Source organism: Onishia taeanensis (assembly GCF_900100755.1).
Classification (GTDB): domain Bacteria; phylum Pseudomonadota; class Gammaproteobacteria; order Pseudomonadales; family Halomonadaceae; genus Onishia; species Onishia taeanensis.
In genome coordinates, this window is record NZ_FNCI01000008.1 from 26,861 (window position 1) to 84,531 (window position 57,671).

Genomic DNA, 57,671 nt, shown 5'->3' on the forward strand with positions numbered 1-57,671 from the left:
TGGCGTCCCATAGGGGGTTCGAACCCCTGTCACTGCCGTGAAAGGGCAGTGTCCTGGACCACTAGACGAATGGGACGTGGCCGAACCTCTTTAAGATGGCGCGTATGTTACTGAGCACACTTGGCACTGTCAAGCGCCTGTTGTGCCGCGCGTTTCCTCGCCTACACAGGCTATCCTATAAATCGTAAGACAGGCCACCAGACGACTTAGTAGGTAGTAGGCACTGGCCTTGGCTTGCTTATAAGGTAGCCATTCAAGCTTATAAAGGTCCAGCGTCTAAAGGCCCAGCAAGGTGCCCTGCATTGTGGGGCAACGGCCAGCGGTGGCAAAGTGAACTATCGGCGTGAAGGGGCGCGCGTCGACCGATGCAGTTAACCGACCGTCTTCGCCCGACATCGATCATTTTTGAAATCGGAAGGTACGCCATGCGCAAGAAGATAGAAAAGAGCGAGGCCGAGTGGCGCAGCCAGCTCAGCCCAGAGCAGTATCGGGTCACCCGTGAGAAAGGCACCGAACGGCCCTTTAGCGGTGACTACCAGGTTAAAGACGCCCAGGGCATCTATCACTGCGTCTGTTGCCATGCCCCGCTATTCGAGAACGAGCACAAATTCGACGCCGGCTGCGGCTGGCCGAGCTTCGACCGCCCGCTAGGCAAGGGCTCGGTCGAGGAACATGAAGACACCAGCCACGGCATGCAGCGTACCGAAGTGGTCTGCTCGCACTGTGACGCCCACCTGGGCCACGTCTTCCCGGACGGCCCGCCGGAGTCCACCGGCCTGCGTTACTGCATCAACTCGGTGGCCATCGACTTCAACCGCGACGAGTAACCCCTAGACCTTGCGCTTGTCTTGTTAGCCCTCTTCGCTAGTGCCTGCCTCGCTAGCCCTAGCCCGCCGTCCATCTGCTAAGATGGACGGCCGTTAGAAACGCGCAGGAGAAGAGGCCATGCTGGGCTGGTACCCGGGACACATGCACAAGGCACGCCGCCAGATCACCGAGGCGCTGCCGGAAATCGACGTGGTGCTGGAGGTGCTCGACGCCCGTCTGCCCTATTCCAGCGCCAACCCTATGCTGGCCGAACTCACCGAGCACAAGCCGGTACTGAAGATCCTCTCGCGCGCCGACCTTGCCGACCCGGAGCGCACCAAAGAGTGGGTCGCCTATTTCGATGCCCAGCCCAACACTCGTGCCCTGGCGGTGACCACCACCCAGGCCCGCGAGCTCAAGCGCATTCCCAAGCTGTGCCATGAGCTTGCCGGTGACGTGCGAGCCGACCGCGACGTGCGGGTGATGGTGATGGGCATTCCCAACGTCGGTAAGTCGACCCTGATCAATGGCCTTGCCAAGCGCAAGATCGCCAAGACCGGCAACGAGCCGGCGGTCACCAAGCGCCAGCAGAAGGTGCGCATCGACGGCCGGGTGGCGCTGACCGATACCCCCGGCGTGCTGTGGCCGAAGATCGAGGACCAGGCCAGTGCTCACCGCCTGGCGGCCAGCGGCGCCATCCGCGATACCGCCATCGACTACCTGGACGTCGCCGTAGTCACCGCCGCCGAACTGGCCAAGCGCTACCCCGAGTCGCTTAGCCAGCGCTATAAGCTGAAAGCGCTACCGCCTTATCAGGGCAACCCTGCCGCCGATTCCGTCGAGGCCGACGGCCCGGTGCGCGTTGACCTGCTGGCCCTCGCCGGCTTCGACGGCAACGCCATCGTGCGTGACATCGCCGCCAAACGCGGCGGCCTGCGCCCGGGCGGCGAGGTCGACCTGCACCGTGGCGCCGAGGTGCTGCTGCACGAACTGCGCGATGGCAAGCTCGGGCGGCTGACGCTTGAGACCCCGGCGGACATCCCGCCACCCCCGGCCCCTGAGGCCGATGAGGCCGACAGCGAAGACGCCGCAACCAACGCCGACTCTTGAGCTGCGAAGCCTTTAGAGCACCGCCCCTGAAGCGGGTTGCCAGCTTCCGTCTTGCGCCGACGATACGCGTGCCGGGCCCCGTTTAGCGGGGCCACCCCTGGACTCACTACCCGGACACCTCATGGATACCCCGACGCCCATCAACAAGTCCCAAAAGCTGCACAACGTCTGCTACGACATTCGCGGGCCGGTGCTCGACCACGCCAAGCGTCTCGAAGACGAAGGCCAGCGCATTCTCAAGCTGAACATCGGCAATCCGGCGCCGTTCGGCTTCGAGGCCCCGGAAGAGATCCTGCAGGACGTGATGCGCAATCTGCCCACTGCTCAGGGCTACTGCGACTCCAAGGGCCTCTATTCGGCACGCAAGGCGATCATGCAGGAATGCCAGCGCAAGCAGATTCCCGGCGTCGGCATCGAGGACATCTTCATCGGCAACGGCGTCTCAGAATTGATCGTGATGGCCATGCAGGCCCTGCTCAATGACGGCGATGAGGTGCTGATCCCCGCCCCCGACTACCCGCTGTGGACGGCGGCCACCAACCTTTCAGGCGGCCGCGCGGTGCACTATCGCTGCGACGAGCAGGCCGACTGGGCGCCGGACATGGACGACATTCGTGCCAAGGTGACCAGCCACACCAAGGCCATCGTGCTGATCAATCCCAACAATCCCACCGGCGCCGTCTATCCGCCGGAGGTGATCCGCGAGCTGCTGGAGATCGCCCGCCAGCACAACCTAGTGGTGTTCTCCGACGAGATCTACGACAAGATTCTCTATGACGAAGTAGAGCATGTCTCCACCGGATCCCTGGCCGGCGATGACCAGCTGGTGGTGACCATGAACGGCCTGTCCAAGAGCTATCGCTGCGCGGGCTTCCGCTCCGGGTGGATGATTCTCTCCGGCAACGTCGCCAAGCAGCGCGGCGCTGACTTCATCCAGGGCCTCAACATGCTGGCCTCGATGCGTCTATGCGCCAACGTGCCGGCACAGCACGCCATCCAGACGGCCCTGGGCGGCTATCAGTCGATCAACGACCTGATCCTGCCGGGTGGGCGCCTCAAGGCACAGCGCGACATCACCGTCGAGAAGCTCAACGAGATTCCTGGGGTGTCCTGCGTGACGCCCAAGGGCGCGCTCTACGCCTTCCCCAAGCTCGACCCCAAGGTGCATCCGATCGTCGATGACCAGAAGATGGTGCTCGACCTGCTGCTGCAGGAAAAGATCCTGCTGGTGCAAGGCACGGCCTTCAACTGGCCGGAGCCTGACCATGTGCGCATCGTCACCCTCCCCTGGGCCGACCAGTTGGGAGACGCGCTGGAACGCTTCGGTCGCTTCCTGTCCCGCTACCGTCAGTGATGGGCATAGCGGGATCCATGAGAGACCAGTGAGTGTGCGACGCAAAGGTTTTAGGCATCGCCGCTGATAGGACTTGAAACCGACGCGCATAAGACGTATCTAAGCTAGCGTATTTGAACGCGCCGGCAACCGCCGGCGCCAAGCCCTCTGCACGGGAGCGTCCATGACATGATGCGCATCATCCTCTTCCTCGCCACTAACCTGGCGGTCGTGCTGATCGCCAGCATCACCCTCCGCCTGCTCGGGGTTGAGCCCTACCTGAACGCCCAGGGCATGAACATGAACAGCCTGCTGATCTTCTGTTTCGTGTTCGGTATGGCGGGCTCGCTGGTCTCGCTGTTCATCTCCAAGTGGATGGCCAAGCGCAGCACCGGTACTCAGGTCATCGAACAGCCAAGTAACGCCACCGAGAAGTGGCTGCTCGAGACCGTTGCCGAGCTGGCCCGTGAGGCCGGCATCAAGACGCCAGAGGTCGGCATCTTCCCGGCGCAGCAGTCCAACGCCTTCGCTACTGGCTGGAACAAGAACGACGCCCTGGTGGCGGTCTCTGCGGGCCTGCTCAATCGCATGCGCCCGGAAGAGATTCGTGCGGTGCTGGCTCACGAAATCGGCCACGTCGCCAACGGCGATATGGTCACCCTGGCGCTGATCCAGGGCGTGCTGAACACCTTCGTGATGTTCTTCGCGCGGGTCGTCGCTCAAGTGGTCGACAGCTTCCTGCGCAAGGACGATAACGGAGGCCTTGGGTTCTTCGGCTACTTCGCGGTAGTGATCGTCGCCGAGATCGTCTTCGGCCTGATCGCCTCGATCATCGTCGCCTGGTTCTCACGCTTTCGTGAGTACCGCGCCGACTCCGCCGGCGCCAAGCTGGCCGGCAGCGGCGCGATGATCAACGCCCTGGCGCGTCTCAAGGCCGAGCACGAGATGCCGGACCAGATGCCCGACACCCTGACCGCCTTCGCCATCACCACCGGCCAGACCCGCAAGCTGATGGAGAAGCTGTTCGCCAGTCACCCGCCGCTGGATGATCGCATTCGCGCGCTTAAGGAATCGGCCTATCGCTAACGCCAGCCGACGATAGCGCCGCGCTAACGACAGTCCTGCGGTAAACGACAAGGGCCCGCCCTCTTCACGAGGGCGGGCCCTTTTGCACTTGGGAAGCCACTAACGGCGCACCTTACCGGCTTTGGCCGCCTAGCGGGCCTCGCTGACCAGCGACTCGGCCATCGGCGTCGGCTCGCTGTCCTCGGCCTCGGCGGCGGACAGCGGCACGACCTTGAAGCCGACCATGGCATAGACGATCGCCAGGCCGAAGTTCACCAGATTGAAGATGGCGAACGGCAGATAGGACAGGGTCGCCACGCCGAGTGTGGCCGCCATATAGGCACCGCAGCTGTTCCAGGGAATCAGCGGCGAGGTGATGGTGCCGGAGTCCTCCAGCGAGCGCGACAGATTGACCGGCGCCAGCCCGCGGCGACGGAATTCGGCCCGGTACATGCGACCCGGCAGGATCACCGAGATGTACTGATCGCCGGTGATGATGTTGGACGAAAGCCCGGTGCCCAGCGTGGTAATGATCAAGGCGCCCGCGCTCTTGGTCACGCCCAGCATGCCCCGTACCAGCCGTTCGAGAAGCCCCAGCCGCTCGATCACGCCGCCGAAGGCCATCGCCGAGAGAATCAGCCAGACGGTGTTGAGCATGCTCGCCATGCCGCCCTTGCTCAACAGATCGTCGAAGACGGCATTGCCCGTATTGGCCACATAGCCATCGAACAGCGCCATCCACACGCCCTTGAGCAGCGCCATCGGCGTGGCCAGGTCCGCTCCGCCGGCCAATGAAACGACCGCCTCGGGCTGGAAGATCACGGCGAACACCGCCCCCATCAGGGCGCCGATCACGATAGTCGGAAAGGCCGGCCAGCGGCGCACCGCCATCACCAGCAGCACGGCCAGCGGAATCAGCAGATGCGGCCCGATGGCGTAGCTTTCATTCAGCCTGCCCTGCAGCGCCAGCACCTGCTCGGGCGTTGCCTGGCCTGCCTCGGCCTGCAGCCCCAGCACCCAGAAGGCCACCAGCGCGATCACAAGGCTAGGCACCGTGGTCCACAGCATATGGCGGATGTGCTCGAAGAGCTCGACACCCGCCGCGGCCGGCGCCAGGTTGGTGGTATCGGACAGGGGCGACAGCTTGTCGCCGAAATAGGCACCGGAGATCACCGCGCCAGCGCTTACCGCCGACGACAAGCCCAGGCCGTCGGCAATACCGATCAGGCCGATGCCCAGGGTGCCGGCCACCGTCCAGGAACTGCCCACCGACAGCGCCACCACGGCGCACAGCAGGCAGGCACTGGCATAGAAGTACTGCGGGGCGATCACATCGAGCCCGTAATAGATCATCGATGGCACCACGCCGCCGAGAATCCAGGTACCGATCATCGCCCCCACGGCCAGCAGGATCAGAATGGCGCCCAGCGAGATCTGGATGCCGTGGTTGATGGCATCCTCGATGTCCTGCCAGCCGTAGCCGTTCTTCATGCCCACCAGGCCCGCCAGCAGCGCACCGAGCAACAACACGACCTGATTGGGCCCCCAGGAGGCATCGGCACCGAACAACACCACCGCCAACACCAGCATGGCCACCACTACCGCCACCGGCATCAGCGCATCGAGAAAGGAAGGAGCGCGCACCTCGCGCGACCGGGTATCAGACATGATCTTGCGTCCCTCGAACAATGAGCGGGCAAGCTTGCCTGTCCGCGCGGTTCGAGGGCAGCCCCGGTGTCCCGATCCTAGAGACGATGTCCCAGGATCGAAAAAACACCGCGCATTTTTATAAGACTAAGGTCGCATAAGGCCACGCTGGCGGCGCGGGCACTCATTAGCCTGCTCGGCTAGATGATCAGCCCTCGACTTCGACGGTGAAGCCGGCCGCGGCAAGCAAGGGCTCGAGCGACGCCGCCGCCGGACGAAGGCGCACCTCGAGGGTAGAAAACTCGCGGCGTAGCGGGTACTCACTGCGGTAGGCGTCGAACCCGGCCGTCAGGCCCTGCTCGCGCTGATAGCGAATCAAGCCATCATGATCCCGGCGCACGTCATAACAGGCCCGCACGCAGAGCCTCAGGGCCTCCCAGGGCGCAAGGCCGGCATCCAGGGTCAGGTTCGGCAGCGCAGGCGCCGGCGCCAGGTCCTCAAACGCCACCCGCACCGGCAGGCCGAAGTGCTTCATCGCCGCTCGATAGACCTGATGGGTGCCGCGCAGTTTGCCGTCCAGGCTGTGGCCGGCGATATGCGGGGTGGCAATATCGGCCAGCCGCCACAGGGCTTCGTCGATGGCCGGCTCGTCTTCGAAGACGTCCAGCACGGTGCGCAGGTCGCTCCTGGCCGCCAGGCGCGCCAGCAGTGCCTGGCCGTCGAGACAGTCGCCGCGCCCGGCGTTGAGTAGCCAGGTGCCCGGCTCGAGGGCGGCGATGCGCGCCTCATCGAGCAGGTGGTGAGTGCGATGCTCGCCCTCGCGCACCAGCGGGGTGTGCAGGCAAAGCACGTCACAGGTCTCGATCAGGGTGTCGAGATCATCGAACGGGAGCCTCGGTTCATCGGCTTCGAGATCGGCTTCTCGTTCTGCTCTGGGCGGATCGCAGACTCGGCAATCCAGGCCCAGGGCCGTCAGGCGCCGATAGAGGCGCCCGCCGACGTTACCGGCGCCGACGATGCCGATTCGGCGCTGGTCGAGCTCAGTGCCCTCGCGCTCGGCCAGGGTTAGCAAACTCGACAGCACATAGTCGACCACCGCCTCGGCATTGCAGCCCGGGGCGTTGGCAAAGCCGATGCCTCGAGCCTCGAGGGCCGCCTGGTCGATATGATCGGTGCCGATGGTGCAGGTGCCGACGAAACGCAGCCGGGAATCCTCGAGTAGCGCCTCGTCGACCCGGGTAATCGAGCGCACCACCAGCACCTCGGCGCCGGCGTCGCGCACCGCCTGGGCATCGATCTCGCGGCCGGGCCGCCTAGTGATCGAGCCCAGCTCGGCAAAACAGGCCTCGGCCTTGGGTATCAGGGAGTCGATGAGCAGACGCATGGCGATTCCTTGCAGCTTGCGAAACGGGTTGGGGCCAGTGCTGGGCACGGCCGTGGCCAGCGTGATGGGTTGTTCATGCCGGCCAGGCCGTTACAATAGCACGCAAGCCAAGCCCGCAAGGGCGCGGCCTTTAGCGTTTAACGCCCATTTTTCGCTCGTTTTCATCCCCGTTTCCGTGCCGCTTTTTTATTGCGCGCACGCGCAATGCCGCCAGGAGCCGCCGTGATCGTTCGCTGGGAAAGTAACCACGACTATGTGCTGGTGCACGTGCATCAGGACATGTTCGGCGATTGGATCTTCAGCCGCGCCTGGGGGCAAATCGGCACCCAGTTCGGCGGCCTGCAGCACCGGCTGGCGGACGACCATGCCCAGGCCATGCTGTGGCTCGAGGACGTCGCCACCATTCAGACGTCCCGGGGCTTCCACAAGGTGCTGGAAGCGCAGGACGACACCCCAGAAGGCCGCGACGCCGTGCAGCAGCTCTCGCTGCTCGACGCCCTCTAGGCCTCGCCTTTCGAGCCGCCAAGCGAGCTGCCAAACGAACTGCCAAGCGAGCTTCCAAAATAGCGCCGGCCGTTCTGCATCACCGCCCCCTCAGGCTCAGGCTTGGCGGCAGCATCGGTGTCTTGCGCCTGCTGCCAAGCCGCATGATCGAGCCACCCTCGCGCCTCTAGCCAGGCGGCGAGCCTCGCGGGCTCGAAGCCCCGCTCCAGCTCGTTCCCTGCCGCATCCTCGAGTACCGGAATCCGCTCACCAAAGCGTGCCAGCAGCGCGGCGTCGTCTGCGATCTCGACCCGGCGCAGCGCCGGCGCCTGTGGCCCCAGCCGCGCAAGCCAGGCCTCCAGCGCTTCGCATAGGTGGCAGCCGAGGGTGGTAAAAAGCGTCAGGCCTGCGGTGCTGTTGATAAGACAATCTCCATCAGACGTTCCCTTACATGCATTCGGTCATTCACCAGGTCATGCAGTCGGCGTCAGCCGCCAGGCGACCTCCACGAAACGCGTCACGCCGGCCTCGCGGAAGCGCTGCTGATTGGCGATCACGTCCTTGCGGGAAAGCTCGGTAAGCGTGTGAGAAGCGCGATAGAGGCGCTCGATCTCGTCGGGCAGCACCGGAAACGGTGGGCCATTCATCTCTTGTGGATCGTATTCGAAGCTGATCAGTAGCTGCGGCGCATCGCCCGACAGGGCCCGCAGCTGTGCCACATAGGCTTGGCGCATCGCCGCCGGCAACGCCACCAGCGCCGCCCGATCATAGACCAGCGCCACCGCGTCCAGGTCAGCCGGCTCAAGCGCGAAGATATCGCCCTGATAGACCGTCAGCGCACCATGACAATAGCGACGACCGCCCTTCCAGGCCTCGATCTGCGGCTCAACGCCCAGTTCGGCGAACAGCTGGCTGACGGCACGCTCGCTGAGCTCCGCGCCGACGACTCGGTAGCCCTGGTCCAGCAACCAGCCGATATCCAGCGTCTTGCCGCACAGGGGCAGGAAGACTCGCGCGCCTGCAGGCAAATCGAAGCCGCCCACAAAGCGCGTGAGAATGGGGTGAACGAAGGGCAGGTGAAAGCCGAGCTGGTCGTTTTGCCAACGCTCTTGCCAGAACGCTTGCTCCATCGCCGGACTCCAGATAACGGAATGAATCCCGATTATGGCCAATTGGCGTCACAATAGCACCGTCGAGAGCGATTGCTGTCGACGGTGCCAGATTCGAGCCTCAGATATGCGCCTTATGCCGCCTCTTCCCGATGCCGAATCAGGAAGCAGTGGTGCAAATCCGGACGGCGCGTGCCAACTAAGGAGTGGGTCGAAGGTCTTATGCCCTCTCCTGCCGATGCCGAATCAGTAAGCAGTGGTGCAAATCCGGGCGGCGAGTGCCAACTAAGGAGTAGGTCGAAGGTCTTATGCCCTCTCCTGCCGATGGCGAATCAGGAAGCAGTGGTGAAGGTCCGGGCGGCGAGTAAAGTCCGGGTCGAAGGTCTTCGCCGAGATATCTTCCACCGCGAAGCGCTCGGCCAATGACGCCTCGAGCACGAAGCGGCGCTGGTTGTTGGAGAACACCAGGGTGCCACCCGGCGCCAGTCGCGCCATGGCCAACTCGACGAGCCGGACGTGGTCGCGCTGGATATCGAGTGTCGCGTCCATCTTCTTCGAGTTCGAGAAGGTCGGCGGATCGAGGAAGATCAGGTCGAATTCGCTGCCGGCGGTCTCGAGCCAGCGCAGACAGTCGTCGCGCACCACCCGGTGGCGGCTGGGGTCCAGCCGGTTGAGGGCGAAGTTCTCCCGCGCCCACTCGAGGTAGGTATTCGACAGGTCGACGCTAACGCTGTCGGTAGCACCACCCTCGGCCTCGGTGCCCAACGCGGCCTGCACGGTGGCCGTGGCGGTATAGCAGAACAGGTTGAGGAAGCGCTTACCCGGCGACATTTCGGCCAACAACCGGCGCACCGGCCGGTGGTCGAGGAAAAGCCCGGTATCCAGATAGTCGCGCAGGTTGACCCATAGCTGGGCGCGGCCCTCGCGGACCTGGAAGCGTTCGCCGCTAGCGGCGTGCTTCTGGTACTGAGCCTTGCCGGACTGGCGCTCCCGCTGCTTGATGTAGACGTGCTCCGGCGAGACCTCGAGCACTTCGGGGATCACGCCCAGGGCATCGAGCAGCCGGCGCTGCGCCTGGTTGGCGTTCACCGACTTGGGCGGCGCGTACTCCTGCACGTGCACCCGGTCGCCGTAGACATCGATCGCCAGCGCATACTCAGGCATATCGGCGTCATAGAGCCGATAGCAGGGTTCACCGCTGCGCTTGAGCCACGACTTGAGACGCTTGCGATTCTTCAGCAGGCGGTTGGCGAACATCTGCGCCCCTTCCGAGCGCGCCGGACGCTCGTCGGAATGCGTGTCCGCCTGCTTGGACGACTTGGCGGCTGGCTTGCCGGACGCATCGCCACTCTGCTCATCACCGGCTGAGTGCCCGCCAACGACACGGCGCTTGGCAGGCGCCGGCTGATCAGAAGACGATACCGACGGCTGGCCTTGGTCTAGCTCGATCAGCAGCAGCTTGCAATCCAGCGGGCCGTTCTTGAAGGCATACTGCTTGCCGGCCCGGAGTCCGGTGCGATGCCCCAGCTCCGGGTTGCCGGTCAGCATCGCCAGGCGCCAGCCGGGGAAATGCGCTTGGGCGCGGGCACCGAGAGCGGCATAGAGCGGCACCAGTTCCGGCAGCTCCCCGATACGCTCGCCATAGGGCGGGTTGGTAATCAGCAGGCCCGACGTCTCGGCGGGCAGGTCGGCGGGGCGCACCAACTGCTTGACCGAGGCGCCCTGGAAGTCGATCAGTGCCGGTATGCCGGCCCGCATGGCGTTGGCGCGGGCCGCCGAGATGGCCTGGGGGCTCTGGTCGCGGCCATAGAGCTTGGCCTTGCAGCGTTTGCGGCCAAGGCTCGCCCGAGCTTCGGCCTCGCGCTTGAGTTCCTGCCACAGGGCGGCGTCATGCCCCGCCCAGCCGTGGAAGCCGAAGCGCTCGCGCAGCAGGTTCGGCGCCACGTCCGCCGCCATCAGTGCGCCCTCGATGACCAGGGTGCCCGAGCCACACAGCGGGTCGATCAGCGCCTGACCTTCCTTGGCGCGGGCCGGCCAGTCGGCTCGCACCAGCAGTGCCGCGGCGAGATTTTCCTTGAGCGGCGCATGGCCAAGCTCACGCCGGTAGCCGCGACGGTGCAGGCTATCGCCGGACAGGTCGATGCCAAGTGTCAGGCGCCCCCGGTGCAGATGGGCATAAATTCGCAGGTCCGGTTCCCGCGGGTCGACGCTTGGCCGTTCACGACCGGCACTTCTCAGTGAATCGACGACGCCATCCTTGACCGTCTGGGCACCGAAGCGGGTATGACGAATCGCCTCGGACTGACCGTGGAAGTCCACCGCTAGCGTCTTGCCCGGTGCCAGGTGCTCAAGCCAATCGATGGTCTCGGCACAGGCCTTGAGCTGGTCCGGGGTCTCGATCCCCTCTTCTCGTGACAGGCAGAGCACGATGCGATTGGCCAGGCGCGACCACAGACAAGCACGATAAGCCGCCTCGAGTGAGCCCGAAAGGTGCACTCCGGCCACTGTCGTCTTGCTGATTGTCATTCCCAGGCTGCCAAGCTCGTCGGCCAGTAAAAGCTCCATGCCTTTGGGGCAGGTGGCGAATAACGTCATATTTTCAATAGCTTGTTGATCTTGCATGAAAGAGCCACCTGGCGCGACGCGCCGTCATATTACTGAAATGCTGTTTTGGTAATGCGCTTATTCCAAATCGCCTGTCGACATCGGCTAGGCGGGTGCGCTAGTTGTAGAGGGGTAGCTACGCGGTACGTATTATCTGGTCCAAGGACGCTATCGGCATCAGGCGCTGAGCCTCGGGATTGCGTTTTGCCTTGTGCAATCTGTGCTCGTCCCAGCCTATGCCCCATAAACACTGGTTCGCTTTAAAACTGGTTTATCAAGAGGCCATCCGATGAAACGACAGAAACGTGATCGCTTCCAGCGCGCTTATGTTCACGGTTACAAGGCAGGAGTCAGCGGCCGTTCCCGTGATGAATGTCCCAGTCAGGATGTCAATCTTCGCGAATACTGGATGAGCGGTTGGCGTGAAGGTCGAGGGGATCAATGGTCGGGCATGACAGGCGTGTCCGGCATTCACAAAAATCCCATGGTCATGTAATTCTCCATTTTCAACGCCTAAGGCCCGTGAGTTCGCGGGCCTTTTTATTTTGCCCTCGCCAGATCGTTAGTCCTCAGCTCTCACCACCTCAGCTCACCTCTTCACCCCTCACCTCTTCTCCCCTGACCTGCGAGATAGCCTGACCGAGCGTTGGCACGCCAGCACCTGCCTGCTATCAGCCGCGCTCAGTCGGCGGCAAGCTTCAAGGCCCGGGCGCACTCGCCCACCAGGGGCGGGCCACGGTAGATAAAGCCCGAATAAAGCTGCACCAGGTCCGCCCCGGCCCGGCGCTTGGCTATCGCCGCCTCGCCGCTGTCGATACCGCCGACGCCAATGATCGGCATGTCCGGCAGCCGGCGTCGCAGTTCACGAATCACCTGGTTGGACGATTCGAAGACCGGGCGACCGGAAAGCCCTCCCGCCTCATCGGCGTGGGCTTGACCGGCCACGACATCCCGCGCCACCGTGGTATTGGTGGCGATGACTCCATCAATGCCGTTGGCGACCAGCGCCTCGGCCACCAGGCCGACCTCCTCGTCACTCATGTCCGGGGCTATCTTCACCGCCAGGGGCACGCGCCGGCCGCTGTCATGGTCGAGCCGCAGGCTCTTCTCGCGCAGTGCGCCAAGCAGCCCGTCCAGATGCTCGCCGAACTGAAGGTTGCGAAGCCCTGGCGTGTTGGGCGAGGAAATATTCACCGTGATGTAGTCGGCATGGGCATGCACCCGCTCGAGGCAGAACATGTAGTCATCGACGGCCTGCTCCACCGGTGTGGTCAGATTCTTGCCGATATTGATGCCGATCACACCGTCGTAACGGCTCGCCTTGACCCGCGCAATCAGGTGGTCGACGCCCGAGTTGTTGAAGCCCATGCGGTTGATGATCGCCCCGCTATCGGGCAGGCGAAACAGGCGTGGCTTGGGATTGCCCGGCTGTGGCTTGGGGGTGACGGTGCCGACCTCTACGAAGCCAAAGCCCAGGGCGCCGAGGGCATCCAGGTGATCGGCATTCTTGTCGAGCCCGGCGGCGAGCCCCACTCGATTGGCAAAGCGCAGCCCCATCAGCTCGACGGGATCGTCGACCCGCTCGCCGCCACCCAGCTTGCCGGATAGGCCCAGGCGGTGCGCCATATCAAGCGCCGTCAGCGTCACGCCATGGGCAGTCTCAGGATCAAGTCGAAAGAGGATCGAGCGGGCGGCGGCGTACATGGCACTCCCTAAACTGGTGGACACGGGCGAGGCAACACTAAGGCGTGAACAACCTCGAGTAACATCGCTGGTGGCGACATAGCGGATAGCAATATCGCGGGCGGAGGAAAAAGCGGCGGGGATTATAGCGCATCGGGCCCTTCAACGACGAACCCCACGCGAGGCGGGGTTGCCGTTGAGAAAGGAAATCACGGGGAAATCGCACCTCTGTTTGGCTCAGTGGCCGATCTCGCCCTCGGTAAACAGGAATTCCCGTAGATGCCCATCCAGCGTCTTGTCCTGGCGGCGCAGCCATTCCAGGGTCATGACCGCATGCTCCTTTTCCTCATCTCTATTATGAATCAGTATCTTGCGTAGCTCCGGATCCTGACAGGCATCGACACGCTGGTTGTACCAGTCGACCGCCTCCAGTTCCTCCATCAGTGAAACGATGGCCCGGTGATAATCGCGGGTGGCGGCGCTAAGTTCTTCCACCGGCTCGTGATAGCTGTCACTGCTGCCTGCCATGGGCCTCTCCTTTTGTGGTCTACTGTGCGTATCCAACGTTAGGCCAAAGCGGCGCCGCTGTCAGCTTTAACCGTCAACGCGGCCACGTCCCGCTTCATCTCAGGGAGATCCTATGACCGACACCACCGACACCCTGGAAGGCCGGCTATCGCGCATTCATGAAGCCCTGGTCGATGATGACTTCGCCGTTATCGACGAGGTGCTCGACGATCTCGAACCGGCCGAGATCGCCCTGCTGCTCGAATCCCTGCCTCTGGCAGCACGTACTCGGCTCTGGGAGCGGGTTTCTCAGGACGTCGACGGCGAAGTCCTGCTGCACGTCCATGATGAAGTTCGCAGCACCCTGATCGAGGACATGGACGATCACGAGATCGTTGCCGCCACCTCGAACATGGACACCAGTGACCTGGCCGAACTGTTCGAGGACCTCCCCCAACAGGTCGCCGAAGACATGCTGCGCTCGATGGACGAGCTGCAGCGCACGCGCCTCAAGGAGGCGCTGGCCTTCGAGGAAGATTCTGCCGGCCGCCTGATGCGCACCGACACCGTCAGCGTGCGCGCCGACGTGACGCTCGAAACCGTGCAGCGCTTCCTGCGCTGGAAGAATCAGTCCATCCCCGACAATACCGATGCGCTGATGGTGGTCGACCGCGACGGCATCTTCCTCGGCGTGCTGCCGCTGGCTCGACTGGTGTCGCAGTCATCGGAGCTGGCCGTGGCCGACGTGCTGGAAAGCGACATCGACACGGTGTCGGTGGCCATGAAGTCCTGGGACGTGGCGACGCTATTCCAGACCCACGACCTGGTGTCGGCGCCGGTGGTCGACGAGAACGGCCTGTTGCTTGGGCGCATCGTCATCGAGGACATCGTCGACGTCATCCGCGAGGGCTCGGACCAGGCGCTGATGAACATGGCCGGCCTGGACGAGGAAGAGGACCTCTTTGCTCCGATCGTGCCCAGTGCCAAGCGCCGTGCGGTGTGGCTCGGCATCAACCTGATGACGGCCTTCCTGGCCGCCTGGGTGATCGGTCGCTTCGAGGCAGCGCTCGAACAGGTCGTCGCCCTGGCGGTACTGATGCCCATCGTCGCCAGCATGGGCGGCATCGCCGGCAGCCAGACCCTGACCCTGGCGATTCGCGGCCTGGCGCTGGGCCAGATCAGCCGCACCAACAGCAACTGGCTGATGCGCAAGGAAATCGGTATCTCGTTGATCAATGGCGTGCTGTGGGCACTGGTGGTCGCCGTGATCGCTACCCTGTGGTTTCAGGATGTGCGCATTGGCGGCATCATCGCCGTCGCCCTGATCATCAACATGCTGGCAGCCGGCATCGCCGGTATCGCCATTCCCCTGGGCCTCAAGCGACTAGGCATCGACCCGGCGCTATCGGGTTCGGTGGTATTGACCACCGTCACCGACGTGATCGGCTTCATGGCCTTCCTGGGGCTGGCGACGGTCTTCCTGCTGTAGGTCGTTCAGGCGTTCCGCCTATAAAGCGGGAGGCCTCCATGGCGCCTTGGTGTCGCGCCTGTATCGCGGCCCAATCCGCGTTTCCCAGCACGCGTTCTCCAAAACGCAACGACCCCGCCATTGGCGGGGTCGTTGCGTGTGCGCTTACGTTGGCGATCAGGCTTCGGCGTTGCCTTCGGCCAGGTCCACCAGCTCGCGGATGGCCACCGCGAAGAGCGGGAAGCCGCCCTGGGAGCCGGAGTGCACCTCGACCAGCAGCTTGCACCAGCGCTGGTACATGGCCGAGTGGTTCTCGAACCACTGCTCGACGCGCTGCTCGACCTCGCGCGGCCCACTCTCCATGCGCAGTACGCCGACGGTCAGCGCCAGCTGCTGGCGATCCAGATCATCGCGGAAGGTCTCGCGAGCCTGCGCCTGCCAGCTGTCGCGTACCTCGAGCGCGTTGATCTGCTCGGTCATCCACGGCAGTTCCAGACGATGGCCAACCTCGTAGAAGACCTCGGCGACGCGCTGGATCTTCTCGTTGGTCTGCTTGGCGGCCTCGATGATGCCAAGCCCGGCATAGAGGCTGCCAGTGGCCGCCACGACGTTGGCGAGGCTTTCCGGCACGCCGGCCGCCGTCAGTTCGTCACGACGTGCGATCCATGCCTCACGCTCGTCACCCCGCAGACGCTTGCCGATGCTCTCCTGCAACTGAGTCAGCCGCGGCGCGAAGTGGGCGATGCAGTCCTTGGCGGTCATGCCGGTACGCTGACGCAGGAACCAGCGGGTGGCACGGCGCATCAGGCGCATCAGGTCCAGCATCATGCGGTACTGCACCTTGCTGGACACCTGGTTATCCAGCGCCTCGACCTGCTGCCAGAGGGCATCCAGATTGAAGCTGTCACGGGCCACGATATAGGCCCGCGCGATCTCGGCCCGGCTGGCACCGGTGGTATCGATCAGGCGGCGCGCGAAGACCACGCCCATGTGATCGACCAGGTCGTTGGCGATCTGGGTGGCGACGATTTCGCGCTTCAGACGGTGCTCATACATCTCGTCGTGGAAGCGCTCCACCAGCACGCTCGGGAAGACCCGCTCCAGATGCTGCTGGATGTAAGGGTCATCCGGTACGTCGGAGGCGATCAGGTCCCCCTTGACCACGCTCTTGGCGTAGGAGATCAGTACCGAGAGCTCCGGCAGCGTCATGCCCTGGTTGGCATTGGCACGCTCGATCATCTCCTCGTCGCTAGGCAGGAACTCGAGTTCACGATCGAGCTGCCCGGCCGCTTCCAGCTCGTTGATGAAGCGACGATAGGGCCCCAGGCCCTCCTGGGAAAGGATCTCGGACAGCGACAGCGCCTGGGTCTGGCGATAGTTGTCGCGAATCACCAGTTCGGAGACCTCATCGGTCATGCTTGCCAGCAGCTGGTTGCGCTGCTTGTCGGTCATGTCTCCACGCTTGACGATATCGTCGAGCAGGATCTTGATGTTGACCTCGTGATCCGAGCAGTTGACGCCGCCGGCGTTATCGATGAAGTCGGTGTTGACCCGCACGCCCTTGTGCGCGGCTTCCATACGGCCCCGCTGCGTCAGGCCCAGGTTGCCGCCTTCGCCGACCACGCGGCAGTTGAGCTCGTTGCCGTTCACCCGCAGCACATCGTTGGCCTTGTCGCCCACATCGGCATCGGTCTCGGTCTCGGCCTTGACGTAGGTACCGATACCGCCGTTCCAGATCAGGTCGACCTGCGACTTGAGCATCGCGCGGATCAGGTCGTTGGGTGGCAGCTTGTCCTCGCTGATGCCAAAGGCCTTCTTCATCGCCGCCGAGATTGGAATCGACTTGGCGCTGCGCTTGAAGATGCCGCCGCCCTCGGAAATCAACGCGGCGTCGTAGTCTTCCCAGCTAGAGCGCGGCAGCGCAAAGAGACGCTGGCGTTCGGCGAAGGAAGCCGCCACATCCGGCATCGGATCGACGAAGATGTGCATGTGGTTGAAGGCACCCAGCAGGCGAATCTTATCGGACAGCAGCATGCCGTTACCGAAGACGTCGCCGGCCATATCGCCGATGCCGACCACGCTGAACTCGTCGGCCTGGGTGTTCACGCCCAGCTCACGGAAGTGGCGCTTGACCGACTCCCAGGCGCCCTTGGCGGTAATCCCCATCTTCTTGTGGTCATAGCCGTTGGCGCCGCCAGATGCGAAGGCATCACGCAGCCAATGGCCATATTCCAGCGAAATCTCGTTGGCGATGTCAGAGAAGGTCGCGGTGCCCTTGTCGGCGGCGACCACCAGGTAGGGGTCGTCGGCATCGTGACGCACCACCTTGACGGGCGGCACGATTTCACCGGCTTCTAGATTGTCGGTGACATCGAGCAGGGCGCGAATGAAGGTCTTGTAGCAGGCGATACCTTCCTGCTGGATGGCATCGCGATCGCCGCCTTCCGGCAAGCGCTTGCAGACGAAGCCGCCCTTGGCGCCGACCGGCACGATGACCGCGTTCTTGACCTGCTGGGCCTTGACCAGCCCCAGCACTTCGGTGCGGAAGTCTTCGCGCCGATCCGACCAGCGCAGGCCGCCGCGAGCCACCTTGCCGCCACGCAGGTGTACGCCCTCGACCCGCGGCGCATAGACGAATATCTCGAACATCGGCCGCGGTTTGGGCATGCCGGTGATCTGGGACGGATCGAGCTTGAAGGACAGGTAGTCCTTGAGCTCGCCGTTGTCGTCCGGCTGATAGTAGTTGGTGCGCAGGGTCGACTGGATCAGCTCGATGTAGCGGCGCACCAGCAGGTCGTCGTTGAGACTAGCGACATCATCGAGCAACGCCATCAGGCGCGCCTGACAGGCCTCGGCCTCGGCGGCGCGGTCGCCCTCCTGCTCGGGGTCGAAGCGCAACTCGAACAGGGCCACCAGCTCGCGGGTGATGTCCGGATGGCTCGCCAGGGTGGTGGCGATATAGAGCTGGGAGAGACCAAAGCGGATCTGCTTCAGGTAACGGCCATAGGCCCGCAGCATGGCGACTTCGCGCCAGCTCAGGTTGGCACCGATCACCAGGCGGTTGAAAGGGTCATTCTCGGCCTGACCCTGCCAGATGCGCTGGAAGGCATCGGTGAAGGGCTCACGCATCTCCTGCAGGTTGACGATTTCGCTGCCGTGATGCTCCAGATGGAAGTCGTGAATCCAGTAATTACCATCCCGGCCCGTGATCTCATAGGGGCGCTCACCGATCACGCGCAGGCCCAGGTTCTCCATCACCGGCAGCACATCGGACAGCGGGATCGGACGGTCCTTGTGGAAGAGCTTCAGGTTGACGCCGTCGACGTTTTCCTCGACCAGGCGATACAGCGACAGCGACAGCGGTGCGCCCTGCTCGACCTCGACACAGTGATGAATGTCGTAGACGGCGGAGCGGGCACTGAAGTCCTCACGGTAGCCGGCCGGGAAGGCATCGCGATAGATATCCAGCAGCCGATTGGCCTGCTCTTCACCAAAGCCTTCCACCATGGCGCTTTGCAAATCATCACGCCAACTGGTGGCCAGGGCGCTGACCTTGTGTTCCAGGCGCTCGAGGTCGTAGTCCACCGGAGCATCGCCGTTGAAGCGCAGGATCAGTTGAATGCGCGCCAGCACCGACTCGGAAAGATAGGTATTGAAATCACCGAAGCTGGCATCGAGCTCTTCGCAGAGCAGGTTCTGAATGCGCACGCGCAGGTCGGTGGAGAAGACATCACGCGGCACGAACACCAGGCAGGAATAGAACTTGCCGAAACGATCTTCACGCACGAACAGCCGCACCCGGCGACGCTCGCGGATATTGAGAATCCCCACCGCGGTCCGGGTCAGTTCCTCGTTGCTGATCTGGAAAAGATCATCACGCGGATAGACGTTGAGGATCTGTCGCAGCTGATGGCCATCGTGGCCTTCGGGATCGACGGCGGCGGATTCCATCACCGCATTGATCTTGCGGCGCAGAACGGGGATGTGGCGCGGCGAGTCGTTGTAAACCGTGGCAGCGAACAACCCCAGGAAGCGGCGCTCACCGATCACATTGCCCTTCTCGTCGTAGCGATCGATGGAGATGTAGTCCGGGTAGGTCGGACGGTGCACCCGGGCGTGGTAGGCACTCTTGGCAAACGACAAAAGCTCCGGCACCAGCACGTAGTGGTCGCCATCGACGCCCTGATCGTTTCGAATCCGCTCCTGATAGCGTGTCTCATCGAGCTTGAACACACCAAGCTCGCTGCCCTTGCGCTTCTTGAGTTGATCTTGGCCCTTGACCTGAACGACGTCGTAATCGTCATAACCCAGGAAGGTAAAGTTGTCCTCGAGCATCCACTGCAGGAAGGCAATCGCTTCCTTGTGGTCAACGGCAGCGACCCCTTCCGGCTTGACGGCCTTGAGCTCGGCGAGAGAGGCCTTGACCTGCTCACGCATCGGCTCGAAGTCGGCGACCGCGGTGCGCACGTCTGACAGCACTTCATGGAGGCTGCCTTCAATCTCGGCCAACAGGTCGGGGTCTGAATGACGGTCGACCTCGATGACGATCAGCGACTCACGCCCTTTTGGCGCATCCTTGGCATTGGCGGCCGTCATGTACTCGAGCTGATGCTTGGCGTCGCGCTTGGTGGCCAGTACCGCATTGTAGATGGAGTGCACGGTAATGCCGCGACGGTTGAGCTCGATGCGCACCGAGTCGACCAGGAACGGCATGTCGCGCCCCACCACCTCGACCTGGGTGTGCGTCGACTGCCAGCCATGCCCCTCGAAGTCTGGGTTGAAGACCCGCACGATGGGCTCGTCGGGATTCAGTTGCTGCATGAGATGCCAGGCGGACAGCACGGCTCCGTACAGATCCTCAAGACGGCGCTCGGCCAAATCGGCAAAGGGGGCATTGGCGAAGAATACTTGGGCGAAGGAGGCAATCGCCTTCACCTTGTCCTCGTCCAGGCGGTGCGCCAGCTGTTCCTTGAGCTGGGCCAGCAATTCCTGCTTGTCATCGATCGCGACGTGTTGCATCAATCACCTCGGCTGACACCGACCCTTCTGGGGCGGCGGGAAATTCGTAGACACGTCCATGACGGTCATGGAGACCTTAAAGGATACGTTAGTGCAGGGAAGGCCCCTACTGTATTAACCCTTTGTCATGGAGCATGTCAGTTACGCATCGGTCCTTGACTTCATACCCGGCGCTCGAGCAGTACCCCACACTCACAGTGATGCGTCCAGGGGAACTGATCGAAGAGTGCGAAACGCGTGATGCTGTGGGTCCGCGTCAGACGCGCCAGGTTGTCCACCAGAGTATCAGGGTTGCATGAAATATAGATGATGCGCTCATAACCGCTGAGCTGATCGCAGCTCTCGTCGTCGAGCCCGGCGCGGGGCGGGTCGACCAAGACGGTAGAGAAATCGTAGTCGGCAAGGCCCATCTCGGCCACCCGGCGGCCGCCCTTCTCGCCCTTCAGGGCCAGGGAGAACTCCTCGGCGGACATCCGCGAGACATGCACATTGTCCACGTCGTTGGCATCGAGGTTGGCCTTGGCCGAGGCCACCGAGGTGCGCGATATCTCGGTGGCCAGCACGCGGCGAAAGTTCTTGGCCAGCGCCACGGTGAAGTTGCCATTGCCACAGTAAAGCTCGACTAGATCACGATCCTCGCTGTTACGCGTCACATCCAGCGCCCAGCCAAGCATCGATTCGCAGATCGCGGCATTGGGCTGGGTGAAGCTGTTCTCGACCTGCTGATAGTGAAGCTCGCGCCCCTCGACGGTGAGGTGCTCCCAGACATGGTTTCGGCTCAAGACCAGGCGCTGCTTGCGCGAGCGACCGATGATCATCACCCCCAGGCGCTGCTCCAGCGCCCGGGCCGCGGCCTCCCAGTCCTCACCCAGGGGGCGATGATAGATCAGGGTGATCAGCGCCTCGCCAGACAGGGTGGTGAGAAAATCGACCTGAAACAGCTTGCGGCCCAGCACCGCATCCTCACGCACTGCCTCTAACAGCAGCGGCATCAGTTCATTGATCCGCTCGCTGGCGACCGGGAACTGATCGACCCGAACCGGACGCTTCTTGTCCGGCCGCTCCGGGTCAGGCTCGAACATGGCGTAAAAGAGCTCGTCACCCTCACGCCAGATACGAAACTCGCAGCGCATACGGTAATGGCTCGCCGGCGAGGCGAAGACCTCGAGTTCGGGCGCTTCCAGATGCGCGAACTGGTTGATGATGCGCTCGCGCTTGGCCTCGAGCTGCTCGCCATAGCGGGCGGGGTCGACAACGGGTACGGCCACAGAGTCTCCTTGGGAATTGGTCAGTCGGTCTATCAAGTGCGCAAAAGCAAAAAGGGCAGACCTAGGTCGCTGCCACATCCACCCTGAGCGTGCGCGGCGCGGCAAAGCCATAGCCCGCCAGTACCGCCGCAAGAGAAACGCTCGGCGCGGTGGCCCAGGCAGCGCCGGGGCCCTCGCCGCCGGTGGCTTCTGCCCGCGGCAGTGGCGCGACCACCTGCGCCAGGCGACGAGCAATCGCATCCCCCGAATCGACCCAGGTGATCGGGCGCGGCGCGGCCGCATCCAGCGCCTGGGTCAACAGAGGAAAGTGCGTGCAGCCAAGCACCACGGTATCCAGCGCCGGGTCTTCCCATAGCGGCGCCAGGCAGTCGGCGATCACCCGGTCATCCAGCGCCTCTCCGCTCAGCCGACGTTCGGCCTGGCCGACCAGCGCGTCGGCGGCCAGCCGCATCACTTGGCATTGGCCCGCAAAATCCTCGATCAATCGACGGGTATAAGGCCGGTGCACCGTCGCCGAGGTCGCGAGCAGCGCCAGATGGCCGCTAACACTGGCCGCGGCTGCCGGCTTGATGGCCGGTACGGTGCCGATCACCGGAATCGCCAGATGGGCGCGCAGCGCCTCGAGTGCCAGGGTACTGGCGGTGTTGCAGGCTACCACCAGGGCACTGGCTTGGCTTGCGTCCACGGCCGCCTGGCAGACCGATAAAATACGCGCCACCAGCCAGTCATCGGGCTTGGTACCGTAGGGCAGCATGGCGTTGTCGCAGGCATAGCACAGCGCCACGTCCGGCAGGCGATGGCGGATGGCGGCGACTACCGAAAGACCGCCGACACCCGAATCGAAGATCAGAATCGGACCGCTCATCCGCGACGGCCCTGAATCGACTGCATGGACTGGGTCTCCCTTACTTGATGAACCTTGCTTGTGCTTGATGAACCTTGCTTGATGGATCTTGCTTGATAGACCTTGCGTAACATAGGTCAGGCGGAATGGGTCAGGCCCGCTGAATAAAGGCGCGCGAAACATGAGCGCCGCAAAATCAAGCATTCTACCCCAGTCGCCCGCCGGGGGCCGAGCCCCTTAACACCAAGGCACCACTGATACGACGCCGCCCGGCCAAGTGGCCGGGCGGACGAGGATACGCGTTCTTAGGCAAGACAGCCGAAACCTTCGACCAGGTTAGTCAGCAAAGCCTATATCAAGCTTTCCTCGAAGGTTCTTCGTTCAACGGCTGTAAGGAAAGAGGCCGGTCAAACCATCGGGTCCGGCGCTGCGCAAAGCTCGGAATAAAGTTCAGGGTAGGATTCCTGAAGGCTTTCAAGCTTGGCTGCTGCTCCTTCTGGCAGCGATTCGGCGAGCATTTGCAGGGCTTCATCATCGAAATGTTCACGCACCAACGGGAAGAGTTCCTCGCGTTCGTCGCGCAGATAGGCCCGGTGTGCCTCGAGATAGGCACTGAGGTCATCGGCAAAACGATCCATGGGAATCGCCACGTCCATCAGCACCATGTCCAGGTCCTGAGACAGGCGCATCAGGCGTTCACGCAGGGCTTGGTAGTTTGCGGCCAAACGCTCGCTAAGCCCCTCGGCTTCAGGCGCTTTGTCCATCAGCTCCTGACCGAAGACCCGCTCCAGCGGCACGGTAAAGCCGTCCATGTAGTCGAGGATGTAATCGACGACCTCGCGCACCAGTTGAAAATCTGGGCGCTCACCCTCCGCCAGCGTCTTGTGTTTGAGCTGCAACACGTGCAGTAGCCGCGCCATGTTGGCGTGGTCAAGGCGTAGTTGATTCAGCATCGGCATGACGGGACCTCCTGTGCTGTCCGGGGCGAACGTCTGTATGGTCATTGGATTCTCCGAGCGACTCCGAGTTCGATGGTCTTTCAGCGCAAGTCTCTTTGACCGCCAATATCGCACTCAACGATCTGGACAACCAGCATGAAAGCAGATGCAGTGCTTGCACGGTGCAGCGAGCGCCAACCTCGTTACGGGGACTGCTCATCTGCGACCTGAGTCTGGCCTGCATCGGAAGGCGCCTAATAGGATGCGCCTATGGTGACCCACATGCTGCCAGCCTAGAATATCTAACCCTAGCGCCTCCTTCACCGACACGCCTAGCGCTAGAAGTTATATACATAGAGACCTTAGCACTAAAAGCGACGCTGAACGCTACTCGTCACAGGACACCGCCTATCATGGATCTTTTTAGCCAGCAGCACGCTCAGGAGCATGCCCCTCTGGCCTACCGGATGCGGCCTCGCCAGTTGAGCGACTATGTCGGCCAGCAGGCGCTGGTCGGCCCCGGCAAGCCGCTGCGCCGCATGGCCGAAACCGCCACCGTGCGCTCGATGATCCTGTGGGGACCGCCAGGGGTCGGCAAGACGACGCTCGCCGAGATACTGGCCAATGAGTCCGGCGCCGAACTCGAGCATATGTCCGCGGTGATGGCGGGGGTCAAGGATATCCGCGCCGCCGTGGAGCGGGCGGGCGTCGCCCAGGGCCAGAACCGCCCCACCCTGCTGTTTCTCGACGAGATCCACCGCCTCAACAAGAGCCAGCAGGATGCCCTGCTGCCGCATGTGGAGTCGGGCCTGTTGACGCTGATCGGCGCTACCACCGAGAACCCCTCCTTCGAGGTCAACTCGGCACTGCTCTCCCGAGCCCGCGTCTATGTACTCAAGGCCCTGGACGAAGAGGAACTGCTGAGGGTGCTGCGCCAGGCGCTTACGGATCGCGAACGCGGCCTTGGCGCGCGGCGCATCCATGTCGAAGATGAAGTGCTCAAGCTACTGGCCCATGCGGCCGGTGGCGATGCCCGCCGGGCGCTGGGGCTTCTGGAAACCGCCTGCGATTTCACCCTTCCCAGCGACGACGGCGAGCGGCTCGAAAAAGACGGCCTGGCCGAGGTCCTCGGCCATCAGGCCAGCGCCTTCGACAAGCAGGGTGATCACTTCTACGACCTGCTCTCGGCCATCCACAAGTCGATCCGCTCTTCCCGCGTCGATGCGGCGCTGCTCTACATCGCCCAGTTCACCCAGGGCGGCGGCGACCCGCTGGATGTGATCCGGCGGCTGACGGCCATCGCCTCAGAAGACGTCGGCAATGCCGACCCGCGGGCGCTGCCGCTGGTGATGGCGGCCTGGGATGCCTACCTGCGCCTGGGCGATTACGAAGGCCAGCGCGCCATTGCGCAAGCCGCCATTCATCTGGCCATCGCCCCCAAGAGCAACGCCATCGACCAGGCCTGGAAGAAGGCCAAGGCCTTTGCCGCCGAGCACCCAACGCTCGAGGTGCCGAGCTACCTGCGCAATGCCCCCACCAAGCTGATGGAATCCCTCGGCCACGGCCAGGGCTATCGCTATGCCCATAACGAGGCCAACGGCTATCCGGCCGGTTCGTCGCATGACTGCTGGCCGGAGGGCGCGCCGCGCACCCGCCTCTACGATCCCAGCGAATACGGCCAGGAGAAGCGCTTCAAGCAGATGCTCGACTGGCGCGCCGAGCTCGACGCACAGGCCGACCAGCAACAGGGCTGAGTCAGCGCGGGTCAGCGAGAAAGGCCCGCCCAAAACGACATCGCCCCCGAAGCAGGCACTCCGGGGGCGATAGGGTCGGCGGCATTCGCTGTGCGTCGGCGCTTACTGCGTCTCGCGAATCACATCGACGCCATCGGGAATCTCGAAGGTGAAGAGCGAATCATCGATAGGGGCGTTCTGCTCCACGTTATCGAAGGCGATCGCGGTGCGCTGACCGGTGCTGTCGGTCATCTGCAGCATGCCGAGTTCCTCGGCGTAGAAGGTCAGCTGCAGCTCTTCGAAGAGCGTATCGGGACTGCGCGGATCCAGGGTGAAGGTTTCAGCGGTGCCCTGCTGGCGACGTTCGACGTCGTAATTCTTGGTGAGCTCATCGGCGCTGCCCGAGAGCAACAGGGCCGGGGTATGGGTGACCCGGGTATCCAGCGGCTGCACGGTGACCTGTTCCAGGTCCGGGTCATGCAGATAGATATCTTCCCCGTCAGAGACCACCACCTGGCGGTAGGGTGACTCGACCTCCCAGTGGAAGCGGCCGGGACGCGACAACCACATGTGGCCGCTGGCCTGCTGCAGGCGCTGGCCGCTGCCGTCGAGAATCTGCTGCTCGAAATCGGCCTGGTAGGTATTGATCGGCTCCAGCAGCTGCGTCAGGCGCTCGGCGCCTTCGTTGGCCAGTGCCGTAAGCGGCATCATCAGGGCGAAGCCGAAGGTAGCTAGGCGTGTCGGTGTCATGGCGTCTCCTTGGCCGGCCATCGCCGGCAAATGTATCCCGTCTCCGCGTGCATCCCCCTAGGGTGCACTACTGAGACCGGTAACGCCTTGCCGGGTTGCCCCGGCAAGGCGTCTTCCTTGTTTACTGCACGGTTTGTCGAATCACGAAACGGCGTTAGTTGCCCGCCGGCGGCGGCGCCAGCACTTCGCGTGAGCCGTTGGTGCCCATGGTCGACACCACGCCGGCGCCTTCCATGGTCTCGACCAAGCGCGCCGCGCGGTTATAGCCGATCTTGAAGCGGCGCTGCACGGCTGAGATCGAGGCACGACGCGACTCGGTGACGAACATCACCGCCTCGTCATAGAGGGCATCCTGCTCGGCATCGTCATCGCCGCTGCCGCCCTCGCCCTCGAGACCGGTCAGGGCATCCGCGGAGACGCCGCCGGAGAGGATTTCGTCGATGTATTCTGGCTCGCCGCGTCGCTTCCAGTCTTCGGCGACCCGGTGCACCTCGTCGTCATCGACGAAGGCACCGTGCACGCGCATCGGCAGGCCCGCGCCGGCCGGCAGGTAGAGCATGTCACCGTGGCCAAGCAGGTTCTCGGCACCGCCCTGGTCGAGAATGGTGCGCGAGTCGATTCGCGAAGACACCTGGAAGGCCATGCGCGTGGGAATGTTGGCCTTGATCAGGCCAGTTACCACATCCACCGAAGGACGCTGAGTCGCGAGAATCAGATGGATGCCGGCGGCACGGGCCTTCTGGGCCAGCCGCGCGATCAACTCCTCGACCTTCTTGCCGACGATCATGAACATGTCGGCAAACTCGTCGATGACCACCACGATGTAGGGCAGCTTCTCCAGCACCGGCGGCGATTCATGCATCTGCCAGGGCTGCGGCTCCCACAGCGGGTCGGCGACCTGGGCCCCGGCACGCTCGGCTTCGTCGAGCTTGGCATTGAAGCCGGCGATGTTGCGCACCCCCATCGCCGCCATCAGCTTGTAGCGCCGCTCCATCTCGGCCACGCACCAGCGCAGGGCGTTGGCGGCCTCCTTCATGTCGGTGACCACCGGCGCCAGCAGATGCGGAATGCCGTCATAGACCGACAGTTCCAGCATCTTGGGGTCGACCATGATCATGCGCACTTCATCGGGCGTGGCCTTGAGCAGCATCGAGATCAGCATGGCGTTGACGCCCACCGACTTACCCGAGCCGGTGGTACCAGCCACCAGCAAGTGCGGCATCTTGCCCAGATTGGCCACCACCGGCGCCCCGCCGATGTCCTGGCCCAAGGCCATGGTCAAGGGCGAATTGGCGTCCTGGTAGCTGTCGGAATCGATGACCTCACGCAGCCGAATCATGGCCCGGTGCGGGTTGGGGATTTCGATGCCCACGGTGGGACGCCCGGGGATGATCTCGACCACGCGCACGCTCTTGACCATCAGCGAGCGGGCCAGGTCCTTGGCCAGATTGCTGATCTTGGAGACCTTCACCCCGGCGGCGGGCTTGATCTCGAAGCGGGTGATGACAGGGCCAGGCCAAGTATGTACGACCTCAGCCTTGACGCCATACTCCCGCAAGCGGACCTCGAGCAGCTCGGCCATATCGGTAAGCTGCTCCTCGGTGTAGTTAGGCTGATGGGCTTCGGCCGGGGTCAGCAGCCTGAGCGAAGGCAGCTCCCCGTCGATATCCGGCAGCTCATCCGCTGAGGAGCGCTGGTTCTGCAGGTGCTCGACGGTCCATAGCGCGGGCTCGTCCGGATGAGCCGCGGCCTCGCGCGCCTGCTCGGCGCTGGCGATCCGGGGCTCGACCGGGGAAGCTGGCGTTTGGGGCGCGCTTTCTTCAGCCGGTGCTTGGTAGCGCGTCTGCGCTTGAGCGGCTGCATCTGGTTGCTCCGCAGGAGCGGGGGCAGGCGATGCAACAGAGGGCGGCACGGACGCGGCTGAGGCGGTGACAGAGGCCATGGCAGAAGGCGCCGCTTCGGGGGCCTCACGGCGGGGCTCGCTGCCTTCCTCAGTATCTTCCCCGACCTCTTCTGCCTGTTCGGGCTTACTCGCTGCTTGAGGCGCTTTCGCCACCTGAGGAGACGTGTCGTCATCCCAGTCCGCGTCCTGCCAACTGATCATCGGCTCACGGCGAGCATGACGGGCAACGGACTGCGGCGAAGAGCCCGAAGACGCCACGGCCGGCGCGGGGCGCTCATCCTCATCCGCTGCGTCGTCAGTGGAATCAGGCTTCGACGGCGCCTCGGAAACCGGCTCTGGTGTCGGCTCTGATGTCGTTTCTTCTTGTTGGGCTTGCGCCGGGGATGGCGTCGCTTCCGCTGCCTTGGCGGGCATGTCCCGCTCGGCCCGCAGCGACATGCCGCTCCAGGACGGCTCGTCGTCTTCCGGCAACACCGGCTCGGGGATCGTCTCGGCCCGCAGCGGGGGCGCCTTCGCGACCTCGGGGGCAGCCTTGGGCTCGGCTGGCCTAGACTCAGCGCGATTAGCCACGGTGGGCTTAGCCTCAACGGGGTTAGCCTCGGCTGACCTAGACGCAGCGGGATTAGGCTCAGTGGGCTTAGCCTCGGCGGGCCGAGCATCCGGTGACGCCTTCTCATGGGGGCGCTTCGGCGCCAGCTGCTCGCTGTAAGCGGCGCCTGGCTGTTTGGCCGACGGCGTGCGCTCGGGCACTTCCCAGGGAATATCGGTGCCTTGATCAGGGTTCCACTGAGGCTCGCGCAGCCCGGCTTTATCGGCCGCCACCTCGTCGTCGCCATAGCGACGGCTCCAGGGCCACAGCCGCTGCCACCAGCTAGGCGTCGGTGACGCCTCATGGTCTTCTTCCACAGGCTCCGGCTCATGCTCGGCAGCCGCCTGTTGGGCATCGACTTCGTCGCGGGCGCGCTGCGACCGGTCACGGCACCAGCCAATAAAGCGCTGCGCCAGATGACCGGACTCGTCCATCACCCGCAGCCAAGAGACTCCGGAGAAAGGCGGGAAGCCGCACAGCAGCGCGACCAGTGACAGCAGAGTGGTGCCGTGACTGCCGACCAGCGGGGTCAAGGTGCGCACCATCTCTTCGCCGACGATACCGCCGGCGGCATAGGGCAAGCCGCTTTCGGGATTGAAGAAGTGCAGGGCGCCGAGGGTGGTGGTACCCAGCATCAGCAGGAAGAGCCCGCCGGTTCGCACGGCAAGCCCCAGCGTATCCCACTCTAAGTGCACCTGGCGTACCCGGCTCATCCGCCAGCCGGCAAAGCCCAGCATGCCCGGCCACCAGAGGGCACTGGCGCCGAACAGCGAATACAGCACGTCGGCAAGCCAGGCGCCCACCGGCCCCATCCAGTTGTTCACCGTCACATCCGGACCACTGTGCGACCAGCCGGGATCCGAGGCCTGATAGCTGAACATTGCCAGCAGCAGGAAAACGCAGGCCGCCAGCAGCAGAATCACCACGCCCTCGCGGGCAGCTCCTTGCAGTCGCACCCCGAAGCGGCGCGCCCTCTCCTTGGCGCCGGCCGTCGCTTCGCGGCGGCTACTCGCCTTGTTCTTGACACTCAAGTCGCCATTCCCCTTGCGCCGTCTGTGGCGTCTTCATGTGTCCTACATCGAGCAGCATGATACCGAGCCTTGAGGCTAGGGCACAGGGGCCATGCTACTCTTCACTGCCGTTAGCGAATAACATTGTCCAGTCAGGGCCACGCCACGCTTGAGACGGACTGCGAAGCCCGTCAAACTGCGCTTTTGACACCGACGCCACGCTCACTAACGAACCCTTTTCCGCCATGCTGCCCTGGTTGCCCTCTTCTCCTGTGCAATTCCCGCCGCTCGATCAGGCACTCCAAGAGCCGGATGGCCTGCTCGCGGCGGGTGGCGACCTGACGCCTGACTGGCTGATCGCGGCCTACCGGCGCGGCATCTTCCCCTGGTTCAGCGACGGTCAGCCCATCCTGTGGTGGAGCCCCAGCCCGCGCATGGTGCTGCTTCCAGACGAAATCCGCATTCGCCGCAGCCTGGCCAAACGACTGCGCAACGCAGGCTTCAAGGTGACCTGGAACACGGTGTTTCCGGCGGTCATCGAGGCCTGCGCGGCCCCTCGCGCGGCTGACGAAGGCACCTGGATCGGCGATGAAATGCGCGAGGCCTATATCGCCCTGCATTCGCTAGGCTATGCACAGTCGGTCGAGGTCTGGCGCGACGATCGCCTGGTCGGCGGGCTATACGGTGTCGGCATGGGCCGGGTATTTTTCGGTGAATCCATGTTCAGCCGAGAACCGGATGCCTCCAAGGTGGCCCTCGTCCATCTCGCCAACCACTTGCAGGCACTGGGCGGCGGCCTGATCGACTGTCAGATGCACACCTCGCATCTTGCCAGCATGGGCGCCGGTGAGATCGCCCGCCAGGAGTTCATCAACTATCTTGATCTGTACATTCCGGGGCAAGATGGCATCGCGCCACGCATGGCCGCGAAGGCCCCCGAGGACGACACCATTGGCGAGGGGGGCCGTTGAACGTGAGCAGTCGCGCGCCACAACATCCTGTTCGGGACCTGCGTTTCTTCCTGACAGTTCCCCATGCGTGCAGCTATCTGGACGGTCATGAGGCGACCACGCTCTTTCTGGACCCTCAGGAATCCCCCGGCCAGAGCGTTTACGATACGCTGACGCTGCTCGGTTTCCGCCGCAGCGGCCGGCACCTTTACCGGCCTCATTGCGAAGGCTGCCGGGCCTGCGTATCGGTGCGCATTCCGGTCGCCGATTTCGCTCCCAGCCGCAGCCAGCGCAAGATCATGAATCGCAATGCCGATCTAACCGTGCAGGAGCGGAGCGCCAGCTACGACCCGGAGCACTATGAGCTCTATGCCCGCTACGTTCGTACCCGCCACGCCGATGGCGACATGTTCCCGCCGAGTCACGAGCAGTACCGTACCTTTCTGACCCTGGATCATGGCTATGCCCGCCTGCTGGAGTTCCGCCTCGACGGCCGGCTAGTGGCCGTCACCGCCATCGACCGGCTGGGACATGGCCTATCGGCCATCTATACCTTCTTCGATCCCTCCCCCAGCCTCGAGCGCCGATCGCTGGGCACTTTCGCGGTGTTGAGCCTAATCGAACGCGCCCGCGACGAAGGCCTGCCCCACGTTTATCTGGGCTACTGGATTCGTGAATGCAGGAAAATGGACTATAAGCGCTACTTTCAGCCGCTGGAATATCTCGATGGCCGCCATTGGCGGCGCTCGATTCCAACGGCATGAGGCGTCCCGCTTAGCGATTGCTCCACAGCATGTTTTGCCTTGACGTCCGGCATACGGCACAATACCGCGCTATATTGATGATCGGTGCCAGACGTTGCCGTCCAAATCCCGGCCGTTCAAGCCGCGATGCTACCGGCACTGTCATCGTCGCCACATCGATTTGCACAAAACCATCATGAGGAAATGCCTATATGGCTCGTGAAGACCATATCGAAATGGAAGGCGTCATCGTCGATACGCTGCCCAACACCATGTTCCGCGTTGAGCTGGAAAACGGCCACGTCGTTACTGCCCATATCTCGGGCAAGATGCGCAAGAACTACATCCGCATCCTCACCGGCGACAAGGTCAAGGTCGAGCTGACTCCCTACGACCTGTCCAAGGGACGCATCGTCTACCGCTCCCGTTAAGCACTTCGGGCCGCGCCCAACGCGACGCCTTTCGCCAACCGACCGGCCTAAAAAAGACGCCCCGTCATCAGACAGGGCGCCGGTCGGTGGTGGCTATGTCATCGGCGGCTATTCCATTCGTTGCCACGTCAATCAGCCGCTAGGCCTATCGCGCTCTATCGTCGGTGTCGGATAGGCCGTGTCAGTCGAAAAGCCTCAGACAATGGCTCAAGCTATCGCTTGAACCATTGCCTTGCGCCTACCTCGAACCCTCAGGGCTCTTGATCAGGGCTCCGCCAGTTCTTCCTCGGTGTCGAAATGCAGCTCATCACTCGCCTCATCGAGCGTGACGTGCACGAGCCCACCCTGGTCGGCCAGGTTGCCGAACAGGATCATTTCGGCCAGCGGTTTCTTGAGTTTCTCCTGAATCAGGCGAGCCATCGGCCGCGCGCCCATCTCAGGATCATAGCCACGCTCGGCTAACCAAGCCCGAACACCCTCGTCCACGTCGAGCTGAACCCGCTTCTCGTCGAGCTGTGCCTGGAGTTCGACCAGGAACTTGTCGACCACGTTGCGCACCACGTCGGCGGGCAGCGAGCTGAACGGGATGATACCGTCCAGGCGGTTGCGGAACTCTGGCGAGAAGGTCTTGCGAATCACCTCCATGCCATCGGTCGAATGATCCTGCGGGTTGAAGCCGATGGAGCGGCGCGAGATCTGCTCGGCCCCGGCATTCGAGGTCATGATCAGCACCACATGGCGGAAGTCCGCCTCACGGCCGTTGTTATCGGTCAGGCGACCGTGGTCCATGACCTGCAACAGCAGGTTGAAGACATCCGGGTGCGCCTTCTCGATCTCGTCGAGCAGCAGCACGCAATGAGGCTGCTTGGTCACCGCTTCGGTCAACAGACCGCCCTGGTCGTAGCCGACGTATCCCGGCGGCGCACCGATCAGGCGCGATACGGTGTGGCGCTCCATGTACTCGGACATGTCGAAGCGCACCAGGTCGACTCCCATCAGCGAGGCCAACTGGCGAGCCACCTCGGTCTTGCCGACCCCGGTGGGGCCGCTGAACAGGAAGCTACCCACCGGTTTGTCCGGCGACTTGAGGCCGGCACGCGACAGCTTGATGGCCGCCGCCAGGCCGGTAATCGCATCGTCCTGACCGAACACCAGCATTTTGAGGTCACGCTCGAGGTTCTCGAGCAGCTTGCGATCGGAGTTCGAAACGCTCTTCGGCGGAATCCGGGCAATGGAGGCAACGACCGCCTCGACCTGATCGACATCGATGGTATCGACCCGCGCCTCCGGCGGCAGCAGCCGCTGATGGGCGCCGGCCTCATCGATCACGTCGATGGCCTTGTCCGGCAGGTGGCGATCATTGATGTAGCGATCGGCCAGCCGCGAGGCGCTCTCGAGTGCCCCATCGGTGTACTTGAGCTTATGGTGCTCTTCGAAGCGGCCACGCAGCCCCTTGAGGATGCGGATGGTGTCTTCGACCGAGGGTGCCGGCACATCGACCTTCTGGAAGCGCCGAGCCAGGGCCCGGTCCTTCTCGAAGATGCCACGGAACTCCTGGAAGGTGGTCGAGCCGATACAGCGCAGCTCGCCGGAGGAAAGCAGCGGCTTGAGCAGATTGGACGCGTCCATGACGCCGCCAGAGGCTGCACCGGCACCGATCACGGTGTGGATTTCGTCGATGAAGAGAATGGAGTTGGGCTGCTTCTTGAGCTCAGCCAACAGGCTCTTCAGACGCTTCTCGAAATCGCCACGATACTTGGTGCCGGCAAGCAAGGCGCCCATGTCCAGCGAATAGACCACGGCGTCGGCGATCACCTCGGGCACGTCTTCCTCGACGATGCGCTTGGCAAGCCCTTCGGCGATGGCCGTCTTGCCGACCCCGGCTTCCCCCACCAGCAGCGGGTTGTTCTTGCGCCGCCGAGCGAGGATCTGCACCACACGCTCGAGCTCATGGTCGCGACCGATCAGCGGATCGATCTTGCCCAGGCGAGCCTGCTCGTTGAGATTGGTGGCATAGCCAGTGAGCGGATGTGCACTGCCCTCGCTGCTGCCCTCTTCGGCCTCTTCGGCGTCCTGAGACGGCGCAGACGACGGCGACTGACCATGTCCGGACACCTTGGAGATGCCGTGGGCAATGTAGTTGACGGCATCCACCCGAGCCACGTTCTGCTGCTTGAGGAAGTAGACCGCCTGGCTTTCCTGTTCGGAGAAGATCGCCACCAGCACATTGGCGCCGGTGACCTCACTCTTGCCGGAGGACTGTACGTGGAAAACGGCCCGCTGCAGCACGCGCTGGAAGCCCAGGGTCGGCTGAGTCTCCCGGTCACTCTGATCCTCGGGAATCAGTGGCGTGGTGGAATTGATGAAGTCCTGCAGGTCCGAGCGAAGCTTGTCCAGGTTGGCACCGCAGGCACGCAGCACGTCCGCCGCGGAGGCATTGTCCAGCAACGCCAACAGCAGGTGTTCGACGGTCATGAACTCATGACGCTTGGAGCGCGCCACGGTAAAGGCCGTATTCAGCGTGAGTTCGAGTTCTTTGCTCAGCATGGCAGTCCCCTTCTCGCCACCTCGGGCGTCGGCCGGCAATCGCCGGCAATTTCACCATCGGGTACATTCTCGGGATTCGCAAGCTCACGTTCGAGCCGGTCACGCCGATCCTGCACTGGCTGTCTTCCGCTTGCCTGACAATCAGCTTGCCAGTCGTCAGTCGGCCCTATCTATATCGCACAGCAACGGGTGCTGGCACTCTTTGGCGTATTGATTGACTTGATGACTTTTAGTTTCCGCAATGTCGCGAGTAAAAATGCCACAGGTCGCCTTTCCCTGAGTGTGAACCGCCAACATCACCTGCACGGCCTTCTCGCTATCCATATTGAAGAAGGTCTGCAACACCTCGACCACGAACTCCATGGGCGTGAAGTCATCATTGTGTAGCACTACCTTGAACATCGGCGGCGGCGCTAGCTCCGGTTCGGCAGGCTGGACCGTGACATCATCATCGCCCTCTTCCTGAGGACCTGATTCATGAGGGCCAGCCGGGCGCGTCATGCCGGCTTTCAACGTCGCCGCGACATAGCGTTGGTAAGGATCATCTATATTGAACATAAAAGGCGTTACCCTTCCTCTCAAGCCCGTGAGCCTTCAACGCATCAACTATGCTTGGACGCCAAGGCCCGCTCAGGGTTCAGTTAATAACAAGATGCGGCCGTGATGGGCCGCTTGCAAGGGGCGCTGGCCATCGAGCGCTATCAAAAAGGCTCGCCACGGGTGCTTTTAGCGCCGCCAGAAACGTAAAGGGCCCCCGCCCGCTAGGCGGACGAGGGCCTGAGACACATGCGTGCCGGAAGCAGCTAAGGCGTTAGCCCTTGGCTACCAGCGCCAGTGCCGCATTGAGCGTCTGGCTGGGGCGCATGGCCTTTTCGGTCAGCTCAATGTTGGGGTGGTAGTAGCCCTGGATGTCCACGGGCTGCCCCTGAACGGCATTGAGCTCTTCGACGATCACCGACTCCTTGGCATGGAATTCATCGGCCAGCTTGCCGAATAGCGCCTTGAGCTCGGCATCCTCGTCCTGGGCGGCCAGAGCCTCGGCCCAGTAGACGGCCAGGTAGAAGTGGCTGCCACGGTTGTCGAGCTCACCGACCTTGCGCGACGGCGACTTGTTGCTGTCGAGGAACTTGCCGTTGGCTTCGTCAAGCGCCTTGGCCAGTACACGAGCGCGGGCGTTGTCGAAGGTCTTGCCCAGGTGCTCGAGAGACGCGGCCAGCGCCAGGAATTCACCCAGGGAATCCCAGCGCAGGTGGTTCTCCTCGAGGAGCTGCTGCACGTGCTTGGGCGCGGAACCACCGGCACCGGTCTCGAACAGGCCACCGCCGTTCATCAGCGGCACGATGGAGAGCATCTTGGCGCTGGTGCCCAGCTCCATGATCGGGAACAGGTCGGTGAGGTAGTCACGCAGCACGTTGCCGGTGACGGAGATGGTGTCTTCGCCGCGACGGATCCGCTCCAGGCTGAACTTCATGGCATCCACCGGCGCCATGATGCGGATATCCAGGCCACTGGTGTCGTGATCCTTGAGGTAGGTCTCGACCTTCTTGATCAGCTCAGCATCGTGAGCGCGCTGGGAGTCGAGCCAGAATACCGCCGGCGTCTCGCTGTCGCGGGCACGGGTCACGGCCAGCTTGACCCAGTCCTTGATCGGGGCATCCTTGGTCTGGCACATGCGCCAGATATCACCCTGCTCCACGCTATGCTCGAACAGTACCTCGCCAGCATCGCTGGTGACGCGCACGGTGCCGTCGGCAGGAACCTGGAAGGTCTTGTCGTGGGAGCCGTACTCTTCGGCCTTCTGAGCCATCAGGCCGACGTTGGGCACGCTGCCCATGGTGGTCGGATCGAAAGCGCCATTGGCCTTGCAGTCGTCGATGGTGGCCTGATAGATGGTGGCATAGCAGCGATCCGGGATCACCGCCTTGGCATCGTGCAGGGCATCGTCGGCGCCCCACATCTTGCCTGAGTCACGAATCATCGCCGGCATGGAGGCATCGATGATCACGTCGCTGGGCACGTGGAGGTTGGTGATGCCCTTGTGGGAATCAACCATCGCCAAGGACGGACGCTCGGCGTAGAGCGCTTCGATGTCCGTCTTGATCTCATCCTGCTTGTCGGTGGGGAGCTTGGTGATGGTCGCGTAGAGATCGCCAATGCCGTTGGTAGCATCGAAGCCGACCTCTTCCAGCGCTTCGGCGTGCTTTTCCAGCACGTCGCGATAAAACTCGTTGACCACCATGCCGAACATGATGGGATCAGAGACCTTCATCATGGTCGCCTTGAGGTGCAGGGAAAACAGCACGCCCCGCTCCTTGGCATCGGCAATCTGCTCGGCGACGAAGGCGGACAGCGCCTTGCGGCTCATCATGGAGCCGTCGATGACCTCACCGGCCAGCACCGGCGTTTTTTCCTTGAGCACCTGAGTGGTGCCATCCTTGCCGACCAGCTCGATCTTGACCACGCCATCGGCGGCCAGGGTGGCGGACTTTTCGCTGCCGTAGAAGTCACCGTCGCTCATGCAGGCGACGTGAGACTGGGAGTCGGCGGTCCACTTGCCCATGCGGTGCGGGTACTTGCGAACGTAGCTCTTCACCGACTGCGGCGCGCGACGGTCGCTGTTACCTTCACGCAGCACCGGGTTCACGGCGCTGCCCTTGACCCGATCATAGCGCGCCCGGATATCGCGCTCTACGTCGCTGGTGGGTTCATCGGGGTAGTCGGGCAGCTTATAGCCCTGGCCCTGCAGCTCGCGAATGGCCGCCTTCAGCTGCGGCAACGAGGCACTGATATTGGGCAGCTTGATGATATTGGCTTCGGGGGTCTTGGCCAGCTCACCGAGTTCCGCCAAATGATCACCGAGCTTCTGCTCATCGTTCAGGTATTCCGGGAACTGGCAGATGATGCGGCCGGCCAGGGAAATATTCCGCGTCTCAACGCTGATACCGGCGGAGTCGGTGTAGGCATCGATAATCGGCAGCAGGGAAAAAGTAGCCAGGGCCGGCGCTTCATCGGTGAGCGTATAGATAATCTTCGGCGTTTTTGACATGTTGGCGTTGATCTCTCTGGTCAATGCATTGGCATGAAACTGGATCGGTAGCGCGCGATCACGATGTCCGCCTCAGAGGCTCGGTGCGACCCACCCGGCAGGGTGATAAGGCCGGGTATCGCAGGGAACATCGGCGCCCAGCAGGTACTCTTAGCAGGCCCCGAGCGAGTCGAGGGCGCTCCCAGCAAGCCGGGGCATTATACCAGCGTGCCCGGCTCAGCGCATGAGCAATAATAGCCGCAGGCCCCTGCCATCCTGCCCTGCTTGCCGGTAAGCTTGCGCTCATGAGCTCTGTCTATCTCCTTCACAAGCCTTTCCGCATGCTCTCCCAGTTCACCGACCGCGGCGCCGGTGAAGCAGAGCAACGCGCGACGCTTGCCGATATCATCAAGGTGCCGAACATCTACCCGGCCGGGCGTCTCGACTACGATTCCGAGGGCCTGATGCTGCTCAGCGATGACGGCGAACTGATTCATCGCATCGCTCACCCCAAACACAAGCAGCCCAAGACCTATTGGGTGCAGGTGGAGGGCGAACCCGACGAGGCGGCACTGGAAGCCCTGCGCAAGGGCGTGACCCTCAATGACGGCCCGACCCGGCCGGCCAAGGTGCGCCGCCTCGACGCGCCGCCGGTCGGCCCGCGCGTCCCGCCGGTACGTGAGCGTCGCCATATCCCCACCCGCTGGCTGGAACTGACCATCAGCGAGGGCCGCAATCGTCAGGTGCGCCGCATGACCGCCGAGGTCGGCTATCCCACCCTGCGCCTGATCCGCGTGGCGATCGGCGCTTGGCGCCTCGACGGCCTGGCCCCCGGCGAATGGCGCAAGCAAACGCTGCATGCGCCCGCCAAGCCGCAGCGCGCCGCCAGCAATGGCAGGGGCGGCAAATCGAAAGCCACCGGGGGCAAGAAATTGGGCAAGCCATTGAGCAAGAGCTTGGACAAGAACGTGGACAAGCACCCAGACAAGCGCCATAGCAAGGCCAAGGGACGCAAGCCCAACACGCCGAGAGGGTCACGATGAGTCGCTGGTCTCCCAGAGTCACGGTAGCCACCGTGATCGAGCGCGCTGGGCGCTTCCTGATGGTCGAAGAAGATCGCGGCGGACCCCATACGGTCTTCAATCAACCCGCCGGCCACCTGGAGCCCGATGAGGGCATTCGGGCCGCCGCCGAACGGGAAGTCCGCGAGGAGACCGCCTGGCATGTGGGCATCACCGACTACTTGGGGCTTTACGTCTATCGCGCGCCGGATGGCATGACCTTCCACAGCCACGGCTTTTCCGGCATGGCGCTGGCACACCTGGGCAATGACCTGGACCGGGACATTCTCGCCATCCACTGGCTGACACTCGATGAACTGGAGGCCCTGGAACGGGCCGGACGCCTGCGCAGTCCGCTGGTGATGCGGCGCATCCGCGACGTGCAGCGTGGCCGCACCTTCCCGCTGGATGTGATTCAGGAGCGTTGAGCCCGAGCTCGAACAGCTCGCACCCAAACAGCGTCACACCGCCGCTATCTGGGCTCGGCCCTGCACTTCCGGCCTATGAAAGCAGGCTCGAAGCAAGCGGCCACTATCGTGTATAATCCCCGCCCATTTAACGCCATTCCACTCCCACCATGACGTCGAGAGCGCCCATGTCAGTTGCTGCGCCAGTCGCTGCCGGATCATCCGCCGCGCAACCCTCCGCGGCGGGCAAGGTTATCGTCGGCATGTCCGGCGGTGTCGATTCCTCCGTGTCCGCCCTCCTGCTCATGGAGCAGGGCTATCAGGTCGAAGGCCTGTTCATGAAGAACTGGGACGAAGACGACGGCACCGAATACTGTACCGCCAAGGAAGACCTGGCGGATGCCCAGGCGGTCTGCGACAAGCTCGGCATCAAGCTGCACACTGCCAATTTCGCCGCCGAATACTGGGACAACGTCTTCGAACATTTCCTGGCCGAGTACCAGGCCGGGCGCACGCCGAACCCGGACATCCTGTGTAACCGCGAAATCAAGTTCAAGGTGTTCCTCGAGTATGCCGAGATGCTCGGCGCCGAGAAGATCGCCACCGGCCACTATGTTCGTGAAGGACTGGTCCGCGGTCATGTCGACGGCGACGAACGTCCACGCCTGCTCAAGGGCCTCGACACCAACAAGGACCAGAGCTACTTCCTGCATGCTGTGCCGGAAGCGGCCATCGCCCGCACCCTATTCCCGGTGGGCGAACTCGAGAAGCCCGAGGTGCGCGCCATCGCCGAGCGCCATGACCTGGTCACCGCGCGCAAGAAGGACTCTACCGGCATCTGCTTCATCGGCGAACGGCGCTTCTCTGACTTTCTGCGCCAGTATCTGCCGGCTCAACCCGGGGTCATCGAAACCCCAGAGGGCGAGGTGATCGGCGAGCATATCGGGCTGATGTACTACACCCTGGGGCAGCGCCAGGGCCTGGGCATCGGCGGCCTGCAGAACCATCCGGATGCCCCCTGGTACGTGGCCCACAAGGACCTTGAGCGCAATGTGCTGGTCGCCGTTCAGGGCAAGCATCATGAGCTGCTCTACAGCGATGTGCTGATCACCGAGCCGATGGACTGGGTCGCCGGCGAGGCGCCGGCAAGCGAGGGCCGCTTCATGGCCAAGACCCGCTATCGTCAGGAGGACGTCGCCTGCCAGATGCGCACCCGCGAGGATGGCGGCGTCGAGGTGATCTTCGATGAGCCGCAGCGTGCCGTGACACCGGGTCAATCGCTGGTGCTCTACGATGGCGAGATCTGCCTCGGCGGCGGCGTGATCCTGAACACCTGGCACGGCAAGGAGCGTCGCTCATGACCACCCCGATTCATCGCGCCCCGGAGTCCCCGGTCGGCCGCCAGGTACTGGCGCTGGCCGGTGTTTTCCAGGCCGCCGTGGTCGTCGACGAACTGGCCCGCACCGGCCAGGTCGACGAACGCGCCTGGCAGACATTGATTCGCGCCACGGTCGACACCGACCCTGAAAGCTTCGAGGCCATCTATGGCGGCCACCCCAATCACCTGCGCCAGGGCCTCGACACCCTCAACGCCGTGATCGGCAAGCAGCAGGCCAACCCGGTGGTGCTGCGCTACGGCTTCTCGCTGCTGCTGCTGTCGCAGAAGCTGCGCAAGAACCCGCAGATGATGGACACCCTGGGCACTCGGCTGACCCGCGTTCAGGGCCAGGCCAGCCACTTCGGCGACACCCACGAAAACGTGGTGGCGAGCCTTGGCGAGATCTATCAGGACACCATCTCGACCTTCCGCTACCGCATCGTGGTGCAGGGTGAACCCAGCCTCTTGCAGCAGCGCATGATGCCGGAGCGCGTACGGGCGGCTCTGCTGGCCGGCGTGCGCTTTGCCCTGCTATGGCATCAGCAGGGCGGCCGACGCTGGAAACTGATCTTCCAGCGCGGCGCCATGCGACGCGCCCTCGACGAATTCGGCTAACCCCGGACCGGCCCCCTTGTTATCGGCTCCTATTTCCACACCGCACTGGATGACTGTCATGCAACTCTCAGCCCTCACCGCCCTTTCCCCCGTCGACGGCCGCTACGGCACCAAGACCGAAGCCCTGCGCGAACACTTCAGCGAGTTCGGCCTGATCCGCGCCCGCGTCACCGTCGAGGTGCGCTGGCTGCAGCGCCTGGCCGCCCATGACGGCATCAAGGAAGTGCCGGCGCTGTCAGCCGACGCCAGTGCCTGGCTCGACGCCATCGTCGCCAACTTCAGCGTCGCGGATGCCCAACGCATCAAGGACATCGAGCGCACCACCAACCATGACGTCAAGGCGGTGGAATACTTCCTCAAGGAGAAGGTCGAGGACAACGCCGAGCTCAACGCCGTTACCGAGTTCATCCACTTCGCCTGCACCAGCGAGGACATCAACAACCTGTCCCACGCCCTGATGCTGCGTGGCGGCCTGAAGGAGGTGCTGCTGCCGGTGATGCACGAGGTCACCGAAGCCATCGTCGCCCTGGCCCACGAGCATGCCGACCAGCCAATGCTGTCGCGCACTCACGGCCAGACGGCGAGCCCCACGACTCTCGGTAAGGAAATGGCCAACGTCGCCGCGCGTCTGCGCCGCCAGCTCGCCCAGATCGAAGCCGTCGAGCTGCTGGGCAAGATCAATGGCGCCGTGGGCAACTACAACGCTCACCTGGCGACTTACCCAAACATCGACTGGTCGGCCAATGCCGAGACCTTCGTCGCCGAACTGGGCCTGACCTTCAATCCCTACACCACCCAGATCGAGCCCCACGACTACATCGCCGAGCTGTTCGACGCGGTCTGCCGTTTCAACACCATCCTGATCGACTTCGATCGCGACGTCTGGGGCTACATCTCGCTTGGCTACTTCAAGCAGCGCACGGTGGCCGGCGAAATCGGCTCCTCGACCATGCCGCACAAGGTCAACCCGATCGACTTCGAGAACTCCGAGGGCAACCTGGGGATCGCCAACGCCGTGCTGACGCACCTGGCCCAGAAGCTGCCGATCTCCCGCTGGCAGCGCGACCTGACCGACTCCACCGTGCTGCGCAACCTCGGCACCGGCCTGGCACAGGGCCTGATCGCCTACCAGGCCTCGCTCAAGGGCATCAGCAAGCTCGAAGCCAACCCGGAGCGCCTCGATGCCGACCTGGACAACAGCTGGGAAGTGCTGGCCGAGCCCATCCAGACCGTGATGCGCCGCTACGGCATCGAGAAGCCCTACGAAAAGCTCAAGGAACTGACCCGCGGCAAGCGTATCGACCAGGTCGGCTTCGCCACCTTCATCGATACCCTGGAGCTGCCGGCCGAGGTCAAGAGCGAGCTCAAGGCCATGAGCCCGGCGACCTACATCGGCAATGCCGCGGCCCAGGCCAAGGCCCTCTAAGCCTCCAAGGCCCGCGCCCCGGTCATTCACCCATAGCGTCACCGACAGGCGCTGGCTCGTGCCAGCGCCTGTTTGCCTTCATCTGAGGACACCACATCATGCCTGCCGACACGCCCTTGCCCATGCTGGGCGGCCTCAGCGCCGCCGACTTCCTCGGCCAGTACTGGCAGCGCAAGCCGCTGCTGATTCGCGGCGCCTTTCCGGATATCGAAAGCCCGCTGTCACCCGATGAACTGGCAGGCCTTGCCTGCGAGGAAGGCATCGAGGCACGCCTGGTCGAAGAACACGGCCGCGACGCCAAGGGCAATCCCAAGCCCTGGCAGGTCAGTCATGGCCCCTTCGGTGAGGCCACCTTCGCGCGCCTGCCCGAGAGCGACTGGACCCTGCTGGTGCAAGCCGTGGATCACTATGTGCCCGCGGTCGCCGACCTGCTGGAAGCCTTCAGCTTCCTGCCCCGCTGGCGCCTCGACGACATCATGATCAGCTACGCACCACCGGGCGGCAGCGTTGGCCCCCATGTCGATCAGTACGATGTATTCCTACTCCAAGCCAGCGGCCAGCGCCGCTGGCAGCTGGGCGGTGCCGTCGACGAGGATGCCCCGATCATCGACGGTATCGACCTGCGCATTCTCGAGCACTTCGAGGTGGAGCCGGACCAGGACTGGGTGCTAGAGCCCGGCGACATGCTCTATCTACCGCCGGGCCACGCCCACCACGGCGTCAGCCAGTCTGATGACTGCATGACCCTTTCGGTGGGCTTCCGGGCGCTTTCCGCCGACGAGTCGGTGACCTCCTTCGCCGACTACATGGGCGAGACGCTGCCGGCTTCCCTGCGCTACAGCGATGCCGGCATGACGCCCCCCACCGACCCCGGCGAGCTCAACGACGAGGCGCTCGAACGCATGCGGCGGCTGATACTCGACACGCTCGATGATCCGGCCCAGTTGGCCCAGTGGTTCGGACGGGCGATGACCCAGCCCAAGTATGTCGACCAGCTAGTGCCGCAGGAGGAACCGACGCCGGTTGAGGAACTCAGCGCCGAGCTCGAAGCCGGTGGCTATCTGGAGCGCACCCTGGGCTCACGCTTCGCCTGGCGTGTCCTGGACGACAACCAGGCAACCCTGTTCGTCGACGGCGATGGCCTGGCCTGCGCGCCGGGCCTGGCCAGGGCCCTGGCCTCGCAGGCGCCCATCGATGCCGAACTGCTCGCTTACCCCGGTGCGGCGACGCTGCTCGCTGGCCTGCTGGATCGCGGCAGCCTGAGCTGGCCGACAGACGACATGGAAGATGACGCATGAAGCCGCATGACGGTGACGTCACCCTCCAGCAGGGCAGTTGGGACGAACTGGGGGCCATCGCCGGCGAGATTCGCCGGTTAGTCTTCATCAAGGAGCAGGCCGTGCCGGTGGAGGAAGAATGGGACGGTCGCGACCCCGACTGCCTGCATCTCCTCGCCTGGCAGGGCTCCAAGGCCCTGGGCACCGCCCGCCTGCTGCCTGATGGCCACATCGGTCGCGTCGCCGTGCTGGCCGAGGCCCGCGGCCTCGGTATCGGCGTAGCGCTGATGCAGGCCACCATCGAGGCTGCGCGCTCCCACGGCCATGCACATGTAGAGCTCGCCGCCCAGACGCATGCACTTCCCTTCTACGAACGCCTGGGATTCGTCGCCTTCGGTGATGAATTTATTGATGCCGGGATACCGCACCGCAATATGCGCCTTCCGCTAGACGCTTGATTCGAAAAACCTTCTCTTTCTCCCCAGAAATAAGACTACAGGCATAGCCGAAAAAGGCCCGGCTTGTAGTCTTACTACAACGCTCCCTACCGCTAAGTAATCATGGTGAAGCCCTGATGCCATGGGCCATAGTCGTTGTCAGGGTGACATTAAAACAGTCGTTTTAGATGCCGACATTACCCGGCCTATTACGACAGATTTAATGCCATGTCCCCTTCGACCAAGGCAGCACAGACAAGATCGTCTGCCTGACTAACGCTTGATATATCCTGCAGCGCAGCATGAAGCACCCGACGCCGCATGCCGCCGCCAGGTATCACCAACCGATGAGGATGGCTCCATGTCAGCATATCAAGATGCAATCCAGACCCTGAACGCCCTGCGCGAGGCTCAAGGCGGCAAGTGGGACACCATCAACCCCGAGTATGCGGCGCGCATGAAGACCCAGAACCGCTTTCGGACCGGACTGGATATCGCCCGCTACACCGCCGGCATCATGCGTCGCGACATGGCCGCCTACGACGCCGACACCAGCCAGTACACTCAGTCGCTGGGCTGCTGGCATGGCTTCATCGGCCAGCAAAAGATGCTGGCGGTGAAGCGCCACCACGGCACGACCGACAAGCGCTACCTCTACCTGTCTGGCTGGATGGTGGCGGCGCTGCGCTCCGATTTCGGCCCGCTGCCGGATCAGTCGATGCACGAGAAGACCAGCGTGCCGTCACTCATCGAGGAGCTCTACACCTTCCTTCGCCAGGCCGATGCCCGTGAGCTTGGCCACCTGTTCAAGGCGCTGGACGAGGCCCGCGACAAGGGCGATCAGGTCGGTGCCCGGGCGATACAGGATAAGATCGACAACTTCGAAACCCATGTGGTGCCGATCATCGCCGATATCGATGCCGGCTTCGGCAACGAAGAGGCCACCTACCTGCTGGCCAAGAAGATGATCGAAGCCGGCGCCTGCTGCATCCAGATCGAGAACCAAGTCTCGGATGCCAAGCAGTGCGGCCATCAGGCCGGCAAGGTGACCGTGCCCCATGAGGACTTCCTCGCCAAGATCAACGCCGTGCGCTATGCCTTCCTGGAACTCGGCGTCGACGACGGCGTGATCGTCGCCCGCACCGACTCCCTGGGCGCCGGCTTGACCCAGAAGATTCCGGTCTCCCGCGAGCCCGGCGATCTGGCCAGCCAGTACAACCATTTCCTCGAGACGACCCCGGTCGCCTCAGCGGAAGATGTCGCCGAGGGCGACACCCTGATCAAGCTCGACGGCGAGCTCAGAAAGCCCGTGCGCCTGGCCAACGGCCTCTATCAGTTCAAGCCAGGCAGCGGCGAGGACCGAGTGGTGCTGGACTGCATCACCTCGCTACAGCACGGCGCGGATCTATTGTGGATCGAGACCGAGAAGCCGCACGTCGGTCAGATCGCCGGCATGGTCAATCGCATCCGCGAGGTCTGCCCGGACGCCAAACTGGTCTACAACAACTCGCCCTCCTTCAACTGGACGCTCAACTTCCGTCAGCAGGTCTTCGACGCCTGGGAGCAGGAAGGCCGAGACGTCAGCGCCTATGATCGCGGCGACTTGATGAACGCGGCCTACGATGACAGCGAGCTTGCCACCCTCGCCGATGACTGGACCCGCAATTTCCAGCGCGATGCCGCGCGCGAGGCCGGCATCTTCCACCACCTGATCACCCTGCCGACCTATCACACCGCCGCCCTGTCCACCGATGACCTGGCCCGGGGCTACTTCGGCGAGGAAGGCATGCTGGCCTATGTGGCAGGCGTTCAGCGTCAGGAGATCCGCAAGGGCCTGGCCTGCGTCAAGCACCAGGACATGGCCGGTTCCAACTTGGGCGATGATCACAAGGAGTACTTCTCCGGCGAAGGCGCCCTGAAGGCCGGCGGCAAGGACAACACCATGAACCAGTTCGCCTGATCGACGAACTCGCCACACCAAGCGAGTGATCACCCAGGGGAGGCCTTAGGCCTCCCCTTTTTGATGTCTGTTTTCCTGATCACCCAGCTCTCATGAAAGATATCGACAATTTCGCCGACGTTCTTCCCACCTTGTAGTCAGGTTACAACACCAGCTGCGGCCAATGAGGCATGGTCGATTCTGCTGTGCTGCACCATAGTCAAGTCACAGCGCAAGCCAGTGTCGCTACCCCGACTCAGGATCCCTTGCACTGAGCTACAACGAAGGCGCTCCGATCGATGACCCAGGCGCCTTGAGCGATGGTCTTTCCAAGCGTGTGACCACTTCGCCACTGCAGCGACGGGCACTTACCTGGCCCGGCATGAGTAGCAAACGGACCATAACGCCATCGCCGATGGCCACTGTACGAGGTGTTACACATGAACTGCATCGAACTGACCCACCAAGCCGATCTGATCGCCGACACGTTCAGCAAGCAGGAGCTCGCCAAACTGGTGGTCGCGCTGAAAGGCAAGCGGGAATCTCTGCAGCACGCCGTCGAAGTCATCGACACCGTTGATAGCCGCGCGGGTTACTCCCTCGACGACGCCTGGGATGAAGTCTTGACCGGTGACATGCCAGTGATCGAAGAGGACTGATTCACCAGCGTCACAAATCCGAACGAAGCAGCAGCTCAGCAACGACGCATCAAGTGATTGACCATGACCCATCCCGCCCGGCGGGATGGGTTTTTCATGTCTCGATAAGTCTCAGCAAGGGCGATATTCTGTCAGGCACTGCTTTCCGGCACTTCCGTCAGGCACTAATGTTAAGTACTAGTGCTAGGTACTAATTCTAGGTACTAACATTAGGCACCATGGCCATGCATTGCGGTCCAAACATAACTGGCCGAGCACCGAGAATGGCGTTAGACTAGTTAAAAAACACCGTTTCCTAACGATGCCAATCACACCCTAGTTTCTTAACGTGTAAGCGAAGGAGGATCTACCATGCGCTACCTCAAGTCACACGCTCTGCTTCCCGTGCTGGCCGCAGGCCTGCTGACGCTTGCCGGCTGCGCCAACACCAGCCCCTACTCAGGGGATGTATACACCGGCAACCAAGCGAAGACGGCGCAGTCGGTCAGCTATGGCACCATCACCGCCTTGCGCCAGGTACAGATTCAGGCCGGCGACCAGAACAGCGGTGCCCTCGGCGGCATCGGCGGCGCCGTCATCGGTGGCCTCTTGGGTAACCAGATCGGCGGCGGTTCAGGCCGGACGCTGGCTACCGCCGCGGGCGCCATCGGCGGCAGCGTAGCCGGCAAGAAGATCGAGGATTCCGCCAACCGGACCGCCGCCTGGGAAATGGAGATTCGCCGCGATACCGGTCAGAGCGTGGTCGTGGTACAGAAAGCCGACCGCGCCTTCCAGGTCGGGCAGCGCGTACGCCTGATCGGCAGCGGCTCTAACCTCAGCGTGGCTCCCTACTGATAGTGGCAGGCGCAGCAAAGGCGATTGAGGCCGCGTGAGCCTATAAGAAACGCAGAAGAGAAGGAACGCAAAAGGCCCGCGAGCATGCTCGCGGGCCTTGTCGTTTCTGGCTGGCGGGATCTCGGGCGGATCAGGCCCAGCAGCCACCACCCGCACACAGCGATGGTGGCTTCGCAGGGGCTCAGTGCAGCTTGACCCGGTTCATGGCCCAACCGATCAGGCTCTTGGCGAGCCACACGATCAGCGCCAGCAACAGCACAGTGAATACCATGTCGACCGGGCGCACCACGGTAGTAGCCCCCAGCACGGCAATCGCCGGGCACCAGACCCAGCGGTCGTCGCCACCGCTGGTCAACAGCGACGGCATCTTGCGCTCGAAGAAGGTTCCCAACACCCCGCTCCAACTCTTAACGGTCAATAACAGGATCACGGCAAAGGCGATCAGCCAGATCAGCGTCACGGTCATGGACATTCTCTCCAGCGGCATTCGTAGTCGGGTGAAAGATAGATGAACAATCGAATTCAGGGTATCCCTGCCTCGGATGACACGCAACTGCGGCTCACAGGCTTGAATCATCATCATGATCGCCCCGAACAAGCTGAAAAATCTCCAGACGCCCCTGACAGCCCTTGGGCCAGCGCGTTACCATTGCCGTGACATGCACTCACCGAAAGGTCCATCAATGCAAATTGCGCAGAATTCCGTAGTCGCGTTCCACTACACCCTGAAAAATGATTCTGGTGAGGTGCTGGACAGCTCCGAAGGTCGCGATCCGCTTACCTATATGCACGGCTCCGGCAACATCATCCCGGGTCTGGAAAAAGAGCTGGAAGGTAAGGCAACCGGCGACAAGCTGCAGGTGGCCGTGACACCGGAAGAAGGTTATGGCGAGATCCAGGAAGGCCTGGTGCAGGAAGTGCCGCGTGATGCCTTCCAGGGCGTCGAAGACGTGCAGCCGGGCATGCAGTTCCAGGCTCAGACTCAGGGCGGCCCGCTGATGGTCACCGTGACTCAGGTCGAAGGCGACACCGTTACCGTCGATGGTAACCATCCGCTGGCCGGTCAGAACCTGAACTTCGACGTCGAGATCGCCGAAGTGCGTGAAGCGAGCGAGGAAGAAGTCGAGCACGGCCACGTGCACGGCGAAGGTGGCGTGGAGCACTAAGCTCAGCCACACCGCTCAGCTCACGCTGACACGAAAGGGGCAGCCCATTGGGCTGCCCCTTTTTTTGCGCTTGCCTTGCGCCTTTTGCGCCTGCCGTAGATATGAACCGCCTATCAGACGATCGACGCCTCACCTGGCCAGTGCTCCTGCCCCGAACCACGAGTCTTACTGCCCCGGACAGCGAGGCGGCGCAGGCGAGTCGGAAAACGCCAAGCGGGCATACCAGGCAGTGGCATCACCCCCCGCATTGTCGCCATCGGTCATCAAGGCGACGCCGTTCAGGCGCGCCGGGCGTTCACCGAACAAACGGCCGAAGTCCTCACGCACATCGCGCACCTCGGCCACCCACTGCCCGACCGGCGCCCCCTTGCCCTCGAGCGCCAGCAGTTGGGCGCGATCGGTGAAGGCATTCGGCCAAGAGCTGCCCGCCGCCTGATTCGATGACCAGACATAGTTCACCGACTGAACCTGAAACGGCAGCCAGCCGGTCTTGCGCGCCACATAGACCCGGGCCGGATAGTCATCCCCGCCCTTGGTGGTTTCCACAAGCCCCGGATAGATAGACGAAACACGCCAGCACCAGTGCAGGTAGGGGGTGCGGTCGAGGTCGATCTCCTGCTCCAGGTACTTGGCCGAGGCCTGGCCACGGGCCTGCGCCCTGAGCACCTGTTCTCCGTCCAGCTCCACCAGCCGGTAGTCGGTTTCGCCATCGAAGTCGCGCGTCGACCAGCCCAGGATCTCGCTTGGACTGAAGCTGATCTCGGCTGCCTGCAACGGCCCTGCAAGAACGCTCAGCGCCAGGCCTGCCACCAAGAGCCCGCTCAGCGCCGAGGTCGGCCTGACGCGTCGCTGATCTCTCATGCGCTGCGCTCCCTTGCCTTGACCGTATGAAAGCCGCCCCATAGCCGGGTGCCGGTGGTCAGCAGGCAGGCCGCAGCGAAGATCGACGCCAGCACCGCAAAGTGTTCGGGCCACAGGCAGAAGGCCACAAAAGCCAGAATGGTTTCGGTGCCCTCGGTGAGGCCATGCAGGTAGTAGAACGCCTTGTTCTCGAAGCTGGGCCTTGCCAGGTCGTGCTTGGCGGCCATGATCGCGAAGGCCAGAAAGGAGCTGCCGGTACCCACGAAGGCGAACAGCAATAGCGCGGCGGCCAGCGCATTGGCCGGTGGATCCGCCAGGGCGAAGCCCAGCACCACCGCGGCATAGAACAGAAAGTCGAGGCCGATATCCAGGAAACCACCGGCGTCGCTTGCAAGCCCGGTGTGTCGGGCAAGGGCGCCATCCAGGCCGTCGCCCAGGCGATTGACGAGGATCGCCAGCAGCGCCCAGCCATAGGCCTGCTGCGCCAACAGCGGCAGCGCCAGCATGCCGATCAGGAAACTGGCCACCGTCACCTGATTGGGTGTCACACCGCTCTCGGCCAGCCCCTTGGCGAGCCTGGCCAGCGGCGGCTTGATCCACTCATTGGTCCAGCGATCGAGCATGGGATTCGCTCCTTGTAGCCGAGCGCTTGGCGGTGGCCGATGATTGGGCGCTGCGGCGACGCCAGGCGAAGTAGCGTTCGAGCCAGCCCAACAGACGCTCCGGCTTATGGGCATTCTTCCACACCCCGGCGCTGGCCTTGGCGGCCTCGGAGAAGGTCGGGTAGGGATGGATGGTCCCCAACAGCTTGTTGAGGCCGATACCGTGGGTCATGGCCAGGGTGTACTCCCCCAGCAGCTCGCCGGCGCCGTGACCGACGATGCTGGCGCCGAGGATACGATCCTTGCCCGGCACCGTCAGCACCTTGATGAAGCCTTCGGTGTGCTGATCGGCGATCGCCCGATCGAGCTCCGAGAAGCCGTAGCGGGTCACTTCGACCTCCACGCCCTGAGCGGCGGCCTCACGCTCGTTGAGGCCAACCCTCGCCACCTCGGGATCGCAGAAGGTCACCGCCGGCAGGTTGCGATAGTCGACGGTAAAGCGCTTGAACTCGCCAAACAGCGCGTTGACCGTGGCGTGCCAGGCCTGATGGGCACTGGCATGGGTCAATTGGAAAGGCCCCGCCACGTCGCCACAGGCCCAGATGTTCGGATGCAAACTGCGCAGGGTGTCGTCGACATCGATGGTGCCGTTGGCACGAGGCAGCACGCCGAGCCCCTCGAGACCGAAGCCACTGACGTTGGCCTCCCGGCCCACCGCCACCAGCAGTTGATCGAAGACCAGGCGCTCGGTCTCTACACCCTGCGGGCCTTCGCGCTCGATGACCAGCACCCGCCCGCTGTCGCCATGGCTCGGGCCCGGCTCGACCCTGACCGCCCGGGCACCCAGCGCCAGCCGCACGCCTTCGGCCTCGAACCGGCTCTCGACGACCCGGGCGATATCCTGATCTTCCCGGGAAAGCAGCTGAGAGCCTCTCTCGACCAGGGTCACACGACTGCCCAGCCGGGCGAAGCTCTGGCCCAGCTCGCAGCCGATCGGCCCGCCACCCAGCACCACCAGGCGCTCGGGCAGTGCCTCGAGCTGCCAGAGGTTGTCGGACGTCAGCACATCGCGCTCTTCCAGGCCCTCGAGCTCGGGCACCCGCGGCCGGGCGCCGGTGGCGATGATCACATGGCGGGTGGTCAGCACCCGATCGCCGACCCGCACTTCCCAGGGCGTCTGCAGCCAGGCATCGCCGTGAATAACCTCGACGCCGAGGCCGCGATAGCGCTCCGGGCTGTCATGGGGCTCGACCTCCTCGATGGCGCGGTGAACGTGGCCCATCACGGCCGGGAAATCCACTTCGGGCTCGGCGGCCGACAGGCCAAAGCGCTGGGCGTCGCGCATGTCCTGAGCGAGGCGCGCCGAGCGAATCAGCGCCTTGGAGGGCACGCAGCCGGTATTCAGGCAGTCGCCGCCCATCTTGTCGCGCTCGACAAGCGCCACCTTCGCCTTGACCGCCGCGCCGATATAGCTCGCCACCAGCCCGGCCGAGCCCGCGCCGATCACCACGATGTCATAGTCGTAGTGCCGGGGCTTGTCGTACTGGCGAGCAATACGGCGACGCTTGGCGATCTCCACGCCCCAGCGGGCCAGCCAGGGAAAGACACCGATCAGCGCGAAGGAGACCAGCAGCCCCGGGGACAATATCCCGCCCAGCGATTCGAGGGTTCCCAGCTCGCGGCCAGCATTCACGAAGACGGCGGTGCCCGGCAGCATGCCCAGCTGGCTGACCCAATAGAAGGTGCGCAGGCGCATCCGGGTCAGGCCCATCACCAGGTTGATGACAAAGAACGGGAACAGCGGAATCAGGCGCAGCGTGAAGAGGTAGAAGGCCCCTTCCCGCTCGATGCCGCGGTTGATGCTGTCGAGCTGGCGGGAAAAGCGTCGTTCCAGCGGCGTGCGAGCCAGGGTACGCGCGATCAAAAAAGCGAGGCTCGCACCGATGGCACTGGCAAACGAAATGATCACCAGGCCAAGGCCGAGCCCGAATAGCGCCCCGCCGAGCAGGGTCAGCAGCGTGGCCCCTGGAAGCGATAAAGCGGCCATCGCCACGTAGATCGCAAAGAAGCCGCCGATCACCGTCAGCGGGTCCTCGGCAAGCCAGGCCTGGAATTGCGCCTGTTCGGCCTTGAGGGTATCCAGGGTCAAGAGTTCGTGGGCGCCGCTCAAGAAGAAAGCGCCGACCGCCAGGGCAATGAGGGCAAGAATGACGAGGCGTTGTCGGTTCAACGGATATACTCCTTAAATGACGGATGCGGCAGCGACTCGGAACCGGTCATACCCATTTGAGTCGCACGCCGGGATGCTTCCTTACAGACCCGAAGCGGGATCTTTCATTCCGTGCCGATCGAAAGCTACGCCGAAGACCTGAGAGCGGGCGCCCGGCTTTGGGGCCTTGCCTTCAAGCGAGTCTTCAAGCCCGCCTTCAAGTGCGTCTTCAAGCATGAGTTTGGCGCGAGACCGGGAACCCTAGGCTCAACTTCTTATCCAACTGTCATCCCAGCTTTCAGGTTCCATCCAAGCCACTCGGGATTGCCAACACATCGGGAGTGATCATGGTCCAAGACTCACATCTTGCTACACGCTTCGCTTTCCTGGCCACGCATCGCTGGTTCAGGGTCCTGCCCATTGCCCTCGCCCTTGGCGCCTCGGCAGACGCACTCGCCGCCGACCCCAAGGAAGCCGTCTTCGCCGGCGGTTGCTTCTGGTGCATGGAAGAGGCCTTCGACAAGGTGCCGGGGGTCCTCAAGACCACCTCAGGCTACAGTGGCGGCAGCGCCGATACCGCGACCTACCCGCAGGTCTCTGCCGGGCAGACCGATCATGCCGAAGTGGTAGAGGTAGAATATGACCCGGACGAGGTCAGCTATGATCAGCTGCTCAACGTATTCTGGCGCAACATCGACCCCTTCGCCGTCGATCGCCAGTTCTGCGATGCCGGTACCTCATACCGCAGCGCCATCTTCCCTATGGATGACCAGCAAAGCGCCTTGGCCAAGGCCAGTCTCGACGAGATGCAGGCCCGCTTCGAGCGCGACATCGCCACCCAGATCGAAACCTTCAAGGCTTTCTATCCCGCCGAGGATTACCACCAGAACTACTACAAGACCAACAGCCTGAGATACAACTTCTACAAGTCTGCCTGCGGACGAGTCGACCGCCTCGAAGAAGTCTGGGGCGATGAAGCCGGCACCCAGGGTGCGCTCAGCGCTCAGGCGCAATAACCGACCTTCCACCCCGTCGCCACAGCCAGACGCTGAGGGCGAGCGTTATCAGAAGGACCAGCTCGGCGGCCAGGATGACCCCTCCCCAGCCGCCGAACTGCCAGAACGGCTCCAGGTAAAAGCCCCCCAGGCTCGCCCCCAGATAGTAGAACACCAGATAGAGTGCCGTGGCGGTGCCCCGGGCTCGCTTAGCGTTGCGCCCGACCCAGCCCGATGCCGTCGCATGGCACAGAAAGAAGCCAAAGGCGCTGATCGTTAGCCCGACCACGATCACCCAGAGCCCGTCGCCCAGGGTGACAAGACTTCCCAGCATGAAGATGCCAATGCCCGCCATCATGCACAGCGGCGATGCCCAGCGCTGCGACAGCCGCCCCGACCATGCCGAGCCCAGGGTGCCGCCTAGATAGGTCAGAAACAGCATACCCAGCCACTGAGAACCCAGCCCGAAGGGCGCCGCGCTCAACCGGAAGGTGATATAGCTGTATTGGTTGATGAACACCATGAAATTCAGGCCGCCGATCAGGCAGGCCACCAGCAGTACCGGGGTGTTCAGATGGCCCTTGATGCCGGAAAGCGCCTCGGCCAGGCAAAAGCGCCCCGGGGTGAAGTGCCGCGCCGGCGGCAGCAGTCGCCAGAATATCGCCGCCCCGACCAAGCTGATGGTGCCGACCACCAGAAAGCTCAACGACCAGCCTCCGACCTCGCCGGCCCAGCCGCCCATCACCCGGCCGCCGATGCCGCCAAGGCTATTGGCGCTGATGTAGAGCCCCACGGCCAGCATCATTGCCTGGGGCTCGAACTCGTCGCTCATCCAGGCCACGGCGACCGCCGGCAGGCCGGCAAGCACCAGCCCCTGCAGCAAACGCAGCCCCAACAGCCCGGCAAAGCTGGGCACCAGGGCGATCGCCAGCGAGCAGAGCGCGACCAGCAGCAGGCTGACCCGCATGATGGTGCCCCGCCCCAGGGCGTCGGATAGCGTGCCGTAGATCAGCAGCGACGCGGCCAGCGCAAGGCTCGGGCAGGACATGACCAAGCTTGCCATCAGCGTCGAGACGCCGAAGGTGTTGCGCAGCTCCGGCAGCAGCGGCTGCGGGGCATAAAGATTGATGAAGACGATGAAAGAGCCCAGGCAAAGTGCCAGGGTGGCTCGCCACCAGTCGCGAGTGTGAGCCTGAATCATAAGGGATCAGTCATATGGCATCCGAAGATGTCGGGCCCGCCTAAGCGGGCTCGGTTCAGCCGCTGCTGGCCAGAAGCGCCCGCTGAGCGAGCTGCGTCGGCGCCAGCGGCCGGCGCGCCTGCCAGAAATAGCGACGCCAGTAGCTGTTGTCGAGGCGTGAAAGGGCAACGCCCTGGGACGACGATGCATGCAGGAAGAAACCGTCACCGACATAGATGCCGGCATGGCGATAGCTCCCCGGCGGACGGAAGAACACCAGGTCACCGGCCTTGAGATTGCCGCGCTCGACGCGCCGCCCCTGATGCACCTGCTGCGAGGTGGTGCGGGGCAGCTCGGTTTCGAAACGCTCACGGAAGATGGTCTGGATCAGCGCCGAGCAGTCGATGCCATGCCGGCTCTGCCCGCCCAGCCGATAGGGCGTGCCCAGCCAGCGCTCGTGCTCTTCCAGCAAGGCATCCCGGATCACCTCGCGACTCGGGTGGCGCAGCTCCTGGTGGTCGAGCAGCGGGTTATCCACCGGTGACATGGGGCCGCGGGAGAGTCCCGGCAACTGCATGGCAAAATAATCCGGCGGCACCTCGGAGGCTGGCGGTGGCGACGTCGCACAGCCCGCAAGCCCGGCTAGCAGCGCCAAAAGCACTGTCGTAACGGCAATCCGCGACATCGCGCTGACCTCCTCCTAGTGGTCCGGACTTCGCCGCGGCGACTCCGAGTGAAAAGGTTGACGAGCCCTGGCAACTAGCAGGGCAATGGCAAGCAAAACAAGCATGATAGCGACAGACGGCGGGTATGACGAGCCCTGACGGCCCGGCCCACGGGCAACAGGCCCTCTTCAGCGCCCCTGGCCAGTGCCTGCTCCCCTAGTATTCAACCCTAATGCAGGGTGCGCGCATCCCCCGGCAGCGTATCAATATGCATCGGCGCCCAGTGGCGCGGGCGGGCGCCGGGGAAATCCAGGCTCGCCCAAGGGCCGGCCAGCGGCGGCGCCCCGGTCAGCCAGCTTATCAGCGCCTCACGGAAGCTCGACAGAAACGCCTTGCGTTCATCGGTCTCGCCCATGAAGAACGAAAAGCCGGCATAAAGCCCACGGGCGTAGGCCTGCCAGCCCGGATAATGCTGAGCGGCAAGCGTTGACGCCCGATCGAGGGCGGCACTGAACTGCGCTTCGCTCAGCCAGGTCAACTGGCGCCCGGCAATCGCCAGGTCCACGGCCTGGGCGATATCCCAGGCGGCCATATCGAAGGCATTGCAGCCGGCATCGTTGTCGCGCACCCGCTTCAAGCGCAGCAGATGGTTGCGCTCCTCCTCGCTGCAGTCATCGCTCTCGAGGATCTCGATCTCGGCCTTGAGCCGCGCGGCATTGAGGGTATAAGGCGCATAGTTGATCTGGTATTCCTGGCGATCGCCAACCGTCAGCAGGTAATCGAGAAACTCCCTGAGCGCCTCGCCGTCCTGCAGGGCGTAATGGCCATCGATCCACTCCCGAATGGCCTCCACCTCGCGATCGCTCTCCGGCAGAGGCTCACTCCAGGCACCGCCGTTGAGGGGGCCGACCAGAGCCAGGGCGGTAAAGCGTGGCAGGCTGAGCCGCGGGCCCGGCTCCTGCCAGCTGGCCCCTGCCTGCCAGTCGAGCCAGTGAAAGGGGCTGCCAGGGTCGTCGCGGTGCCAACGAATCTCGTGGGCCAACGAGACCGGCGTGCTTTGCTCCAGCGGCGGCTCGGGCAGCGCGGTTTCCCAGCAGGCCCAGGCATTGAGCAACCGGCGCGCATCCGGATAGAAGTGGCAGAGCACCCCGCGCAGCGATTCAGCCAGGCGTGACAGGCCTTCGGCCTCGAACTCCTCGCTGTCGTCGGCCATCTGCAGGTAGAAGGCATATTTTTCGGCCATGTGAATGGTGGCCGAAAAACGGCTGCAACCGCGTAGCGCGTCGCGCTTGGCAATCCCGTCTGCGGCGGGCTGACCGAAGGGCGTGGTCAAGCTCGGCAAGGCCCCATGATCGGCGTCAGCGGCCAATTGATTGAGGTGGTGCGCCTGCGCCGGCAACCAGTAGCGGGCAAGCCCGGCCACGCCGTCATCCGGATAGAGGCCGAGCACTTCCTGAAGATAGTGACGCGCCTCCTTGCGGATCGGCTCGGAGACCGTGAACGCCGGGCCCTGGCGCATCAAGAGTTCGGGCTCGCGGATCGATGCCAGCGCCAGCACCCAATGACGGGCGTCGGCGCGCCAGGCCCGCATCGCCCGGCGTGAGGCGTCGAGACAGTCCGGGTCCTGAAGCGTCGCCAGCGGCTCCCGCCAGGGGCTGGCCGATGACTGCAAGAGCAGCCCCCAGTCGCGGTTGAGGTCGCCTACGCTATCGCGCCCCTCGAAGAGGCTGCGGCCGCGCTGATAGGCGGTCACCATCGCTACCCAGTCGCTGTAGCGGCGCGTGATCAAGTCCAGGGCGTGGTGAGCAAAGGCCTGCGCCTCGGCCTGGTCGAGCCAGCCAAGCGCCAGGCCGCTATAGGCCAGGTCGACCAGCCGCAACCAATCCCAGGCCGCCCATTCCAGGGTTTCGCCGCGCTCGAGAAAGCCCAGCAATACCTTGCCGGAGGCCATCGCGTCGCCCGTCTGCCCGGCGAGCCAAGCCTCACGTTGCCCGCGGGAGGCCTCGAGCAGCCGGTTGGCATCCAGATCCCAGGCATAGCGATCGCCCTGGCCGGCCAGCCACAGTAAGAGGCGCACTAGGCCAGCGCGATCACTGATCTGCCACTCCTTGGCGAGAAAGGCACGGGCCTGGGGGGCGTCCAGGGCCTCATCGGCATCGCTCACCAGCAGGGGGGCAAAAGCGGCGCGCAGCCGCCAGGCCTGGTCGCCGGCAGACGACGGCCATAGCGGCGCCCGGCGGCGGCGCCTAACGGTCTCAGCGAGCAGCTCCCAGGTAATGCCGGCCCCTTCATGCTCCAGGGACGACAGGGCCGCACAGGCCTCCAGGAAGCCGTCGTCCCCCCGCTCCCAGTCCAGCGCACTGCGGGCCTGGCGCAGCACGGCCAACCAGTCCTCGAGACTGTTGCAGTGCGCGCAGATGTCAGTGGCGATACGAGCTACCCAGGCATGCGCCTGCTCGGCGGGCAGCCAGCCGGCTGCCGTCGCTAGCGCCAGCAGTTCCAGGCTTTCCAGATGGCCGAGGGGGTTCACGTTGCCGGGCGAAAAGGCCTCGATCAGCCGCCAGCCCAGCTCGCCGCGATCCGTCACCTCCATGTCGGCCAGCCGCTGAACCGCCAGATCCGGTTCCACGGCCGTCGGGTCGGGCGAAAAGGCCCAGTCGCACAGCACCAGTTGTTGAGCCCACCAGGCACTCAGGGGATCGACCAAGACTCACCTCACCACGCGCAGCTTGTCATCAAGACAACCATAGGAATTTTTGGCGCCTAGTTTAGCGGAAACTGGGGGCTTCGCCGATGCCTAGCTTGCAGAGTCACGACATGCATCAGCAGAAAAGCCGGCCCATAGCGCCCATCCATATGATTCTTAAAGGGCTGAACCTCTCCCTTGAGACCGGCGTGTAGTAGGCCTTGACGAAGCATCTCGATAAGGCTTGGCGGATTGTTTTAAATAATGCACACTCGTTGAAAATGATGACAACACTCCCTGGAGGCCTGTCGACGATGTCGTCCG

At 63.5% G+C, this 57,671-nt stretch carries 47 protein-coding genes and 1 tRNA gene (1 of these 48 cut by a window edge); 24 read left to right on the forward strand and 24 right to left on the reverse strand.

All coding sequences use genetic code 11. The features are described 5' to 3' along the window. Positions 1-76, reverse strand: a tRNA-Glu gene (locus BLR71_RS11065). A gap of 349 nt (positions 77-425) precedes the next feature. On the opposite strand from BLR71_RS11065, the gene msrB reads away from it, so the two are divergent. The 4 genes from msrB (at position 426) to htpX (ending at position 4,336) form a co-directional block, all read left to right on the forward strand. After that, a complete protein-coding gene (gene msrB, locus BLR71_RS11070) occupies positions 426-827 on the forward strand; it encodes a peptide-methionine (R)-S-oxide reductase MsrB (protein ID WP_092526067.1) in 402 nt (133 codons plus the stop codon). Between the two features lie 118 nt (positions 828-945). Then, positions 946-1,917 carry a ribosome biogenesis GTPase YlqF gene (ylqF, locus tag BLR71_RS11075; protein WP_092526070.1) on the forward strand — a complete coding sequence of 324 codons (972 nt, stop codon included), beginning with the start codon at positions 946-948 and terminating at the stop codon, positions 1,915-1,917. 121 nt (positions 1,918-2,038) lie between these two features. Beyond that, positions 2,039-3,271, forward strand: a complete 1,233-nt coding sequence (locus BLR71_RS11080) for a pyridoxal phosphate-dependent aminotransferase (protein WP_092526072.1) — start codon at positions 2,039-2,041, stop codon at positions 3,269-3,271. Between the two features lie 168 nt (positions 3,272-3,439). Then, positions 3,440-4,336 carry a protease HtpX gene (htpX, locus tag BLR71_RS11085; protein ID WP_092526075.1) on the forward strand — a complete coding sequence of 299 codons (897 nt, stop codon included), beginning with the start codon at positions 3,440-3,442 and terminating at the stop codon, positions 4,334-4,336. A 129-nt stretch (positions 4,337-4,465) separates the two neighbouring features. On the opposite strand, the gene nhaC is transcribed toward htpX, so the two are convergent. Both nhaC and pdxB read right to left on the reverse strand, forming a co-directional pair. Next, positions 4,466-5,983 carry a Na+/H+ antiporter NhaC gene (nhaC, locus tag BLR71_RS11090; RefSeq protein ID WP_092526078.1) on the reverse strand — a complete coding sequence of 506 codons (1,518 nt, stop codon included), beginning with the start codon at positions 5,981-5,983 and terminating at the stop codon, positions 4,466-4,468. 187 nt (positions 5,984-6,170) lie between these two features. After that, positions 6,171-7,346: a 4-phosphoerythronate dehydrogenase PdxB gene (gene pdxB / locus BLR71_RS11095; RefSeq protein ID WP_092526081.1), complete on the reverse strand. Its 1,176-nt coding sequence runs from the start codon at positions 7,344-7,346 to the stop codon at positions 6,171-6,173. A gap of 222 nt (positions 7,347-7,568) precedes the next feature. On the opposite strand from pdxB, the gene BLR71_RS11100 reads away from it, so the two are divergent. Further along, complete coding sequence (locus BLR71_RS11100; protein ID WP_092526084.1) at positions 7,569-7,850, forward strand: WGR domain-containing protein; 282 nt, start codon at positions 7,569-7,571, stop codon at positions 7,848-7,850. Here the strand turns inward: BLR71_RS11100 and BLR71_RS11105 are convergent. From BLR71_RS11105 to rlmKL, 3 genes are all read right to left on the reverse strand, one after another. Then, on the reverse strand, positions 7,847-8,251 hold the full coding sequence (locus BLR71_RS11105) for a glutaredoxin family protein (protein WP_340147971.1): 405 nt from the start codon (positions 8,249-8,251) through the stop codon (positions 7,847-7,849). The two genes, BLR71_RS11100 and BLR71_RS11105, sit on opposite strands and share 4 nt — an antisense overlap. 51 nt (positions 8,252-8,302) lie before the next feature. Further along, on the reverse strand, positions 8,303-8,959 hold the full coding sequence (gene tmpT, locus BLR71_RS11110; RefSeq protein WP_092526090.1) for a thiopurine S-methyltransferase: 657 nt from the start codon (positions 8,957-8,959) through the stop codon (positions 8,303-8,305). Positions 8,960-9,244: 285 nt separating this feature from the next. Then, positions 9,245-11,560, reverse strand: a complete 2,316-nt coding sequence (gene rlmKL / locus BLR71_RS11115) for a bifunctional 23S rRNA (guanine(2069)-N(7))-methyltransferase RlmK/23S rRNA (guanine(2445)-N(2))-methyltransferase RlmL (protein WP_092526093.1) — start codon at positions 11,558-11,560, stop codon at positions 9,245-9,247. 271 nt (positions 11,561-11,831) lie between these two features. On the opposite strand from rlmKL, the gene rmf reads away from it, so the two are divergent. Next, positions 11,832-12,038, forward strand: a complete 207-nt coding sequence (rmf, locus tag BLR71_RS11120; protein WP_092526096.1) for a ribosome modulation factor — start codon at positions 11,832-11,834, stop codon at positions 12,036-12,038. Positions 12,039-12,223: 185 nt separating this feature from the next. On the opposite strand, the gene BLR71_RS11125 is transcribed toward rmf, so the two are convergent. Both BLR71_RS11125 and BLR71_RS11130 read right to left on the reverse strand, forming a co-directional pair. Next, positions 12,224-13,246: a quinone-dependent dihydroorotate dehydrogenase gene (locus BLR71_RS11125; RefSeq protein ID WP_092526099.1), complete on the reverse strand. Its 1,023-nt coding sequence runs from the start codon at positions 13,244-13,246 to the stop codon at positions 12,224-12,226. A 216-nt stretch (positions 13,247-13,462) separates the two neighbouring features. Beyond that, positions 13,463-13,753, reverse strand: coding sequence for an encapsulin-associated ferritin-like protein (locus tag BLR71_RS11130; RefSeq protein ID WP_092526102.1), 291 nt, complete (start codon positions 13,751-13,753; stop codon positions 13,463-13,465). A gap of 112 nt (positions 13,754-13,865) precedes the next feature. Between BLR71_RS11130 and mgtE the strand changes: the two genes are divergently transcribed. Next, positions 13,866-15,221: a magnesium transporter gene (gene mgtE / locus BLR71_RS11135; protein WP_092526105.1), complete on the forward strand. Its 1,356-nt coding sequence runs from the start codon at positions 13,866-13,868 to the stop codon at positions 15,219-15,221. A 156-nt stretch (positions 15,222-15,377) separates the two neighbouring features. On the opposite strand, the gene BLR71_RS11140 is transcribed toward mgtE, so the two are convergent. From BLR71_RS11140 to BLR71_RS11155, 4 genes are all read right to left on the reverse strand, one after another. After that, a complete protein-coding gene (locus BLR71_RS11140; protein WP_092526108.1) occupies positions 15,378-20,219 on the reverse strand; it encodes an NAD-glutamate dehydrogenase in 4,842 nt (1,613 codons plus the stop codon). 161 nt (positions 20,220-20,380) lie between these two features. Next, positions 20,381-21,487 carry a tRNA (uridine(54)-C5)-methyltransferase TrmA gene (gene trmA / locus BLR71_RS11145; protein ID WP_092526111.1) on the reverse strand — a complete coding sequence of 369 codons (1,107 nt, stop codon included), beginning with the start codon at positions 21,485-21,487 and terminating at the stop codon, positions 20,381-20,383. A gap of 61 nt (positions 21,488-21,548) precedes the next feature. After that, positions 21,549-22,352, reverse strand: a complete 804-nt coding sequence (gene murI / locus BLR71_RS11150; RefSeq protein WP_092526114.1) for a glutamate racemase — start codon at positions 22,350-22,352, stop codon at positions 21,549-21,551. Between the two features lie 386 nt (positions 22,353-22,738). After that, positions 22,739-23,284 carry a hemerythrin domain-containing protein gene (locus BLR71_RS11155; protein ID WP_092526303.1) on the reverse strand — a complete coding sequence of 182 codons (546 nt, stop codon included), beginning with the start codon at positions 23,282-23,284 and terminating at the stop codon, positions 22,739-22,741. Between the two features lie 398 nt (positions 23,285-23,682). Here BLR71_RS11155 and BLR71_RS11160 point away from each other — a divergent pair, with 398 nt between their 5' ends. Then, complete coding sequence (locus BLR71_RS11160; RefSeq protein WP_092526117.1) at positions 23,683-25,023, forward strand: replication-associated recombination protein A; 1,341 nt, start codon at positions 23,683-23,685, stop codon at positions 25,021-25,023. A 102-nt stretch (positions 25,024-25,125) separates the two neighbouring features. Here the strand turns inward: BLR71_RS11160 and lolA are convergent, their stop codons facing one another. Further along, complete coding sequence (gene lolA, locus BLR71_RS11165) at positions 25,126-25,752, reverse strand: outer membrane lipoprotein periplasmic chaperone LolA (RefSeq protein ID WP_092526120.1); 627 nt, start codon at positions 25,750-25,752, stop codon at positions 25,126-25,128. A 154-nt stretch (positions 25,753-25,906) separates the two neighbouring features. After that, positions 25,907-29,275 carry a DNA translocase FtsK gene (locus BLR71_RS11170; protein ID WP_281241770.1) on the reverse strand — a complete coding sequence of 1,123 codons (3,369 nt, stop codon included), beginning with the start codon at positions 29,273-29,275 and terminating at the stop codon, positions 25,907-25,909. Positions 29,276-29,499: 224 nt separating this feature from the next. Between BLR71_RS11170 and aat the strand changes: the two genes are divergently transcribed. The 3 genes from aat (at position 29,500) to infA (ending at position 31,378) form a co-directional block, all read left to right on the forward strand. Then, complete coding sequence (gene aat, locus BLR71_RS11175) at positions 29,500-30,225, forward strand: leucyl/phenylalanyl-tRNA--protein transferase (RefSeq protein ID WP_092526123.1); 726 nt, start codon at positions 29,500-29,502, stop codon at positions 30,223-30,225. 2 nt (positions 30,226-30,227) lie between these two features. Then, complete coding sequence (locus BLR71_RS11180) at positions 30,228-30,968, forward strand: arginyltransferase (protein ID WP_092526126.1); 741 nt, start codon at positions 30,228-30,230, stop codon at positions 30,966-30,968. A gap of 191 nt (positions 30,969-31,159) precedes the next feature. Next, positions 31,160-31,378 carry a translation initiation factor IF-1 gene (gene infA, locus BLR71_RS11185; RefSeq protein WP_007111068.1) on the forward strand — a complete coding sequence of 73 codons (219 nt, stop codon included), beginning with the start codon at positions 31,160-31,162 and terminating at the stop codon, positions 31,376-31,378. 264 nt (positions 31,379-31,642) lie between these two features. Here infA and clpA read toward each other — a convergent pair whose 3' ends face one another. From clpA to BLR71_RS11200, 3 genes are all read right to left on the reverse strand, one after another. Further along, the gene (gene clpA, locus BLR71_RS11190) at positions 31,643-33,925 is read right to left on the reverse strand and encodes an ATP-dependent Clp protease ATP-binding subunit ClpA (RefSeq protein WP_092526129.1); all 2,283 of its coding nucleotides are present in this window, start codon (positions 33,923-33,925) and stop codon (positions 31,643-31,645) included. A gap of 156 nt (positions 33,926-34,081) precedes the next feature. Beyond that, complete coding sequence (gene clpS / locus BLR71_RS11195) at positions 34,082-34,483, reverse strand: ATP-dependent Clp protease adapter ClpS (RefSeq protein WP_175491664.1); 402 nt, start codon at positions 34,481-34,483, stop codon at positions 34,082-34,084. A 253-nt stretch (positions 34,484-34,736) separates the two neighbouring features. Next, positions 34,737-36,971 carry an NADP-dependent isocitrate dehydrogenase gene (locus BLR71_RS11200; protein WP_092526132.1) on the reverse strand — a complete coding sequence of 745 codons (2,235 nt, stop codon included), beginning with the start codon at positions 36,969-36,971 and terminating at the stop codon, positions 34,737-34,739. 284 nt (positions 36,972-37,255) lie between these two features. On the opposite strand from BLR71_RS11200, the gene BLR71_RS11205 reads away from it, so the two are divergent. The 10 genes from BLR71_RS11205 to BLR71_RS11250 all read left to right on the forward strand — a co-directional run bounded on the left by BLR71_RS11205 (position 37,256) and on the right by BLR71_RS11250 (position 46,983). Then, entirely contained in the window at positions 37,256-37,993 is a 738-nt protein-coding gene (locus BLR71_RS11205) for a pseudouridine synthase (protein ID WP_092526135.1), read from the forward strand. Further along, positions 37,990-38,439, forward strand: coding sequence for an NUDIX hydrolase (locus BLR71_RS11210; protein ID WP_092526138.1), 450 nt, complete (start codon positions 37,990-37,992; stop codon positions 38,437-38,439). Before BLR71_RS11205 ends, BLR71_RS11210 begins: the two co-directional genes overlap by 4 nt. Positions 38,440-38,606: 167 nt before the next feature. Next, positions 38,607-39,779: a tRNA 2-thiouridine(34) synthase MnmA gene (gene mnmA / locus BLR71_RS11215; RefSeq protein WP_092526141.1), complete on the forward strand. Its 1,173-nt coding sequence runs from the start codon at positions 38,607-38,609 to the stop codon at positions 39,777-39,779. Then, positions 39,776-40,411, forward strand: a complete 636-nt coding sequence (gene hflD / locus BLR71_RS11220) for a high frequency lysogenization protein HflD (RefSeq protein ID WP_092526144.1) — start codon at positions 39,776-39,778, stop codon at positions 40,409-40,411. Before mnmA ends, hflD begins: the two co-directional genes overlap by 4 nt. Before the next feature lie 58 nt (positions 40,412-40,469). Beyond that, positions 40,470-41,837 (forward strand): adenylosuccinate lyase, encoded by a 1,368-nt coding sequence (purB, locus tag BLR71_RS11225; protein WP_092526148.1) that lies wholly within the window; start codon positions 40,470-40,472, stop codon positions 41,835-41,837. 98 nt (positions 41,838-41,935) lie between these two features. Then, positions 41,936-43,135 (forward strand): cupin domain-containing protein, encoded by a 1,200-nt coding sequence (locus BLR71_RS11230; RefSeq protein ID WP_092526151.1) that lies wholly within the window; start codon positions 41,936-41,938, stop codon positions 43,133-43,135. After that, complete coding sequence (locus tag BLR71_RS11235; protein WP_092526154.1) at positions 43,132-43,572, forward strand: GNAT family N-acetyltransferase; 441 nt, start codon at positions 43,132-43,134, stop codon at positions 43,570-43,572. The genes BLR71_RS11230 and BLR71_RS11235 overlap by 4 nt, the downstream gene beginning before the upstream one ends. Before the next feature lie 340 nt (positions 43,573-43,912). Continuing rightward, positions 43,913-45,511 carry an isocitrate lyase gene (locus BLR71_RS11240; RefSeq protein ID WP_092526157.1) on the forward strand — a complete coding sequence of 533 codons (1,599 nt, stop codon included), beginning with the start codon at positions 43,913-43,915 and terminating at the stop codon, positions 45,509-45,511. 419 nt (positions 45,512-45,930) lie between these two features. Further along, positions 45,931-46,149: a hypothetical protein gene (locus BLR71_RS11245; RefSeq protein WP_092526160.1), complete on the forward strand. Its 219-nt coding sequence runs from the start codon at positions 45,931-45,933 to the stop codon at positions 46,147-46,149. A 351-nt stretch (positions 46,150-46,500) separates the two neighbouring features. Beyond that, entirely contained in the window at positions 46,501-46,983 is a 483-nt protein-coding gene (locus BLR71_RS11250; RefSeq protein ID WP_092526163.1) for an outer membrane lipoprotein, read from the forward strand. Positions 46,984-47,164: 181 nt separating this feature from the next. Here BLR71_RS11250 and BLR71_RS11255 read toward each other — a convergent pair whose 3' ends face one another. Then, positions 47,165-47,449, reverse strand: a complete 285-nt coding sequence (locus BLR71_RS11255; RefSeq protein ID WP_092526166.1) for a hypothetical protein — start codon at positions 47,447-47,449, stop codon at positions 47,165-47,167. Between the two features lie 217 nt (positions 47,450-47,666). On the opposite strand from BLR71_RS11255, the gene slyD reads away from it, so the two are divergent. Further along, positions 47,667-48,149, forward strand: a complete 483-nt coding sequence (gene slyD, locus BLR71_RS11260; RefSeq protein ID WP_092526169.1) for a peptidylprolyl isomerase — start codon at positions 47,667-47,669, stop codon at positions 48,147-48,149. A gap of 165 nt (positions 48,150-48,314) precedes the next feature. On the opposite strand, the gene BLR71_RS11265 is transcribed toward slyD, so the two are convergent. From BLR71_RS11265 to BLR71_RS11275, 3 genes are read right to left on the reverse strand one after another with little or no spacing between them, the layout of a single operon-like run. Next, positions 48,315-49,010 carry a DUF3047 domain-containing protein gene (locus tag BLR71_RS11265; RefSeq protein WP_092526172.1) on the reverse strand — a complete coding sequence of 232 codons (696 nt, stop codon included), beginning with the start codon at positions 49,008-49,010 and terminating at the stop codon, positions 48,315-48,317. Further along, entirely contained in the window at positions 49,007-49,633 is a 627-nt protein-coding gene (locus BLR71_RS11270; protein WP_092526175.1) for a CDP-alcohol phosphatidyltransferase family protein, read from the reverse strand. Before BLR71_RS11270 ends, BLR71_RS11265 begins: the two co-directional genes overlap by 4 nt. After that, positions 49,611-51,842, reverse strand: a complete 2,232-nt coding sequence (locus BLR71_RS11275) for an FAD-dependent oxidoreductase (RefSeq protein ID WP_092526178.1) — start codon at positions 51,840-51,842, stop codon at positions 49,611-49,613. Before BLR71_RS11275 ends, BLR71_RS11270 begins: the two co-directional genes overlap by 23 nt. Before the next feature lie 326 nt (positions 51,843-52,168). On the opposite strand from BLR71_RS11275, the gene msrA reads away from it, so the two are divergent. Continuing rightward, positions 52,169-52,837 carry a peptide-methionine (S)-S-oxide reductase MsrA gene (gene msrA, locus BLR71_RS11280; RefSeq protein WP_092526181.1) on the forward strand — a complete coding sequence of 223 codons (669 nt, stop codon included), beginning with the start codon at positions 52,169-52,171 and terminating at the stop codon, positions 52,835-52,837. On the opposite strand, the gene BLR71_RS11285 is transcribed toward msrA, so the two are convergent. From BLR71_RS11285 to BLR71_RS11295, 3 genes are all read right to left on the reverse strand, one after another. Then, positions 52,818-54,017, reverse strand: coding sequence for an MFS transporter (locus tag BLR71_RS11285; RefSeq protein ID WP_092526184.1), 1,200 nt, complete (start codon positions 54,015-54,017; stop codon positions 52,818-52,820). The two genes, msrA and BLR71_RS11285, sit on opposite strands and share 20 nt — an antisense overlap. A 55-nt stretch (positions 54,018-54,072) precedes the next feature. Then, positions 54,073-54,681, reverse strand: coding sequence for a C40 family peptidase (locus tag BLR71_RS11290; protein ID WP_092526186.1), 609 nt, complete (start codon positions 54,679-54,681; stop codon positions 54,073-54,075). Between the two features lie 209 nt (positions 54,682-54,890). Beyond that, a complete protein-coding gene (locus BLR71_RS11295; RefSeq protein WP_092526189.1) occupies positions 54,891-57,368 on the reverse strand; it encodes a DUF1266 domain-containing protein in 2,478 nt (825 codons plus the stop codon). Between the two features lie 293 nt (positions 57,369-57,661). Here BLR71_RS11295 and BLR71_RS11300 point away from each other — a divergent pair, with 293 nt between their 5' ends. Then, positions 57,662-57,671: the start of an NAD-dependent succinate-semialdehyde dehydrogenase gene (locus tag BLR71_RS11300; RefSeq protein WP_092526192.1), read on the forward strand. The gene runs 1,430 nt beyond the window's last position; only the first 10 of its 1,440 coding nucleotides appear in the window; its start codon is at positions 57,662-57,664; its stop codon lies beyond the right edge, outside the window.

Excerpts from the sequence above, each read along its gene's own strand:
- rlmKL (WP_092526093.1), bottom strand. The coding sequence starts at position 11,560 with ATGCAAGATCAACAAGCTATTGAAAATATGACGTTATTCGCCACCTGC.
- BLR71_RS11080 (WP_092526072.1), top strand. The coding sequence starts at position 2,039 with ATGGATACCCCGACGCCCATCAACAAGTCCCAAAAGCTGCACAACGTC.
- BLR71_RS11160 (WP_092526117.1), top strand. The coding sequence starts at position 23,683 with ATGGATCTTTTTAGCCAGCAGCACGCTCAGGAGCATGCCCCTCTGGCC.
- BLR71_RS11155 (WP_092526303.1), bottom strand. The coding sequence starts at position 23,284 with ATGCTGAATCAACTACGCCTTGACCACGCCAACATGGCGCGGCTACTG.
- BLR71_RS11205 (WP_092526135.1), top strand. The coding sequence starts at position 37,256 with ATGAGCTCTGTCTATCTCCTTCACAAGCCTTTCCGCATGCTCTCCCAG.
- BLR71_RS11125 (WP_092526099.1), bottom strand. The coding sequence starts at position 13,246 with ATGTACGCCGCCGCCCGCTCGATCCTCTTTCGACTTGATCCTGAGACT.
- BLR71_RS11285 (WP_092526184.1), bottom strand. The coding sequence starts at position 54,017 with ATGATTCAGGCTCACACTCGCGACTGGTGGCGAGCCACCCTGGCACTT.
- mnmA (WP_092526141.1), top strand. The coding sequence starts at position 38,607 with ATGTCAGTTGCTGCGCCAGTCGCTGCCGGATCATCCGCCGCGCAACCC.
- BLR71_RS11140 (WP_092526108.1), bottom strand. The coding sequence starts at position 20,219 with ATGCAACACGTCGCGATCGATGACAAGCAGGAATTGCTGGCCCAGCTC.
- BLR71_RS11200 (WP_092526132.1), bottom strand. The coding sequence starts at position 36,971 with ATGTCAAAAACGCCGAAGATTATCTATACGCTCACCGATGAAGCGCCG.
- mgtE (WP_092526105.1), top strand. The coding sequence starts at position 13,866 with ATGACCGACACCACCGACACCCTGGAAGGCCGGCTATCGCGCATTCAT.
- BLR71_RS11265 (WP_092526172.1), bottom strand. The coding sequence starts at position 49,010 with ATGAGAGATCAGCGACGCGTCAGGCCGACCTCGGCGCTGAGCGGGCTC.
- infA (WP_007111068.1), top strand. The coding sequence starts at position 31,160 with ATGGCTCGTGAAGACCATATCGAAATGGAAGGCGTCATCGTCGATACG.
- msrB (WP_092526067.1), top strand. The coding sequence starts at position 426 with ATGCGCAAGAAGATAGAAAAGAGCGAGGCCGAGTGGCGCAGCCAGCTC.
- nhaC (WP_092526078.1), bottom strand. The coding sequence starts at position 5,983 with ATGTCTGATACCCGGTCGCGCGAGGTGCGCGCTCCTTCCTTTCTCGAT.
- purB (WP_092526148.1), top strand. The coding sequence starts at position 40,470 with ATGCAACTCTCAGCCCTCACCGCCCTTTCCCCCGTCGACGGCCGCTAC.
- murI (WP_092526114.1), bottom strand. The coding sequence starts at position 22,352 with ATGAGCGGTCCGATTCTGATCTTCGATTCGGGTGTCGGCGGTCTTTCG.
- BLR71_RS11245 (WP_092526160.1), top strand. The coding sequence starts at position 45,931 with ATGAACTGCATCGAACTGACCCACCAAGCCGATCTGATCGCCGACACG.
- BLR71_RS11240 (WP_092526157.1), top strand. The coding sequence starts at position 43,913 with ATGTCAGCATATCAAGATGCAATCCAGACCCTGAACGCCCTGCGCGAG.
- slyD (WP_092526169.1), top strand. The coding sequence starts at position 47,667 with ATGCAAATTGCGCAGAATTCCGTAGTCGCGTTCCACTACACCCTGAAA.
- hflD (WP_092526144.1), top strand. The coding sequence starts at position 39,776 with ATGACCACCCCGATTCATCGCGCCCCGGAGTCCCCGGTCGGCCGCCAG.
- lolA (WP_092526120.1), bottom strand. The coding sequence starts at position 25,752 with ATGACACCGACACGCCTAGCTACCTTCGGCTTCGCCCTGATGATGCCG.
- pdxB (WP_092526081.1), bottom strand. The coding sequence starts at position 7,346 with ATGCGTCTGCTCATCGACTCCCTGATACCCAAGGCCGAGGCCTGTTTT.
- msrA (WP_092526181.1), top strand. The coding sequence starts at position 52,169 with ATGGTCCAAGACTCACATCTTGCTACACGCTTCGCTTTCCTGGCCACG.
- rmf (WP_092526096.1), top strand. The coding sequence starts at position 11,832 with ATGAAACGACAGAAACGTGATCGCTTCCAGCGCGCTTATGTTCACGGT.
- htpX (WP_092526075.1), top strand. The coding sequence starts at position 3,440 with ATGATGCGCATCATCCTCTTCCTCGCCACTAACCTGGCGGTCGTGCTG.
- aat (WP_092526123.1), top strand. The coding sequence starts at position 29,500 with ATGCTGCCCTGGTTGCCCTCTTCTCCTGTGCAATTCCCGCCGCTCGAT.
- BLR71_RS11230 (WP_092526151.1), top strand. The coding sequence starts at position 41,936 with ATGCCTGCCGACACGCCCTTGCCCATGCTGGGCGGCCTCAGCGCCGCC.
- BLR71_RS11290 (WP_092526186.1), bottom strand. The coding sequence starts at position 54,681 with ATGTCGCGGATTGCCGTTACGACAGTGCTTTTGGCGCTGCTAGCCGGG.
- clpA (WP_092526129.1), bottom strand. The coding sequence starts at position 33,925 with ATGCTGAGCAAAGAACTCGAACTCACGCTGAATACGGCCTTTACCGTG.
- BLR71_RS11210 (WP_092526138.1), top strand. The coding sequence starts at position 37,990 with ATGAGTCGCTGGTCTCCCAGAGTCACGGTAGCCACCGTGATCGAGCGC.
- ylqF (WP_092526070.1), top strand. The coding sequence starts at position 946 with ATGCTGGGCTGGTACCCGGGACACATGCACAAGGCACGCCGCCAGATC.
- BLR71_RS11130 (WP_092526102.1), bottom strand. The coding sequence starts at position 13,753 with ATGGCAGGCAGCAGTGACAGCTATCACGAGCCGGTGGAAGAACTTAGC.
- BLR71_RS11235 (WP_092526154.1), top strand. The coding sequence starts at position 43,132 with ATGAAGCCGCATGACGGTGACGTCACCCTCCAGCAGGGCAGTTGGGAC.
- BLR71_RS11255 (WP_092526166.1), bottom strand. The coding sequence starts at position 47,449 with ATGACCGTGACGCTGATCTGGCTGATCGCCTTTGCCGTGATCCTGTTA.
- BLR71_RS11270 (WP_092526175.1), bottom strand. The coding sequence starts at position 49,633 with ATGCTCGATCGCTGGACCAATGAGTGGATCAAGCCGCCGCTGGCCAGG.
- tmpT (WP_092526090.1), bottom strand. The coding sequence starts at position 8,959 with ATGGAGCAAGCGTTCTGGCAAGAGCGTTGGCAAAACGACCAGCTCGGC.
- BLR71_RS11250 (WP_092526163.1), top strand. The coding sequence starts at position 46,501 with ATGCGCTACCTCAAGTCACACGCTCTGCTTCCCGTGCTGGCCGCAGGC.
- clpS (WP_175491664.1), bottom strand. The coding sequence starts at position 34,483 with ATGTTCAATATAGATGATCCTTACCAACGCTATGTCGCGGCGACGTTG.